At 55.9% G+C, this 40438-nt stretch carries 39 protein-coding genes, 1 tRNA gene, 1 rRNA gene and 1 riboswitch; of the genes, 12 read left to right on the forward strand and 29 right to left on the reverse strand.

The window, feature by feature from the left end; all coding sequences use genetic code 11:
- Positions 1–71 precede the first annotated feature (71 nt).
- Positions 72–530: a DoxX family protein gene (locus P0Y67_RS15700; protein WP_342392628.1), complete on the forward strand. Its 459-nt coding sequence runs from the start codon at positions 72–74 to the stop codon at positions 528–530.
- Positions 531–532: 2 nt separating this feature from the next.
- Here P0Y67_RS15700 and yigB read toward each other — a convergent pair whose 3' ends face one another.
- The 6 genes from yigB to lptM all read right to left on the reverse strand — a co-directional run bounded on the left by yigB (position 533) and on the right by lptM (position 5193).
- Entirely contained in the window at positions 533–1249 is a 717-nt protein-coding gene (yigB, locus tag P0Y67_RS15705; RefSeq protein WP_342392629.1) for a 5-amino-6-(5-phospho-D-ribitylamino)uracil phosphatase YigB, read from the reverse strand.
- Between the two features lie 12 nt (positions 1250–1261).
- Positions 1262–2170, reverse strand: a complete 909-nt coding sequence (xerC, locus tag P0Y67_RS15710) for a tyrosine recombinase XerC (RefSeq protein ID WP_027251490.1) — start codon at positions 2168–2170, stop codon at positions 1262–1264.
- A complete protein-coding gene (locus P0Y67_RS15715; RefSeq protein WP_342392630.1) occupies positions 2167–2874 on the reverse strand; it encodes a DUF484 family protein in 708 nt (235 codons plus the stop codon). The genes xerC and P0Y67_RS15715 overlap by 4 nt, the downstream gene beginning before the upstream one ends.
- Positions 2875–2942: 68 nt before the next feature.
- Positions 2943–3773: a diaminopimelate epimerase gene (dapF, locus tag P0Y67_RS15720; RefSeq protein ID WP_342392631.1), complete on the reverse strand. Its 831-nt coding sequence runs from the start codon at positions 3771–3773 to the stop codon at positions 2943–2945.
- A 21-nt stretch (positions 3774–3794) separates the two neighbouring features.
- Positions 3795–5045: a diaminopimelate decarboxylase gene (lysA, locus tag P0Y67_RS15725; protein WP_342392632.1), complete on the reverse strand. Its 1251-nt coding sequence runs from the start codon at positions 5043–5045 to the stop codon at positions 3795–3797.
- A 28-nt stretch (positions 5046–5073) separates the two neighbouring features.
- Positions 5074–5193, reverse strand: coding sequence for an LPS translocon maturation chaperone LptM (gene lptM / locus P0Y67_RS15730; RefSeq protein ID WP_036758963.1), 120 nt, complete (start codon positions 5191–5193; stop codon positions 5074–5076).
- Between the two features lie 76 nt (positions 5194–5269).
- Here lptM and cyaY point away from each other — a divergent pair, with 76 nt between their 5' ends.
- Positions 5270–5581: an iron donor protein CyaY gene (cyaY, locus tag P0Y67_RS15735; protein ID WP_342392633.1), complete on the forward strand. Its 312-nt coding sequence runs from the start codon at positions 5270–5272 to the stop codon at positions 5579–5581.
- Between the two features lie 73 nt (positions 5582–5654).
- On the opposite strand, the gene P0Y67_RS15740 is transcribed toward cyaY, so the two are convergent.
- Positions 5655–8237 (reverse strand): class I adenylate cyclase, encoded by a 2583-nt coding sequence (locus tag P0Y67_RS15740; RefSeq protein ID WP_342392634.1) that lies wholly within the window; start codon positions 8235–8237, stop codon positions 5655–5657.
- Between the two features lie 389 nt (positions 8238–8626).
- On the opposite strand from P0Y67_RS15740, the gene hemC reads away from it, so the two are divergent.
- The 4 genes from hemC to P0Y67_RS15760 are packed head-to-tail and all read left to right on the forward strand — an operon-like array spanning position 8627 to position 12663.
- Positions 8627–9562: a hydroxymethylbilane synthase gene (gene hemC, locus P0Y67_RS15745; RefSeq protein WP_342392635.1), complete on the forward strand. Its 936-nt coding sequence runs from the start codon at positions 8627–8629 to the stop codon at positions 9560–9562.
- Positions 9559–10311, forward strand: a complete 753-nt coding sequence (locus tag P0Y67_RS15750; protein WP_342392636.1) for a uroporphyrinogen-III synthase — start codon at positions 9559–9561, stop codon at positions 10309–10311. The genes hemC and P0Y67_RS15750 overlap by 4 nt, the downstream gene beginning before the upstream one ends.
- A gap of 4 nt (positions 10312–10315) precedes the next feature.
- Positions 10316–11479, forward strand: coding sequence for a uroporphyrinogen-III C-methyltransferase (locus P0Y67_RS15755; protein WP_342392637.1), 1164 nt, complete (start codon positions 10316–10318; stop codon positions 11477–11479).
- Positions 11476–12663, forward strand: coding sequence for a heme biosynthesis protein HemY (locus tag P0Y67_RS15760; RefSeq protein ID WP_342392638.1), 1188 nt, complete (start codon positions 11476–11478; stop codon positions 12661–12663). Before P0Y67_RS15755 ends, P0Y67_RS15760 begins: the two co-directional genes overlap by 4 nt.
- Before the next feature lie 363 nt (positions 12664–13026).
- Here the strand turns inward: P0Y67_RS15760 and P0Y67_RS15765 are convergent, their stop codons facing one another.
- The 3 genes from P0Y67_RS15765 to P0Y67_RS15775 all read right to left on the reverse strand — a co-directional run bounded on the left by P0Y67_RS15765 (position 13027) and on the right by P0Y67_RS15775 (position 17633).
- Positions 13027–13500 (reverse strand): hypothetical protein, encoded by a 474-nt coding sequence (locus P0Y67_RS15765; protein ID WP_342392639.1) that lies wholly within the window; start codon positions 13498–13500, stop codon positions 13027–13029.
- A 32-nt stretch (positions 13501–13532) separates the two neighbouring features.
- Positions 13533–14303, reverse strand: coding sequence for a class I SAM-dependent methyltransferase (locus P0Y67_RS15770; protein WP_342392640.1), 771 nt, complete (start codon positions 14301–14303; stop codon positions 13533–13535).
- Between the two features lie 186 nt (positions 14304–14489).
- Positions 14490–17633, reverse strand: a complete 3144-nt coding sequence (locus tag P0Y67_RS15775) for an EAL domain-containing protein (protein ID WP_342392641.1) — start codon at positions 17631–17633, stop codon at positions 14490–14492.
- 115 nt (positions 17634–17748) lie between these two features.
- On the opposite strand from P0Y67_RS15775, the gene asnC reads away from it, so the two are divergent.
- A complete protein-coding gene (gene asnC, locus P0Y67_RS15780; protein ID WP_027251479.1) occupies positions 17749–18210 on the forward strand; it encodes a transcriptional regulator AsnC in 462 nt (153 codons plus the stop codon).
- A gap of 47 nt (positions 18211–18257) precedes the next feature.
- Here asnC and hemB read toward each other — a convergent pair whose 3' ends face one another.
- From hemB to rmuC, 9 genes are all read right to left on the reverse strand, one after another.
- Positions 18258–19304, reverse strand: a complete 1047-nt coding sequence (gene hemB, locus P0Y67_RS15785; protein ID WP_342392642.1) for a porphobilinogen synthase — start codon at positions 19302–19304, stop codon at positions 18258–18260.
- Between the two features lie 80 nt (positions 19305–19384).
- A complete protein-coding gene (gene tatD, locus P0Y67_RS15790; protein WP_342392656.1) occupies positions 19385–20173 on the reverse strand; it encodes a 3'-5' ssDNA/RNA exonuclease TatD in 789 nt (262 codons plus the stop codon).
- 124 nt (positions 20174–20297) lie between these two features.
- On the reverse strand, positions 20298–21047 hold the full coding sequence (tatC, locus tag P0Y67_RS15795; RefSeq protein WP_046221825.1) for a Sec-independent protein translocase subunit TatC: 750 nt from the start codon (positions 21045–21047) through the stop codon (positions 20298–20300).
- 9 nt (positions 21048–21056) lie between these two features.
- Entirely contained in the window at positions 21057–21476 is a 420-nt protein-coding gene (gene tatB / locus P0Y67_RS15800) for a Sec-independent protein translocase protein TatB (protein WP_342392643.1), read from the reverse strand.
- 3 nt (positions 21477–21479) lie between these two features.
- Entirely contained in the window at positions 21480–21725 is a 246-nt protein-coding gene (gene tatA, locus P0Y67_RS15805; RefSeq protein ID WP_027251474.1) for a Sec-independent protein translocase subunit TatA, read from the reverse strand.
- A gap of 56 nt (positions 21726–21781) precedes the next feature.
- Positions 21782–23419, reverse strand: a complete 1638-nt coding sequence (gene ubiB, locus P0Y67_RS15810) for a ubiquinone biosynthesis regulatory protein kinase UbiB (protein WP_342392644.1) — start codon at positions 23417–23419, stop codon at positions 21782–21784.
- Between the two features lie 6 nt (positions 23420–23425).
- Positions 23426–24052 carry a ubiquinone biosynthesis accessory factor UbiJ gene (locus tag P0Y67_RS15815; protein WP_342392645.1) on the reverse strand — a complete coding sequence of 209 codons (627 nt, stop codon included), beginning with the start codon at positions 24050–24052 and terminating at the stop codon, positions 23426–23428.
- Positions 24053–24059: 7 nt separating this feature from the next.
- The gene (gene ubiE / locus P0Y67_RS15820) at positions 24060–24812 is read right to left on the reverse strand and encodes a bifunctional demethylmenaquinone methyltransferase/2-methoxy-6-polyprenyl-1,4-benzoquinol methylase UbiE (RefSeq protein WP_342392646.1); all 753 of its coding nucleotides are present in this window, start codon (positions 24810–24812) and stop codon (positions 24060–24062) included.
- Between the two features lie 47 nt (positions 24813–24859).
- The gene (rmuC, locus tag P0Y67_RS15825) at positions 24860–26383 is read right to left on the reverse strand and encodes a DNA recombination protein RmuC (protein ID WP_446728847.1); all 1524 of its coding nucleotides are present in this window, start codon (positions 26381–26383) and stop codon (positions 24860–24862) included.
- A 209-nt stretch (positions 26384–26592) separates the two neighbouring features.
- On the opposite strand from rmuC, the gene P0Y67_RS15830 reads away from it, so the two are divergent.
- Positions 26593–27498 carry a DMT family transporter gene (locus P0Y67_RS15830; RefSeq protein ID WP_342392648.1) on the forward strand — a complete coding sequence of 302 codons (906 nt, stop codon included), beginning with the start codon at positions 26593–26595 and terminating at the stop codon, positions 27496–27498.
- A gap of 126 nt (positions 27499–27624) precedes the next feature.
- On the opposite strand, the gene P0Y67_RS15835 is transcribed toward P0Y67_RS15830, so the two are convergent.
- A complete protein-coding gene (locus P0Y67_RS15835; protein WP_342392649.1) occupies positions 27625–28827 on the reverse strand; it encodes a multidrug effflux MFS transporter in 1203 nt (400 codons plus the stop codon).
- Positions 28828–28949: 122 nt separating this feature from the next.
- Between P0Y67_RS15835 and P0Y67_RS15840 the strand changes: the two genes are divergently transcribed.
- The 3 genes from P0Y67_RS15840 (at position 28950) to P0Y67_RS15850 (ending at position 32963) form a co-directional block, all read left to right on the forward strand.
- Positions 28950–29909 carry a LysR substrate-binding domain-containing protein gene (locus tag P0Y67_RS15840; RefSeq protein ID WP_192017385.1) on the forward strand — a complete coding sequence of 320 codons (960 nt, stop codon included), beginning with the start codon at positions 28950–28952 and terminating at the stop codon, positions 29907–29909.
- Between the two features lie 123 nt (positions 29910–30032).
- On the forward strand, positions 30033–31820 hold the full coding sequence (locus tag P0Y67_RS15845) for an aminopeptidase P family protein (RefSeq protein WP_342392650.1): 1788 nt from the start codon (positions 30033–30035) through the stop codon (positions 31818–31820).
- Between the two features lie 207 nt (positions 31821–32027).
- A complete protein-coding gene (locus tag P0Y67_RS15850; protein WP_342392651.1) occupies positions 32028–32963 on the forward strand; it encodes a hypothetical protein in 936 nt (311 codons plus the stop codon).
- 66 nt (positions 32964–33029) lie between these two features.
- Here P0Y67_RS15850 and thiH read toward each other — a convergent pair whose 3' ends face one another.
- From thiH to P0Y67_RS15885, 7 genes are all read right to left on the reverse strand, one after another.
- On the reverse strand, positions 33030–34151 hold the full coding sequence (gene thiH, locus P0Y67_RS15855; RefSeq protein ID WP_342392652.1) for a 2-iminoacetate synthase ThiH: 1122 nt from the start codon (positions 34149–34151) through the stop codon (positions 33030–33032).
- A gap of 9 nt (positions 34152–34160) precedes the next feature.
- Entirely contained in the window at positions 34161–34931 is a 771-nt protein-coding gene (locus P0Y67_RS15860) for a thiazole synthase (RefSeq protein ID WP_342392653.1), read from the reverse strand.
- 1 nt (position 34932) lies between these two features.
- On the reverse strand, positions 34933–35142 hold the full coding sequence (gene thiS / locus P0Y67_RS15865) for a sulfur carrier protein ThiS (protein ID WP_036758954.1): 210 nt from the start codon (positions 35140–35142) through the stop codon (positions 34933–34935).
- Positions 35139–35897: a HesA/MoeB/ThiF family protein gene (locus P0Y67_RS15870; RefSeq protein ID WP_237795806.1), complete on the reverse strand. Its 759-nt coding sequence runs from the start codon at positions 35895–35897 to the stop codon at positions 35139–35141. The genes thiS and P0Y67_RS15870 overlap by 4 nt, the downstream gene beginning before the upstream one ends.
- Positions 35891–36541: a thiamine phosphate synthase gene (gene thiE / locus P0Y67_RS15875; protein ID WP_237795808.1), complete on the reverse strand. Its 651-nt coding sequence runs from the start codon at positions 36539–36541 to the stop codon at positions 35891–35893. The genes P0Y67_RS15870 and thiE overlap by 7 nt, the downstream gene beginning before the upstream one ends.
- Complete coding sequence (thiC, locus tag P0Y67_RS15880) at positions 36538–38466, reverse strand: phosphomethylpyrimidine synthase ThiC (RefSeq protein ID WP_342392654.1); 1929 nt, start codon at positions 38464–38466, stop codon at positions 36538–36540. The genes thiE and thiC overlap by 4 nt, the downstream gene beginning before the upstream one ends.
- A gap of 125 nt (positions 38467–38591) precedes the next feature.
- Positions 38592–38689: riboswitch (TPP riboswitch) on the reverse strand.
- Between the two features lie 60 nt (positions 38690–38749).
- A complete protein-coding gene (locus P0Y67_RS15885; protein ID WP_342392655.1) occupies positions 38750–39190 on the reverse strand; it encodes a universal stress protein in 441 nt (146 codons plus the stop codon).
- 130 nt (positions 39191–39320) lie between these two features.
- On the opposite strand from P0Y67_RS15885, the gene crcB reads away from it, so the two are divergent.
- Positions 39321–39704 carry a fluoride efflux transporter CrcB gene (gene crcB, locus P0Y67_RS15890; protein WP_311568770.1) on the forward strand — a complete coding sequence of 128 codons (384 nt, stop codon included), beginning with the start codon at positions 39321–39323 and terminating at the stop codon, positions 39702–39704.
- 226 nt (positions 39705–39930) lie between these two features.
- Here crcB and P0Y67_RS15895 read toward each other — a convergent pair.
- Together P0Y67_RS15895 and rrf are read right to left on the reverse strand one after the other, a co-directional pair.
- A tRNA-Trp gene (locus P0Y67_RS15895) sits at positions 39931–40007 on the reverse strand.
- Between the two features lie 273 nt (positions 40008–40280).
- Positions 40281–40396, reverse strand: a 5S ribosomal RNA gene (rrf, locus tag P0Y67_RS15900).
- Positions 40397–40438 lie beyond the last annotated feature (42 nt).

Genomic DNA, 40438 nt, shown 5'->3' on the forward strand with positions numbered 1-40438 from the left:
CGAATGTTGGAATATTCAGTACTTCAGTGGCAACGCGACCTCAGCGCTGCACTGAAGCTCAGGAGGCTGACATGCTCTACCTTATTAAAGACATAGACTCCCAGTTCAGCCGTCTGCTGGCACCACTGACGCCCCTGCTGCTGCTATTCACCCGCTTGTGGGTGGCCTGGGTCTTTTTCAACTCGGGCATGATCAAATACCAGAGCTGGGACAGCACCCTGTATCTGTTTGAATATGAATATCAGGTGCCCCTGCTGCCGTGGCGGATAGCCGCCTATCTGGGCACGGCGACTGAGCTGATAGTGCCTGTGTTTCTGGTGCTGGGCTTGCTGACCCGGCCGATGGCGCTGCTGCTGTTTGTCTTCAACATCATAGCCGTGGTGTCTTATCCGCTGCTGTGGGAGAAAGGCTTTTTTGACCACCAGCTGTGGGGCATGATGCTGCTGGTGAATGTATTCTGGGGCGCGGGACTGGTGTCGCTGGATCATCTGTCCGGCCAGGCGCGACGGCCCAGCCGCTTACTGGAATAGGCTCACACCAGTGACAACAGCTGATCCAGAGTGTGGATTTCAACATCCGGCAGCCAGGTCGCGTTGGACTCCTGATGCATCTGACGTGACTGATCATTAAACCAGCAGGCCTGAAAACCGCTGCGGCGGGCGCCGCCCACATCGCTGATCAGGTGATCGCCGACATGAAGAATATCCGCCGCCGACAGCCCCAACAGCGCCTGAGCCTGGAGAAATAAATCCGGCTCAGGTTTGGACAGGCCGTCACGCCCTGCCACTAGCACCCGGGAGAAATACTGGCCCAGACCGATTTTATCCGCATCCACATTGCCGTTGGTGATCGCCAGCAGCGGCACCCGCGTGGCCAGCTCGCCGAGCACGGCATGGGTCAGCTCAGGCACATCGACCTGATTTCTGACGGTTAATACTATGTGCAGCCCTTCTTCCGTTGCCTCAGCGGCCCGGGTCTGCGAATAGCCGACCCGGCTCAGGCCGGTACGCAGCATGACCCGGCGCCATTCGGTCACGTCGTGGCGCAGCATAGGATTGTCCTTCGCCAATTGGTATTTGAGGCGCTGCCAGTCCGCCGGACTCAGGGCATGGGCAGCCGGATGCGCGGCGGCCAGCCAGTCATACATCGCCTGCTCGGCGCGCAGTATCACCGGATGGTTATCGTACAAAGTATCGTCCAGATCAAAGGTGAGTGCTTTGGGAGAACGAAAACTGCGGTAAAACTGCATGGCACCGGCTCCTTATTTGGTTTTCTTGGCACGCGGATGTGCCTGATCGTACACCTTGGCTAAATGCTGGAAGTCTAAATGGGTGTAGATTTGTGTGGTACTGAGATTGGCGTGGCCCAGCAGCTCCTGCACCGCACGAAGATCGCCGCTGGACTCCAGCATGTGGGTGGCAAAGCTGTGGCGCAGCTTGTGCGGATTTATATGGCTGGACACCGCTTGCTTCTGGCCCCATTCCGCCATGCGTTTCTGCACGTTACGGTTGGAGATACGCTGGCCCAGCTTGGACACAAACAAGGCCGGTTCACCGGGAGCGGCCAGCTGTCCGCGCATTTTCAGCCAGATCCCCACCCATTCCCGGGCCAGGCCGGCAAAAGGGACAATGCGTTCTTTGTCGCCTTTACCTATCACCCGCAGATCGCCCTTGCTCAGGCTGATGTCTTTCACGTTAAGGCCAACCAGCTCCGACAAGCGCAGGCCCGCACCATACATGAGCTCCATCATCGCCCGATCCCGCACCGACAAGGGATCATTCTCGTCGACGCTGAGCAGCTGATCCATCTCATCGACATCCAGGTTTTTCGGCAGCGGCCGGGATTTGCGCGGGGCTGACACCCCTTTGGCCGGATTGGCCTTCAGCTCTCCCTGATGGACCAGATAATCCAGAAAACTGCGCAGCGCGGATAAGCGCATCGCCAGGCTGCTGGCCTTGAGCCCGTCGCGCATGCCTTTGCTCGCCACCTGACGAACCCAGGCGGCATCTAAGGTGTGCCAGTCGGAGACCCCCAGTTCGAGCAGTTGCTCCGCCACTGTGGTCAGCTGGCGCTTGTAGTTCTGCTGGGTGTGCAGACTCAGCTCCCGCTCACTGCGCAGGTACTCGTAAAAGCGGTCAAGCGAGCGGGTCAGGCTGGCCGGCAAACTCATTCAATCACCTCACGGCTGTATTCCCAGTGGCGGATCAAGCGTCCCAGCACGTCGGCCAACTGGGTCACGAACAGGGTGTCCATCCCGGGCTGAAAATGGCCGCCGTCCCGGCTGGCAAAACACAGTACGCCGTCAGGCCGTTCCGCTTCACCCAGCTTGAGCACGATGAATGAGCCCAGCTGAGGAGGCTGAGCGAACAGCATTTCGCTTTCGGCACTGCGCAGACGGCCAAGATAGACATCCTGCGGGTTGAGCCGGGCGCGCCGAAACCCTTCAAAGGCCTGCCGGCTCAGCGACAGCTCGGTGTCCATGCTGTCGAACAGGCGCACACTGACCCGCAAATCCAGTTCCGTCGCCAGGGCGGTCAGCACACTCAGTGCCTGGTAAATATTGTGGGTCTGAAACAATTGCTGCTGAGCACGTGCAAAGGCAGTAAATAACGTACTGTTACTGGCCGCGACAGACATCATGCCCTCGATTTGCTTTTCCAGCTCAGCCACTTTATGGCGCAGCCGCTCCATCTGGCGCTCCACCAGCGAGACCGACCCGCGCTCGGCATGGGGCAGCCTGAGCTGCTCCAGCAGTTCGGGCTGCTGGATGAAAAAGTCAGGATTGGCCGTTAAAAAGGCCGCGATCGCCTGTGGGTTGAGCACTGCACCCTCATCATCCGCCGGGCGTTGGTTCAGTTGGGTCATTTCAGTCATAACTTGCAGATTTGATTAGGCTCAATGGGGCCAGACAGCCCCACCGGCAACTTGCCACTTGCCACACTTCAGAGCGTGATTTGGCCATCGAACACATGAGCAACAGGCCCGGTCATATACAGAGGCTGACCCTCGCCAGCCCAGCGAATATGCAAGTCGCCACCGGGCAGGCTGACAGTCACATTGCTGTCCAGCAAGCCCTGACGCTGACCGATAGCGACAGCAGCACAGGCTCCGCTGCCACAGGCCTGGGTTTCGCCCGCGCCGCGTTCGTAGACCCGCAGGCGCACGGCAGCGCGCGACACCACCTGCATGAAGCCGACATTAACCCGCTCAGGAAAACGCTCATGGCTTTCCAGCAGCGGGCCGAGCGTCTCGACATCCGCCGTGTCCACATCATCCACCACGGTCACACAGTGCGGGTTGCCCATACTGGCAGCACCGCAGAATACGGTGCTATCTTCCGCGCGCAGTATGTAGGTTTTTTCTTCCTGTTTGGCCTTGAACGGAATTTTTTCCGGCGTGAACTCAGGGACGCCTATGTTGACCGTCACCTGGTTGTCGTTCTCCAGCTGCAGCACCATCTTGCCCGACTTGGTACTGACCGCGATCCGGTACTTATTGGTCAGCCCTTTCATGGAGACAAAGCGGGCAAAACAGCGGGCCCCGTTGCCGCACTGCGACACTTCGCTGCCATCGGCATTAAAAATGCGATAGTGAAAATCCGTCTCGGGATCATAAGGCGGCTCTACGACCAGAAGCTGATCAAAACCCACCCCGCGATGCCGATCCGCCAGACGCCTGATGGCGTCCGGGGAGAAGAAGATGTTCTGGGTGACACAGTCGACGACCATGAAATCATTGCCCAAACCATGCATCTTAGAAAATTGAAACTGCATCGGCGTTCTCTCGCTTATGGGTTAAGGCAACAGGCGCTCAGACTGCCACAACTGGCTCAGTGTTTCACGTTCACGCACCACGTGAGCCTCGTCGCCATCGACCATGATTTCCGCCACACGCGGACGGGTGTTGTAGTTGGATGACATCACAAACCCGTAGGCTCCGGCAGAACGCACGGCGACCAGGTCGCCCTGCTCAAGTTTCAGCAGGCGCTCTTTACCTATATAATCGCCGGTTTCACAGATCGGACCGACAAAGTCGTATTCCAGCGGCTCGCCGTCACGCGGGACGACCGGCACTATCGCCTGCCAGGCGTGATACAGGGTCGGACGGATCAGATCATTCATGGCAGCATCGACGATGGCGAAGTTTTTGTGCTCAGTATGCTTGAGGTACTCAACACGGGTCACCAGCACACCGGCATTGGCGGCAATCGCACGGCCCGGCTCAAAAATCAGCTCCAGATCCATGTGATTTTCCAGGCGCTCCAGCAGCGCTTTCGCGTAATCTGAAGGCAGTGGCGGCTGCTCATCGTTGTAGGTCACGCCCAGACCGCCGCCGACATCCAGATGGCGGATCACTATCCCTTCTGCTTTCAGGGTATCAATCAGGGCCAGCAGGCGATCTGTGGCATCAATGAAGGGCGTCAGCTCTGTCAGCTGTGAACCGATATGACAGTCCATGCCAATCACATTAAGATGCGGCAGGCTGTGCGCCAGACGGTACACTTCCGGGGCACGGTCAAAGGCAATGCCGAACTTGTTGTCACGCAGGCCGGTGGAAATATAGGGGTGCGTCTTGGCATCCACATCCGGGTTGATGCGCAGCGACACAGAGGCCACTTTGCCCATCTCAGCAGCCACCTGATTCAGGCGCTCCAGCTCAGGCTCTGATTCAACATTAAAACACTTGATGTCCAGTTCGAGCGCCCGGCGCATTTCCGCGGCGGTTTTACCGACACCGGAGAACACGACTTTCCCGGCATCACCGCCGGCGGCAATCACACGCTCCAGCTCGCCGACAGAGACAATATCAAACCCTGAACCCAGCCGGGCCAGGACATTCAGTACCCCGAGGTTGGAGTTGGCTTTCACCGCGTAACAGATCAGATGCGGATGATCGGCCACCGCACTGTCAAACGCACGCCAGTGGCGTTCCAGAGTCGCACGTGAATAAACATAGAGCGGCGTGCCAAAACGTTCAGCCAGATCAGTTACTGCGATGTCTTCAGCGTATAGCTGGCCGTCTTGCTGATAATTAAAATAATCCAATGTGGTCTCTTCCCTGTTATGGCCGCGGTTATTCGGTTTGCTCTGCCTGTTCGGTGTCATCGGCTGGCATATACAGCGGACCACTCTGGCCGCAGCCTGCCAATGTCAGTACTGTCAGAATAAATGTTGCTATTAAACCTGTACGCATTTTTAAAGCCAGTGATAATGATTGCAATGCCCTCTATAATCGCACCCACACTAGGAAAAGCAATAGGACTTACAGGATGAACGATACTGAATTTCATAAACTGGCTGATCAGGTACTTATGCATATCGAGGAAGGCATCGATCAGTCCGGCGCTGATATCGAATATGAGACCACGGGCAACGTGCTGACACTGGAGTTTGAAAACCGCAGCCAGATCGTCATCAACCGTCAGGAACCGCTGCATGAAATCTGGGTAGCGTCCAAATCAGGCGGCTATCACTTCAAATATAACGACGGGATCTGGCTCTGCACCCGCAGCGGCGAAGAGCTGATTTCACTGATCAAGCGCGAGTGCTCGCTCCACGCGCAAGAAAAAGTCGACTGGTAAAAACGATGCCGGCGCCGCAGAGACATTCCTCTGCGGCGCCGGATAGCCAGAGCCCGATATCAGGCACACAGCCTTAAGACAGACTCATCTGGCCGCCTTTGCCGGCTTCATCCATAGCGGCCTGGTTATCGGCTGCCAGCCGGCGCTCAGCCTGATAGCCGCTCTTGTAAGGTAACACCTGGCACTCACCCTCCTGGCCATACACGATATGGTAGAACTGAGGCAGGTTAAAATTGATGAAATTCGAGCTGTAACTGAATCTGTCCTGCGCCGAGGTATAAAAACGGTTCACGCCATGGACCATTTCATCCATGTTGCCGCTGCACTGGCGATAGACTTCAATCCGGTTGGTTTCATCCAGAATATAAATATTGAAGCCGTGGTTTTCACAGTCTTCAAAGAAGAACTGGATCAGACCTTCACTGGCGTAAGCATCGACAATTGACGGCGGATGCGGTTCATCGGTTTTCCCCATCACCACACTGGCACTGCCCAGCAGTTTATTACTGGAAATACAGCGGTAGAAATCGACCGAATTTTCCAGCTTCTGCACCGAGACCCCGCGACGCTCAAAGAACAAACCATGGGTCTGGCTGCCAATGCGGATCGCTTTAAAACGGCGCTGCTTCTCCTGCTGCTCCACCGGCATCAGACGCATCTCAATGCACTCGGCCACCAGCTGGTAGACCAGGTTACGGATCATCCCGCGCATGTGCTTGCTGTAGCAAAACACATCGACCGACTCGGGCGAAATGGCATCCTGATGCATCTTGCTCAAAATGGTTTTCAGCGCATCCATCATGGCGTTTTCACCCTTGAAGTTCAGGGTACGCACTTCATTCCATGAGTTGCGGTAAACCAGATCGACGCTGCCGACCAGACAGGTCTGCTCAGGGCCAAAGCTGAAGATATCGGTATTTTTAAAATCAAACTTCACCGCCCGGCTTTTCATTTCTTCCGTCGGGTCCTGCTCCAGATTGATGAAAATCCCTAACTGGCGAATTTCACACGGGCTGGACAGGGCTTTCAGGCCTGGCTTGGGACGGCGGATCGAAAAGGTATTGCGGATATCGCTCACCATCTGGTACAGCTTGTCGATATCCATCGCCGAATCGCGCACCACAGTGTGCAGGTTGGTCGTTTCGGTCAGCAGGCCGTTGAAATACGCCCAGGCCACCAGTTTGCTCAGGTAGCGGTTATGCTCTAACGACGGCTGGCCCAGAATGGCGTACGGATCCAGCGGCTGCTTGTACAGGTACCAGCCCGCAGTATTGGTCCGGCCGGCAGGCACCTGAATAAAGGTCAGATCCCCTTCGTGCAGGTCAGGCGACACCTGCGGATTGAGCAGGGTCACTTTGCCGGGCAGTACCTCAAAGGCCGCATACAGCTTACGGGCCAGAATGCTGATATCTTCCGGGCTGATCGACGAGGTAATGTCGTTGCGGCGCGCGAACAGGATCAGGTTACGATAACTGAGCATCAGGGCGTCAAGCAGTTCATTGTGGGCACGCTTGACCTGCTCCACCTTCCAGTTGCGGCGGTTATCCAGCTCTTCGATGACCTCACGGGACCATTGCCACTCAGTGGTCAGCTCCGCCAGTACCTCACGGCGCCAGGCGACTGAGCCAATACCGGGCTCACGAGTCAGTTTTTCGTGGGTTTTCAGATAGAAACAGCGGCGCACCAGATCCAGACGGCGGTGATCGTTTATCCGCTCCAGATAACGGGTCACTTTTTCCAGCATCAGGTAGTAGGCATCCATCGCGTAGTGCGACGACTGTTCGGAGAAAAAGCGCCGCTTGCCGTCCACGCTCAAAAGTTGGGTGTGGGGATACTCGCAGGAGTATGCTTCCAGCAAAATGGCTTTCAGCACCGATTTATAGGGAGAGTCGATACTTTTGTACAGATGCCACAGGCTGGAGCCGAAATATTCTTCGGCCGGAATGCGGCACAGGCCGCCAAAGTCAATCCACTCATCGCGGTTGATATAACCATTGGCCGCCAGATAAGCGACATAATCGTCATAACACTCTTCCATTTCCGGCGGTACCAGATACCACAGGAAGCGCTGCCCCGCCAAATGCACGGCCGAGCGGTAAAACTCGTCCAGCAGCAGCAAATGCTGACTGGAACCACAGTTATCGCCACTCAGGGCTTCCGAGCGGTTATGGCGGAAACGGTTATCGTCGATCAGGAAAAAGTTGGCTTCCACGCCCTGTGTCTGCGCCCAGCCGGACACGGCTTTACACTTGGTCAGCAGCGCTTCACGCTCATCTGACGGCATACGGGTGCGGATACAAACCCAGATATCCAGATCACTGGTCAGGCTCTGGCCCAGCGACGAGGTGCTGCCCATCGCGTATAGCCCCAGAATGTCGCCATCCGGAGAGTCATGAAAAAAAGAAGCGGGAAGATCGAAAGCAAAATGCTCACGGATCAGCGTCGACTGACGTGAAGTAGGAACGAATGACGCAATACCTTGCGGTACTTCGGCATCCTGGTAGCCAGGCAATGCGGGATGGTTAACATGCAACAGCACAGGCAGCACACTGAACACCTGCTCAGATTGTGCGTTCATGGCAAGACGCGCACGTTCAACCCGACGGTGGTTATGCTTATCCAACCTGCCAATTAAGGTCTTAATATAATTTTGCAAATTACTCTTCCAAGAGCTACCAGCATCCAGAGCGGCCCGAATCTTGTCATCGTTAGGGGACTCTGTGAGCCATTCGTGAGCAAAAACGTGATCAATCTAACACTTTTCAGGCATTCCGTAAAGTCTGTACGGGCTATCAAGCGCCAGCCTGCTCCGTGATGCTCAATTCCATTGAGTATCACCACAAAATAGTACAATGACTCGAAATCGCCAGCACCTTGGACTTTGGAAGCTAGATCACACTCAGTAATGTGACATATCTCCCATAAGCGATATCACAGAACCGGACAAATGCGCTTCACCGCACCGGCAACAACATCTACATTACCTTACCCGTATCGGAGTGGTACGATTAGTATATTTAGAGCAATTAGATGGACCCCCAAGCTATGACTGAGATGCCAATCCGGATCGCAACCCGAAAAAGCCCGCTCGCCCTGTGGCAGGCGGAATATGTTAAGGCCGCACTGGAGCAGGCCCACCCAGGCATTATTGTCGAACTGGTCCCTATGGTCACCAAAGGCGACATCATTCTTGATACCCCGCTGGCCAAAGTGGGGGGTAAAGGTTTGTTTGTCAAAGAGCTGGAACAGGCGATGCTGGAAGGCCGTGCCGATATCGCGGTCCACTCGATGAAGGATGTGCCGGTCGAATTCCCCGACGGTCTGGGACTGGTCACCATCTGCGAGCGTGAAGACCCGCGCGATGCGTTCGTGTCCAATCACTACGCCGATCTGGATGCCCTGCCGCAAGGCGCCGTCGTCGGCACCTCCAGCCTGCGCCGCCAGTGCCAGCTGCTGGCCAGCCGCCCGGATCTGCAGATTAAAACCCTGCGCGGCAACGTGGCGACCCGCCTGCGGAAATTGGATGAAGGCGAATACGACGCCATAGTGCTGGCCTGTGCCGGCCTGAAGCGCCTGAAAATGGACGACCGCATCCGCTGTGCCCTCGCCCCTGAAGTCAGCCTGCCGGCTGTCGGCCAGGGCGCCGTCGGCATTGAATGCCGTCTGGACGATACCCGTATCCGAAGCTTGCTGGAGGCCTTAAGTGACACCAGCACCACCACCCGCGTGTTGTGTGAGCGGGCGATGAACAACCGGCTGGAAGGCGGCTGTCAGGTGCCTATCGGCAGCTATGCTGAACTGGAAGGCAATCAAATCTGGCTGCGCGCTCTGGTGGGTGAGCCGGATGGCAGCCAGATTGTCGCCGGTGAAATTCGCGGCCCGATTGCGCAGGCGGAAAACCTGGGCACTCAGCTGGCCGAAGAGCTGCTCGAGCGCGGGGCACGCGAGATACTGACCCGACTGTACGACGAGGCTGAATGACAGTCCTGATCACCCGACCGGCCCCGCACGGCGAGGCACTGGCACAAGCATTGGCCGCCAAGGGCATCAAGGCGCTGGTTCAGCCACTGCTGGCCATAGCGCCCGGTGCCGGCCTGCTGACTTTGGGTGATCAACTCGCCAGACTGAAAAAAGGCGATTGTCTTATTGCTGTCAGCCCCCACGCGGTAAAAATGGCACATACTTACCTGACAGAAAAAGAGATTTGCTGGCCTGCTAGCCTTCATTATATCGCCGTCGGCCAGCAAACCGCCGCCACACTGGCGGACGCCTGCGGCCAGCATGTCGAGGCCCCGCAGCAGGAAGACAGTGAGGGACTGCTGGCCCTGCCAGCACTGATGACGGCTGCAGGGCGCAACGTACTGATATTGCGCGGCAACGGCGGCCGCGAACTGATTTTCGAGACACTGGCCGAACGTCAGGCCCATGTCTCTTACTGTGAAACTTATGCCCGACACTGGCTGGCACTCAATGGCGCTGTTTTGAGCCAGCAGTGGCAACAACAAAATGTGGACTCACTGGTGGTCACCAGTGGTCAGCAACTGGAATACCTGTACCGACTGATGCCGGCGCAGGCAAAGCCATGGCTGATGACATGCCACTTGCTGGTTCCCAGCGAGCGAATTGCCCGTCAAGCCAGGGACATTGGCTTTCGCCATATAACCACTGTGGGCAGTGCCAGCAATGCCACACTGCTTGCTACACTAAGTACAACAGGCACAACGGGATAAACGGATGACTGAGAAGAAAACCAATAACGATACCCCTAAGTCAGACAAGCAGTCTGATGCCTCTTCCAAGGCCAAGGAAACGCCACACACTGCCGGCACGCCACCTAAGTCGTCTGCCGCCAGCCAGCCTGCTGCCCCCGCCGCATCAGGCAAAGGCAGCAAAACCGGCTGGGTCGCCATTGCTCTGGTTATCCTGTTGGGTGCCGGCCTGTATTATCACGGCCACCAGCAAAACCGCGACCAGCTGGCACAGGTTAGTGCGCTGCGAGCTCAGCTCGAGACCCTGAAAAGCGAGCTGACGACAAGCACCCAGGATGTCAAAAGTGCGGTCGAGCAGCGCTTACTCAGCGCCACAGGCAAGCTGGATCAGCAGAGCAATGACATTAAAGGCCTGCAGCTGGCGATGTCGGAAGTCAAAGGCCGCCGCCCGAATGACTGGCTACTGGCCGAAGCGGATTACCTGACACGCATGGCGGGCCGCAAGCTCTGGCTGGAGCACGATGTGGCCAGTGCCACAGTGTTACTGGAAACCGCCGATAACCGCCTTGCCCAGCTCAATGATCCGAGCCTGACGGCACTGCGCAGTGCCATGAACGATGACATTGCCAGCCTCAAAGCCGTGGCCCGTGTTGACCGTGACGGGATCGTATTACGCCTGACCAGCCTGCAGCAGATGGTCGCCAGTTTGCCGCTGGCCAACGCGATCGTGCCTGAGTCACTGGAACAGCCGCAGAGTGAAACGGTCAGCGAGTCGGTGTCCGACTGGCAGTCCAACCTGATGACCTCACTGAAACAGTTCAGCGAACACTTTGTGACTTACCGTAAGCGCGACGGCAATGTCATTCCGCTCTTATCGCCGGAGCAGGATTTCTACCTGCAGGAAAACATTAAATCCAAGCTGGAAACCGCTATTAAAGCTGTGTATCGCGAACAGGGTGAGCTGTACACCCAGTCCCTGACCATGGCCAAAGACTGGGCCAGCCAGTTCTACAACACTGACGATGTGAAAACGCAGAGCTTCATTAAAGGCCTCAATGAGATGGCCGGCCAGAACATTGAAGCCAGCTACCCTGAGCAGCTGAAATCACCTTCGCTGTTAGCGGATCTGGTGAACCAGCGCCTGCGGCAACAGATCGCTCCCATCAAAACTGAGGAGGATCCGGCATGATTAAACTTCTCCTGCTGGTCGCCGCGCTGATCGCCGGCATCGTTGTCGGCCCCATGCTGGCCGGCAATCAGGGCTATGTGCTGATCTCCGCCGCCAACCAGACACTGGAAATGAGCCTGACCACGCTGCTCTTACTGGTGATTGTGCTTTTCGGGGCGTTTTTTCTGCTCGAGCACCTGCTGAAGTGGCTGCTGTCACTGAGCAGCGTCACCCGCGGCTGGTTCTCCGGCCGCAAAACCCGCAAAGCACGTGAGCTGACTTCCAGCGGCCTGGTCAAGGTACTGGAAGGTGACTGGAAACAGGCGGAAAAGCTGGTCGTCAAATCGGCCAATCACAGCGACACCCCGCTACTGAACTATCTCGCTGCAGCGGAAGCCGCGCAGGGACAGGGGCAACTGCATCAGCGTGACGAATACCTGCGTCTGGCGGCCGAACAGGACAGCGACAGCCTGGCGGTAGCACTGACCCGGGCCAGACTGCAGTGCCAGCAGCATCAATATGAAGAAGCTGTCGCCACACTGCAGGAGATGAAAAGCAGCCATCCGCGCAATCCACTGTTACTGGAACTGCTGAAGCAATGCTATGTGCAGCTGGAAGACTGGCCAGCCCTGCTGGGCCTCATTACCCCGCTGAGAAAGTACGGCAGCCTGAGCGGCGAACAGCTGGATAAATTAGAGGAGCAGGCCGAGTGCGGCTTGATGGCCCAGATCAGTCTGCACAGCGGCAGCGATGGTCTGATGGGGCACTGGAACAGCCTGAGCCGTAAAGCCAAACAGAACCCTGAGCTGGTCGCCTGCTTCGTCCGTGAGATGTGCGCCCGCAACGCCGACAGCGAAGGCTATACCATACTGCGCGAAGCGCTGCGCAAGAAGATTGATTCCCGTCTGATCAGCCTGATGCCGACGCTGAAGCTGACCGATTATCACCCCGCCATTGTGACACTGCAGGATTTGCTGAAATACGACAGTAACAATGCTGCCACCCACAGTGCGCTGGGACAATTGTATCTGCGTGACGGTAAACCCAAAGAAGCCCGCACGCACCTTGAGCGGGCGATTGAACTGCACCCGACTGTCGCCGATTACGGCTATCTGGTCGAGGTGCTGGAAACCCTGAACGATAAAGCCGCTGCCGCCCGCTTATCGAAAGAAGGATTAACCCTGGCCCTGCCGGCCAAAATCTGACCTGACAGACATACCTGTTACTAAATGTAAAAAAGCGCCGGAACAGGCGCTTTTTTGTTCTATTTAACATTGTGTTAACGAGATTTAATCCGCTTTTGTATCCATCTGTTAATAGCCATTTCATCATATATATTTACTATTGATGGAAGTATTTAAAAACTATTCAATGTGGCCTCTTTTAGCGCTATAGATGGAAGTAAGGCTATGCTCCCTTGGTTAATTGTTTCTGGCATTATTGTTGCGGTAATCACTTGCCTGATGACAGCTGTGCTGATTAAAGAATCCTGATTGATTCAGTTCCCCCTGAAACCAAGAAGCCTCCGTTAACGGAGGCTTCTTTTATCTGTCGCCGGCGGGCAATGATCAGGCACTGGCTTTATAGATCAGCTTGTCGAACTTTCGCTGTATCTGCTCGGATTTTTTCCGGTACTTTTCCGCCTTCTTCAGGTATTTGTCGGTTTTCTTGAGGCGCTTACGTTTCTTTTTCGCCAGCTTGCGCAGCTTCTTATCCAGTTTCTTGACCGACACGCTCAGCAAACCCACCGGCAGCCCCACCATGGCACCGCTGTCCAATCGCTCACCCACAGGCGGCAAGGCCGGATCCTGACCCGAAACAGGCTGCGGGGCCATCACAGACGCCACAGTGACTGATGGGATCGTCGCTGGCGCCCGCTGACCCTGCACGGGTAAGCGGCCCGGTTTGCAGAGAGAAGATTTACCGTTGGCAACCCTGGCACAGCTGCGACAAAAATACTGGGGCGCGCTCACCAGCTCAGCAATAGAGGCAATCTTCTCGCTGATCTCTGAACGACGGTACTTACACAATGACCTGGTCATTTCGGCTTTCTCCAACCTGCAACAGCCTGCTGCTACTTCATGGCCGCTTTGACGTACACATCAAAGCGGTTCTTCTTGGTAGTGATCACGGTTGACGGCGACTGCCCGTCCAGCCAGGGGGCATAATCAGGGCGCTTGACCACCACACGTTTGTTCGCCAGCGTCAGCGCCGGCGTCAACAGCTGATCGGCATCCATATCGGCACCGACCAGGCTCTGGAACACCCGCATTTCCTTTTTCACCAGGGCCGATTTCTTTTTATGGGGAAACATAGGGTCCAGATACACCACATCCGGCAGTATATAGCCAGGCTCGGCCGCCAGATCCGTCAGTGCGTGCTGGCTGGTGGCATGCAGCAGGCTCATCCGCTCACGCACCCAGCCGCCGATTTCCGCATCGGCGCAAGCGCGGCGCAAACCGTCTTCCAGCAATGCCGCTACCACAGGGTGGCGCTCAACCATCTGAACCCGGCACCCCAGGGATGCCAGCACAAACGCATCACGGCCCAGCCCTGCCGTGGCATCCAGTACAGTCGGCGTGACCCCGCTTTTTAAGCCCACGGCTTTGGCGATGGCCTGACCACGGCCGCCGCCAAACTTGCGTCGGTGCGCGGCAGCTCCCCCGGCCAGATCGACAAAAACCGCCCCCAGCTTGGGTTCATCCTGCTTGAGCAATTCCAGGCGCTCTGCCGTCAAGGACAGCGCAAACTGCGCCTGATCATGATGCTCCAGCCCCCAACGGGCAGCCAGTTCAGCCAGCTCGGCATGGCGTTCAGGTTGATCACAAAGTAAAGCGATTTGCACGGGTGTCTCCGCAAAACAATGTCCGCCCGGCACAGGGCCGGCAGACAGGAATCCATATATTGTGGCGGATTATACCCAATAGGGATCGGTTATTGGTCTACTTTTTGATAAGGAAGACAAGCGGCAACCAGGCGGCAGGTAAAGTGGCCGCCCCCTGAACACGCTATGCCAGCTCTCAAGGCGGATTTACAGGATCGCCTCTGTTGCTGGGGCAAGGTTTAAACTCTCGACCAGCTGAGCCAGAGGCATAGGTTTACCAAATTGGTAGCCCTGCGCATAATCCACGCCCAGCTGCTCCAGACGCCGCAAAATGGCTTCATTTTCAACAAACTCAGCGACTGTCTGCTTACCCATTTTCTTGGCCAGATCGTTAATGGCTGTCACCATGGCAAAATCGACTTCATCATCGGCAATGTCACGGACGAACATACCGTCAATTTTGATCAGATCAACGGGCAGGCGTTTCAGGTAACCAAAGGAGGACAGACCGGCGCCAAAATCATCCAGCGAAATCAGGCACCCCAGCGTTTTCAACTGAGTGAATAACTCAATGGCTTCACTCATATTGCCTATTGCGGCGGTTTCGGTAATTTCCAGACACAGCTTGCTGGCCGGTACACTGGATTGGCTAATACGCGTCAGCAGAAAATCGACAAAATCAGGATTGCCCATCGACTGCCCGGACAGGTTAACAGAGCACAGCTTGAGCGGCGCAACCGCTTCCGGGTGGGCTTCCAGCCACAGGAGAACCGCGTTAACCACATACCGATCGATCAGGTGCGCCAGGTTGTAGCGTTCAGCCGCGGGCATGAACAGCCCGGGCGGTATCATTGCCCCGTCGCTGCTGCGCATCCGGATCAGAATTTCATAGTGATGGCCGGTGGACGCGGTTGCCAGCGGTGCAATCGCCTGGGCATAGAGCTCAAACCGCTGTTCATCAAGCGCACGCCGGATATGGTTGACGTACGCCATTTCCCGCTCGCGCCGTTGCAATTCTTCATCATCCGGACGGTACAAATGCAGGCGGTTGCGGCCTTCATCTTTGGCGGCATAACACGCCGTATCGGCCTGGGCATGCACCTGCTGAGGAGAGCCGGCGGTATTATCAATCAACCGGATGCCGATAGAGGCACTCAGGCTGAAACGGGTGTTCTGCCAGTAGAACTCGCTTTCTTCCAGCAGATGCAGGATTTCTGCGCCCAGACGCAGCGCCCCTTCCACTTCACAGTGGCTGAGAATAATGGCAAATTCATCGCCGCCCAGCCGCGCCAGCGTCGCCTTATGCGGCATGATCCCCCGCAGCAGCCAGGCCACTTGCTTGAGCGCTTCATCGCCGGCTTCATGGCCTGCCGTATCATTGATAACTTTAAACTGATCGAGATCCAGATAGAGCATGGCATGGCGGGCGCCTTTGTCTCTGGCTTCGGATAACGACACCTCGAGCTGGCGCTCGAAATAGCTGCGGTTGAACAGACTGGTCAGGTAGTCATGGTTTGCCTGGTATTCCAGTTTGGCTTCCAGCTCGCGGGTACTGGTAATGTCTTCGCCGACCAGCAGCAGCTGATGCTGAGACAGGGAAGATCGTATGGTTTCCCGAATCCAGACCGCTTTGCCGCTGGCACTGGTATAGCGCAGCTGGCGCCGCCAGACGTTCTGGTCATCTTTGCCCTGATGGGCCGAGATAAAATGCTGAGGGATCTCTTCATCGTCCAGGTAAAAATCGGTGACTTTATGGCCCAGCATTTCCCGCTTGCTGTAGCCCAGTAACTCGGTGGCAAACTGATTCACAGACTGAATGCGGCCGTGCTGATTGATCGCCAGCAAGATCACAGGCTGCTGTTCATAGAGCAGGCGGTAGCTGATTTCCCGCTCCCGCAGTTTTTCTTCCATATGATGGCGGGAAGTGACATCCCGGGCTTCAAGCAGTAACTGCCCCTCGACACCGTCAGTGTGGGGCAGGGGTTTGATGGAAATATCCAGGATCCGCGTGCCGTCTTCACTGCTGTTGATGCCGGTTTCAAATCTCACCAGCTGGCTGCGGGTCGCCGACAGGAAGGACTGTTTTAGCTGCTCTGTGCTGGTGCGCTCCCAGCAACCCCAGTCCCAGAATGGGCGGTCATATTTGATCACTGAGCGGCCGAGCAAATCCTGCAGCGCCAGGTTGGCCGATTGCAACTGACCGCTCGGGTGTAAGATGGCAATGAACTGGAAACTCTGATCAAACACCCCTTCGAACATTGTCCGGCTCTGGGTCAGCTTTCTCTCACTGCGGCGCAGGCGCCGGATAATCACAATCAGCAGCAGGATCACCGAGAGCATCACCGCCAGCACCAGGCTGAACAGCCTGACCTGGCCGGCGTACTTGTCAAACCAGCTCAGCGGCCGGTTCACCAAGAGCACCTGCTCCTTGTCCACAGGGACATTCCAGCGTTGCAAGGCCGGGTAATTAAACATCGCCTGGCGGGGACTGTTGAGAAACACTGGATATTGCGTCTCCGTATCGTGCAGCACCTGCTTTAACAACTGCCCCAGTATCATGCCCTGATCGTAACCACGGCTGACCACCCCACCCAGCGCGCCGTCCTCCAGCAGAAAGCGGTAAGACACATACACAGGGACGCTGGCCTTGCGGGTCAGGGTCTGCATCAGCTCACGGCTCGACATATACACGCCGTTACCATCGACAAAATAGCTGAGGAAAACAATCGCAGAATAAGGCGGTAGCTGGCCGACCACCTCGAACAAGTCGGCAAACGACTGCGGACTGAGATAGGTGTAATCCAATTCGGGATGCTGGCTGAGATAGCGCTGGGCATCCTGCCAGAGCTCACGGCCGGTTGCGGTGTGATCGGTAATAAAGTAATACTGCCGGACATCGGGCTGAATAGTCTGGATTAAATGAATATTGGCCGAAATTTCATTGGCTTCCAGTACGCCACCTACTCGGGTCAGGTTGGCATGCTTGGCGGGTTTGTAGGCATTGATGCCCGACATCAGCACAGGCGTCGGGCCGATTTCATCAGACAGCTGATTGACCAGCCACAAGGCGTTATCGTCGGTTACCAGGATGGCATCGAACTTTTCACTGCTGAGTTTGGCACGGTATACATCCACCAGCTGATCCAGATACCAGGGCGACTGGTAGCGCTTGCTGTCCATATAATCGACCTGGAGGTGCACCGATTCAGAACGCAGGGCGGCTTCCAGCCCGGCCTGCTGGGCATCCGTCCATTGCATACCTTGATGATAGGAATGAATCACCAGCACATTAGCTTCAGCCAGCGCCAATCTGGGTAGGAGAAGTACCAGTAGCAAGAGAACTAAGCGCATGAAGAGACAGTGATATCCTTTATTGATGCTGTGATTGAGAGCCAATCCTAATCCGTGCGTCATGAGTCAAGCCAGTATATGATGCAGTAGTTGCGAACTACCACGGAAAGATGCCATGACCCCGCTACCTCGTCTTGATGATTTAGACCGAGATATTCTGAATGCCCTGATGCACGATGCCCGGATCCCCTATGCCGAAATGGCCAAGCGCTTCAATGTCAGCCCGGCCACCGTCCATGTCCGTGTCGAAAAAATGCGCGCCGCCAACATCATTACTGGAACTGAAGTGATTATCAACCCTAAGCTTCTGGGATATGACGTCTGTTGCTTTATTGGTATCAATTTGAATGCGGCCAGAGATTATCATTCCGCTCTGGCAAAACTCAATGAACTCGACGAAGTGGTGGAAGCCTATTACACCACAGGGGCATACAACATATTCGTCAAGCTGATGTGCCGCTCGATTGAAGAACTGCAGTATGTGCTCATCGACAAGCTCCAGGCCATTGATGAAGTGCAATCGACGGAAACCCTGATCTCACTGCAAAACCCGATCAATCGCAACGTTAAGCCCTGATCATCAGGTAAGAAAAAAGCGAGCCCGGGCTCGCTTTTCTGAGGCGTTTATTTCCTGTCGGCCACACTGGCCTGACGTTCTGCCGCTTCCGCCGCCAGCCATTCGGCCACCGACTTGGCAAAGTAAGTCAGAATACCGTCGGCACCGGCACGCTTGAAGCACAGCAGAGATTCCATCACGGTGTCTTTTTCTTTCAGCCAGCCATTCTGGATCGCCGCCATGTGCATGGCATACTCCCCTGAGACCTGATAGGCAAACGTCGGCACCTGCAGCTCTGTCTTCACCCGGCGCACCACATCCAGATACGGCATCCCCGGTTTGACCATCACCATGTCCGCCCCTTCCTGCACATCCATTGCCACTTCGTGCAGGGCTTCGTCTGTGTTGGCCGGATCCATCTGGTAGGTTTTCTTATCGCCGCCTTTGAGGTTGCTCGCCGAGCCGACCGCATCACGGAACGGGCCGTAATAGTTAGACGCATACTTGGCCGAATACGCCATGATCTGGGTATGGATAAAGCCGGCTTCTTCTAACGCTTCGCGGATGGCGCCGATACGGCCATCCATCATGTCAGACGGTGCCACCACGTCCGCACCGGCATCCGCATGCGACAAGGCCTGCTTGACCAGCACTTCCGTCGTTTCATCGTTGATCACATAGCCGTTGTCATCAATGATGCCGTCCTGACCGTGGGTGGTGAAGGGGTCCAGCGCCACATCCGTGATCACTCCCATCTGAGGCACATGCTCTTTGAGCAGACGCACGGCGCGCTGTACCAAGCCTTCAGGGTTATAGGCCTCGGCGGCGCACACACTCTTGAAGTCCTGCGACACCACAGGGAACAAGGCAATGGCCGGTACACCCAGCTTGGACAGGTACTCAGCTTCCAGCAGCATCAGATCAATTGACAGACGCTCCACACCCGGCATGGATTCCACCGGCTCGCGGCGGTTTTTACCCAGCAGGATAAACATGGGATAGATCAGGTCGTTCACTGAAATCTGATTCTCTGCCGTCAGTCGGCGGCTGAAATCTTGCTTGCGCACACGGCGCATACGACGGGCCGGAAATGCCCCCTGAATAGATACAGACACTGCTCACTCCTTGTTGGTTATGCGGCAACGGGTACCGCAGTCAATCACAGTTGCGTTTCATATTATCATCGAACAAAGGTTTACGCTGGCTCGATCTGAAAAAATGCCCGGCTGGTCGCTGATACCGCCGCCATCAGATCCGCGGCCGACTGTTGCCGGCACGCTGCCACCGCCTGTGCGATATGGGGCAAATACGCCGGTTCATTGCGGCTGGACTTGGGTTTGGGCCGCAGATCGCGCGGCAGCAGATAAGGGCAGTCCGTTTCTATCATCAGCCGGTTGTCCGGAATATGCCGCACGATATTGCGCAACTCGGTGCCCCGGCGCTCGTCGCAGATCCAGCCGGTGATGCCAATGTGCAGATCCAGCGCCAGGCAGTCTTTCAGCTCTTGCTCGCTGCCGGTAAAGCAATGCAGCACCGCCGCCGGCAGCTTATCGCGCCAGGGTTTGAGTATCGCCAGAAAGCGCTCATGGGCATCCCGGCAGTGCATGAACACCGGCTTTTGCAGCTCCGCTGCCAGTGCCAGCTGCGCCTCAAAAACCGCTTCCTGCTGCGGACGGGGTGAAAAATCACGGTTGAAATCCAGACCGCATTCGCCCACCGCGACCACAGCCGGGTCAGCCGCCAGTTCGCGAATCGCGGGGAGAGAGAAGTCCGACACCGATTTGGCATCGTGCGGGTGCACGCCAGCGGTACTGAAGCAGTAGCCCGGCCACTGATGCGCCATCGCCAGCGCCTGCCGGCTTTCATCCTCACTGGTGCCGGTCAGGATCAGGGCTTTGACACCGGCCTGCTGCGAGCGGGCGATGACCGCTTCCCTGTCTTTATCAAAACGGCTGTTGGTCAGGTTGACGCCAATATCTATCATCACTGTGCTATCCGCTGAAAAAGAACCCCATTTTACACACCGGGCGGTGACAAAGAACAACCGCGGAAACAAAAACAGCCGCACCGGGCGGCTGTTTTTCAGCAATCAGTCAGCAAAAAGCGACTTAATCTTCTTCGGACGGCGCCTGCTCATTGGCGCGAATATAGAAGCGCGAGAAGAACAAGCCGACCTCAAACAGCAGGCACATAGGAATCGCCAGCAAGGTCTGAGAAATAATGTCCGGCGGGGTCAGCAACATACCCACCACAAACGCCGCCACTATGATATAGGGCCGCTTCTGGCGCAGGCTCTGCGGATCGGTCGCGCCGGTCCAGCACAGCAGAATAATGGCGACCGGAATTTCAAAGGCGATACCAAACGCCAGGAACAGCGCCAGGACAAAGTCCAGGTAACTGGCGATATCGGTCGCCACCTGCACCCCTTCCGGGGCAATGCTGGTAAAGAAGCCGAACACCAGCGGGAATACCACAAAATACGCAAAGGCCACGCCGCAATAGAACAGCAGCGAGCTGGAAAACAGCAGCGGCATCACCAGCCGGCGTTCGTGCTTGTACAAACCCGGGGCGACAAAGGCCCAGATTTGATACAGGATCAGAGGCACGGCCAGAAACACAGAGGCAACCAGCGTCAGCTTGATCGGCGTAAAGAAAGGCGAGGCCACATCGGTGGCAATCATGCTGGTGCCTTCCGGCAGTCTCTCCACCAGCGGGGCCGCCAGCAGACTGTAAATGTCATTGGCAAACCACACCAGGCAGAGAAATACCACCAGGACACTCAGGATAGAACGGAGCAGCCGGTTACGCAGTTCCAGCAGATGGCTGAACAAGGGCTGGGTGTCTTCCACACTCGACATGAGGCGTAATTAATCCTGTTTTTGCGATGAAGTTGGATGCGGCTGTACCGGGTCATCCTGATGAGGATCAGCCGGCGGACGATGATCTGGCGCCGTGCCTTCAGGCGTGATCTGAGGCTCAGACTCAGGTTCCGCCTTGGCGTAAGGGCGCTGCACCGATGCCGCGGCCTCTTTCAGCTCGTCGACTGACCTTTGCAGCTCCGGAGACAGATCTTTCATGCCCGCCTGCTCGGCCTTTTTCAAGTCCTGCTGCAGTTCGTGAATTTTCAGCTCCTGAGACAGCTCAGTCTTCACCGCACTGGCCATGTTTCTGGCCGCATTGACCCACTGCGAGACTGAACGTATCGCCACAGGCAGCCGCTCCGGTCCAAGCACGACCAGACCGACGATGGCAATTAATATCAGCTCCCAGAACCCGATATCAAACACGCGTTAAACCTGCTCTTTATCTTTCGGGTTTTTCTGTGGCTCAGCGGCCTCTTTTTTATCCGCCAGCGATTTTTGCTCAAAATCGGCATCGGCCTTATTTTTCGCTTCGTCGTCGTCACTCAGGGCTTTTTTAAAGCCTTTGACTGCCGATCCTAAGTCACCGCCCATTGAGCGTAACTTCTTGGTACCGAATAATAAGACGATGATCAGGGCAACGATTAAGAGTTGCCAGATACTGATTCCACCCATGTTTACCTTTCCTCAATAAGATTCATAAAACGCAGTGCCACACAGCAGCACAGCCGTTATTTTGTGTAAGCCCGCCAGCCAAACAGCCAGCACATCGCACCAGCTGTGGCCGATACGACCGGATAAACATCCACCTGATTACTAAAAAGTATGGCAGAGCATATAATCAGCGTCGCCCCAACCCCAAAACAGAACCTGGCCTGGGCTTGCTGACGACGGCTGGTCATGAAATTGTCGTACAGTTTATCAATCCGCTGATTCATCACCTTGCCCTGGCGCAAACTGTCATAAAGAAGTTCCGGTAATTCCGGTAATTTCTCGGCCCAGAAAGGCGCCTTGTCCCGCACCGCACCAATAATGGCCTGCGGCCCGACCTGACGCGACATCCAGTCTTCCAGAAACGGCTTGGCGGTATCCCAGAGATCCAGCTGCGGATACAACTGCCTTCCTAACCCTTCAACATACAGCAGGGTTTTCTGCAGCAGCACCAGCTGAGGCTGAACTTCCATATTAAAGCGCCGTGCCGTATTGAACAGGTTCAGCAGCACGTGGCCAAAGGAGATATCTGCCAGCGGTTTCTCGAAAATCGGCTCGCACACGGTACGGATCGCAAATTCAAATTCGTCGACATTGGTATCGGGCGGCACCCAGCCTGAATCCACGTGCAGCTCAGCCACTTTGCGGTAATCCCGGTTAAAAAACGCCAGCAGGTTTTCGGCCAGATAGCGCTTATCGTCCCGGTTCAGGGTACCTACGATACCAAAATCCAGCGCAATCCACTGCGGATCAACCGGGTTCTTGTGCGACACAAAAATATTGCCCGGATGCATATCCGCATGAAAGAAACTGTCACGAAAGACCTGAGTGAAGAACACATTCACGGCTTTTTCCGACAGCAGCTTCATGTCTGTGCCGTTGGCTTTCAGCGCCTCGACATCAGAAACCTGGATACCATAGATGCGTTCCATGACAAGAAGATTACTGTGCGAATAATCGGTAAAGACTTCAGGAACATAGAGTGAATCGCTGCCGTCGAAGTTGCGTCTTAGCTGAATGGCATTGGCCGCTTCGCGCATCAGATCTAACTCATCGAGCAAGGTTTTTTCATATTCCCGGATCACTTCCACCGGTCGCAGGCGACGCGCTTCGGGCATAAAGCGAGACAGCAAACGGGCCATACGGTACATGAGTTTGATGTCGGCCTGAATCACAGGCAGGATGTCCGGGCGGATCACCTTGAGCACCACTTCCCGACCGTTCTCTTTCAGTGTAGCAGTGTGGACCTGAGCAATGGATGCCGAGGCCAGCGGCGTCTGGTCGAAATCGGCAAACCAGGTATCCAGCGGCCCGCCTAACGATTTTTCAATCTGCTTTCGGGCCAGGGCACCGTCAAAAGGGGCCACCCTGTCTTGCAGCAACGCCAGCTGATCAGCAATGTGCGGCGGAAACAGGTCACGTCGGGTCGACATCATCTGACCGAACTTCACCCACACCGGCCCCAGCGTTTGCAACGCCAGTCGCAGGCGCTCACCCAAAGGTTTGTCCGGATGCTGGTTACGGATCCAGAACAGGCTCTTGCGCATCAGTTTCGGCAGCCGGGTACGCGGATCGTCCGGCAATAAATCGTCCAGCCCGTAGCGCAGCTGGACGGCAGTAATCTGGTATAGGCGCTTAATTTCAGAAAAACGGCTCATGGGCTATCAGGACGGGCTAGTGGGTTGCGCCAGCCGTTCAGCCAGCTTGTGAATCCGGGCTTCGAGACGGGCCAGCTGTGAGGCGGCTTCGTCAACCTGGTCGGCAAAATGGGCAATTTCCAGCGCCGGCGGGGCCAGCCGCCATTCTTCAGTGACGATTTCGCCCAGATCGCGGCGGCGTTCACCCAGCAGATGCTGCAGTCCTGCCAGCTTATGCCGGGCACCGCTCACAACGGTATGGGCAACCACATCCCCGCTGTAGCGAGACAAGCGTTCCGCCACATCCGGCTTGAGGCCGCTGAGCAGTGCGGAAAACTGCTGGGCCAGCTGAATATCCCCTTCCAGGGCCAGTTTGTCGGCTTTGATCAGCTGGGTGAGGTTGGCCTGCTCACGCAGCTCAGGCAGCGCGGCCAGGCTCAGGGCCAGGCGGCAGTCCGCCTCGCCTTCATAGGCGGCCAGCACGTCAATTTGCTGACTGAACACAAAGAACAGCTGCTTGCCAAAATCGTTAATCTGCACGCTGATCACTTTGCCACGCAGACGCGCCAGACGGCGCTGGCTGGCCTCTTCATCTTTCAGCAAAGCATTCAGGGCGGTTTCCACCACTCCGGTGACTAAAGCATCAACTGGCATCCGGACCTCAGAATTTATAACCACGGTGCAGGGCAACAATGCCGCCCGTCAGGTTATGGAAGCTGGTTTGCTCGAAACCGGCTTCCTGCATCATCCCTTCCAGTGTGACCTGATCCGGGTGCATACGGATAGATTCGGCCAGATAGCGATAGCTGTCCGCATCCCCCACCACCATTTCACCCACGCGCGGCAAGATGTGGAACGAATAGGCGTCATAAATTTTTGACAGCGGCTCTATCACTGGCTTGGAGAATTCCAGCACCAGCAGGCGGCCGCCAGGCTTGAGCACGCGGAACATGGAACGCAGTGCTTTGTCTTTGTCGGTCACGTTGCGCAGACAGAAACTGATGGTAATGCAGTCAAAGTAGTTATCCGGGAACGGCAGCTCTTCGGCGTTGGCCTGCACATAGGCCACGTTGCCGACGATACCGCGATCGCGCAGTTTGCTGCGGCCCACTTTGAGCATAGAATTATTGATGTCCGCCAGCACCACCTGACCGTCTTCACCGACCATGCGCGAGAACTTGGCCGTCAAGTCGCCGGTACCGCCACCCAGATCCAGCACCCGCTGACCCCGGCGTACGCCGCTGCAGTCCACAGTGAAACGCTTCCAGATACGATGGATACCCATAGACATCAGGTCGTTCATCAGATCGTATTTGTCCGCTACCGAGTGAAACACTTCCGCGACCAGCTGCGCTTTCTCATCTTTAGCGACCTTACGGTAACCAAAATCAGTGGTTTGTGTGGGTTCAGTCATGCTCGTTCCATCAATTCTCATCTAATTGCCGTAGTTTACTTGAAGCGCTAAGGTGTGTCATTCACCGTCTCGGCCAGCCTGTGGGCAGTATCACTGTCACGCTGTGCCTGCTCGGTCAGTGCCGGGGGCAAATCCCGTTTCACCTCAACGCCCAGCTGCTTGAAGCTTTCGGCCTGGCGGATGATATTGCCCCGTCCGGTCGCCAGCTTGTTCATTGCGCCCTGATAGCTCTGGCTGGCTTTCTCCAGCGCCGTGCCGACATTGTCCATGTCGGCGACAAACAGCCGCAGCTTGTCGTACAGCTTGCCGGCCCGTTCCGCTATCTGTTTGGCATTCTGATTTTGCCTTTCATTGCGCCACAAGTTATTGATGGTGCGCAAAGCCACCAGCAATGTGGTCGGGCTGACCAGCATAATATTGCTGTCCATGGCATCGCGGATAAGCGCAGGATCGGCTTCGACGGCCGCCTGGAACGCCGGCTCCACCGGGATAAACATCAGCACGTAATCCAGGCAGCGAACGCCGTCCAGCTGATGGTAATCTTTGCGGCTCAGGCCGCGGATATGGCTGCGCAGCGAGACCAGATGCTCGCTGAGGGCTTTGTCGCGCTCCTCCTGGCTTTGGGCATGAAAATAGCGCTCATAGGCGACCAGCGACATTTTGGCATCGACCACCACGTCTTTCTCCTGCGGCAGGTGTACCACCACATCCGGCTGATAGCGCTTGCCGCTGTTATCTTCCAGGTTCACCTGAGTGTGATATTCATGGCCTTCCCGCAGACCGGACTCACTCAGCACCCGGGCCAGCACCACTTCGCCCCAGTTGCCCTGCGCTTTGTTATCGCCTTTCAGCGCCTGGGTCAGGTTGACGGCCTCACGGGCCATCTGCTCATTGAGCTGCTTGAGACTGTTGATTTCATGGACCAGGGTATGCCGCTCTCTGGCCTCATTGCTGAAACTGTCGTTGATCTGCTTGCGAAAACCTTCCAGCTGCTCTTTGAGCGGACTGAGCAGGCCATCCAGACTCAGCTTGTTCTGCGCGTCCACGCTGCGGCTTTTTTGTTCGAACAGCCGGTTGGCCAGGCTCTCAAACTGCTGCTGCAGCCGGTTCTCGGCATTTTCCAACAGGACGATTTTTTCCTGCGCGGCCTTTTGCTCTTCACGGTAACGGGTTTGCAGCTCACGCAAATCGGCAGCCAGGCCGGATTCCGCCTGCCGGGTTGTCTCCAGGCGCTCGGTCAGTTTCAGGTTTTCCTGCCGCAAGGTTTCCAGGTAACGCAGCTTTTCTACCGCCGCCGCCAGCCGGGCGTGCATCTGCCGCAGTTCATTGCTGAGGCGATCGCGCTCGACATCCAGGCTGTCGAGCTCCTGCTGCTGCTCTTGCAGATCGTGGCGCAGTTGCTGCTCCTGCTGCCGGGCCAGCCGGGTTTCGGTATCCAGCTGCTGCTGCCAGATCGCCGCCTGCTGCCGTAAACGTCCCTGAAACCACAGGGCCGTGGCACCGCCGGCGATCGTCGCACCGGCAATCGCCGCCGCCAGCCACTGGCCGTTATCACTGAGCCATTCACCCATCATCAATCTGTTTCCTGCATGCTTTTGTATTTATACAATAAGGCTAAAAAGATACTGGATAAATGTCCAGATATTGTCATCAATTAAGGCATGCTGATACCGAATTTCAGGCTGGCTGAGTAAGCACAAATGGCATAAACTGGCCCCTTTATGACGGGCAGCGGTTCACCCTGCCAGTCACACTGACACCAGCAGCAGGAAGCCGCAGTATGCAGGAAAAGAAAGCGATCGGGTTCGGCCTCGCCGCCGTGCTCTTATGGTCAACCGTCGCCACCGCCTTCAAGATCACCCTGGATTATTTTTCGCCGATCCAGATGGTGGCGGCGGCCAGTGCGGTATCAGCCCTAGCCTTGTTCGCCATCGCCGGTTATCAGGGCAGACTGAACCAGCTGCTGCCAACCCTGCGCGCCCGCCCGCTGTACTACCTGATGCTCGGGCTGATCAATCCCTGTATCTATTATCTGGTGCTGTTCAAAGCCTATGACTTGCTGCCGGCCTCTCAGGCCCAGCCGCTCAACTACAGCTGGGCCATCACACTGACGCTGATGGCCGCCCTGTTTCTCGGCCAGAAAATTCGCCCGCAGGACTGGGTCGCCTGTGTGTTTGGCTATCTGGGTGTGGTGGTGATTGCCACCAAAGGCGACATCATGGCCTTGCAGTTCGACAGCCCGCTGGGGGTGGCACTGGCGCTGGTGTCCACCTTATTGTGGGCGCTGTTCTGGATTATCAACACCAAAAACCAGGCCGATCCCGTGGTCAGTGTGTTGCTGGGTTTCGTGCTGTCGCTGCCTTTTTCCGTCGGTCTGAGCCTGTACATGGGCGGCTGGCAGCCCATTCCGTGGCAAGGCTGGCTGGCGGTCAGTTATGTCGGGCTGTTTGAAATGGGGATCACCTTTGTGCTCTGGCTCAATGCCATGAAACTGACCCGCAATACCGCCAAACTGAGCAACCTGATCTTCCTGTCGCCTTTTATCTCGCTGATCCTGCTGGCGACCATTATCGGTGAAACCATTCATCCGGCGACCCTGGTCGGGCTGGTCATGATCATCATGGGCCTGCTGATCCAGCAATGGCGGGGCAAAGCCAAAGCCAACGACGCCAGCGCTTCGTGCTGATCCCTTATCTGCAAACGAAAAAAAGCCTGTCACAGCAGTGACAGGCCAAGCGAGAGTTCAAAGGGTTGTCGAGACCCGGCGCCTTTGCGGCGTCTAGTTATGAGCGAAAAAATCGCAGGCTGTTGCTTAATCCTGCGCCGGCGCCGGATGCCACTGGCGGCCTTTACGCGATAACAAAATCAACAGTCCGGGCAGCAGCATCAGCATCTGAAAGGTCAGCAATAACGGCGGGGACAGCTCCATCCGCTGAGTCAGGCTGACCATCAGGCCGGCACCGCTCATCTGGAACAGACCCAGCATCGCCGCTGCGGTGCCTGCTCTGTCACCGAATGGCGCTAGCGCTTTACCGGCCGCCGAACCGAGCACGAAGGCAAAACCAAATGAGCTCATAAAGATGGGCACCATAAAGGCCCACGCCGCGGCGATATCTTTCAGTGCCAGCATCATCACGCCAGAGATCACCAGCATCGCCAGCCCCGACATCAGGGTGCGGCGGCTGCCCATCTTATCCATGCATTTCGGCGCCACCATGCAGGCGATAATGTTCAGCACCGCATTGACACCAAACCAGGCCGTAAACTGACCCATATCCAGACCCAGATGCACCATCAGCCACATTGGCGCAGAGGTCACATAGGCCAGAATCACCGCCATTGCCAGCATAGACATAGAGGCATGGAAGACAAAAACCGGCTCGCGCAGAACTGAAAAATACCGTGCCGGGCTGAACATCGCGCCGCTGACAAAGGTCTCCGCCGGACGGGTTTCGCGGAAAAACACACTCAGCAGCCCACCTGCCACCAGCGCAAAACCGGCCATAAAGCTGAAGTTCGCCCGCCAGCCAAACTCATGGGTCAGCCAGGAGCCCAGTAAAGGTGCCAGAGCCGGAATAAAACAAATCGCCCCGTTCAGATAGCTGATCATCCGGCCGCTGCGCTCAGGGCCGAAGCTGTCGCGGGCCGCCGCAAACGCGGCCACAGAAGTGGCGCAGGCACCGAAGCCCTGCAAAAAGCGCGCAAGCAGCATGATATCCAGCGACTGGGCGGTATACGCCAGTGCCGAGCTGAAAGCGTAGACAGTGACACCGGCCAGCGCAATCGGGCGACGGCCGAAACGGTCTGCCAGCGGGCCGGCAAAAACCTGTCCCAGTCCTAAACTGAACATGAACCAGGTGACGGTATCCTGCACCAGAGTCGGGTCGACGGCAAAGCTGTCAGCCATCGCTGGCAAAGCAGGCAGATAAATATCGATGGCCAGCGGGCTGAACAGCACCAGCAGGACCATTAACGCCACAATACGGCGATGAGACGTTGTCGTTTCAGGCTTCATTCACTCGGTTTCCTATCAGAAGACGGCGCCAGTCTAAGGCCTTAGTGATATGAATCAAAATGGTTTATATTCACTACTAAAATTCCATACTGGAATATCACTGCTCACCTAACGGACGAATTATGACTGTTGATAAATTAGCCCGCCTCGATCTCAACCTGCTGGTCTGCCTCCATGTCCTGCTGCAGGAATGCAGCGTGACCCGGGCAGCCCAGCGTTTGTTTCTCAGCCAGTCGGCGGTGAGCAAAAGTCTGGCCCGGCTGCGTGAGCAGTTCGATGATGCGCTGTTTGTCCGCAGTGCCCACGGCCTGCTGCCTACCCCGCGCGCCAAAGTGCTGCAACCGGTGCTGGAAAAACTGCTTCAGGATATTGAAAACCTGACCGAGCCGACTGAGTTTGTGCCGCAAAACAGCCACCGCCACTTCAAAATGTCGCTGGTAGAGAGTGCCTATCCGCTGTTAATGCCGCGTTTTCTCGGCGAAATCTTCAGTCAGGGCCCCAACATACTGCTCGATACCCACGCCTGGGAGCCGGACACCTTCGACAAGATGCTGCGCGGGGAAATCGACTTCGGCATTACCGGCAAGGATCTCAATCCGCACGACGCCCAGCTCACCCTGATGCCGCCCAAAGGGATCATTTTTCAGGAGCTTCACCGCGATACTCAGCGCTGTATCGTCCGCCCCGGCCACCCTGTGCTGGCGCTGGTTGAGCAGGGCGAATGGACTCAGGCCAATTATCTGCTGCAGCGCCATATCCAGGTGCGCTGCGGCCGCGATGACCGCTGGCTGCTGGACTACAAGCTGGCAGAACAAGGCCTGCAGCGCGACATCGCCATGTATGTGCCAGACTTTAATAGTGCCGCCAGCTTGTGTACCCATACGGATCTGATTTTTACGGCGCCGAGCCATTTTGCCGACTATGTCGCCGCTCAGCTCAATCTGGTGGTACTGCCGCTGCCGACCCCGCTGCCGGCAATGGCCTACACCCTGTTCTGGCCGCAGCATCAAGAGAATGATCCTGGCCATTGCTGGTTACGGCAGATAATCATTAACGGGTGCCGCGAATTGTCCAGTCGATAATTGCAGCCTCACTTTAAAAGCGCTACCGTTACCGGATCGGCCTGCTGCTGCCGTCAGGGTGACCAAGGGGCAGGTTTAGAGCATCCCCATTCGGATGACAACAACAGAAAGGAATATAGACTGATGCAATCAGTGATCTCACAACGCGTGGCACAGATTCGCCAGTGGCTGGAAGCGGAACAGCTTGACGCCCTGGTGATCCCGCATGAAGACGAATACCTGGGTGAATACATTCCCGAACACAACGAGCGCCTGCTGTGGGCCACCGGTTTTACCGGCTCGGCCGGCGCGGCGGTGATCGGCCGTGACAAAGCGGCCATGTTCGTCGATGGCCGCTATGTGGTTCAGGTTCGCAAGCAAGTGCCGGGCGATGTGTTTGAATACCGTCATCTGATTGAAGAGCCCCCGATGCACTGGGTGCAAGCGCATTTGCCGGCCGGCAGTAAAATCGCGGTTGATCCCCGGCTGCACAGCGGCGCCTGGCTGACACGCGTCCAGCAACATCTCGACAAAGATCAGCAGCTGGTGCTGATCAGCAACAACCCGATCGACGACCTGTGGCACGACCGTCCGGCCCCGACCTTGTCAGATGCCCGCCTGATGGGCCTGGATTATGTCGGCCAGAGCAGCAGCGAGAAGCGTGCTCAAATTGCGGCCAGCCTGCAGAAACAAAAAGCCGATGCCGTACTGCTGACCCAGCTCGACAGCATCGCCTGGCTGCTCAACGTGCGCGGCAGCGATGTGCACTGCCTGCCGGTACTGCTGTCAGCGGCAATTCTGCACCAGGACGCCAGCGTCGATTTCTTTATCGATCAAGCCCGCCTGCCTGCTGAGTTTGCGGCGCATGTCGGCGAAGGCGTTCGCGTTCAGGCCCCGGAAACCCTGAAAAATAGCCTGGCAGCCCTGAGCGGCAAGCGGGTGCTGCTTGATCCGGCCACCAGCAATGCCTGGTCCGGACAGACACTGCGTGACGCTGGCGCGGTCATCATTGAAGGTGCCGATCCCTGCATGCTGCCAAAAGCGGCGAAAAACGCCACTGAAGTGGCCGGCATGAAAGCCAGTCACATCCGCGATGGTGTTGCCGTGTCCAAATTCCTGGCCTGGGTCGACCGTCAGGTAGCGGCCGGCAACCTGCTGGACGAAGCGACACTGGCCGATCAGCTGTGGCAGTTCCGCATTCAAGACCCAAGCTGCACGGATGTCAGCTTTGACACCATTTCCGCAGCTGGCGGCAACGCGGCCATGTGTCACTACAACCACAACAACCAGCCTGAGCCGGGTGTCCTGCAAATGGACAATGTCTACCTGGTCGATTCAGGCGGCCAGTACCCGGACGGCACCACAGATATCACCCGCACCATCGCCATTGGTGAGCCGGATGCCGAAGTGAAGCAGACTTTTACCCTGGTGCTGAAAGGCCATATCGCGCTGGCAACCGCCCGTTTTCCCCGTGGCACGACAGGCTCTCAGCTTGATGCGCTGGCACGTCAGCATTTGTGGGCCCATGGTTTTGATTTCGACCACGGCACAGGCCACGGTGTCGGCCATTTCCTCAATGTGCATGAAGGGCCGCAGCGTATTTCAAAAGCACCGAATCCAACCGCACTGCTGCCGGGCATGGTACTGTCCAACGAACCGGGCTATTACCGCGCCGATGCATTTGGTATTCGCATCGAAAACCTGGAACTGGTGGTGGAAGTGGCAACCGAGGGTGACATGACAGTGCTGGGCTTCGAGTCGCTGACCCGTGCCCCGATTGACCGCCGCCTGGTGGATCTCAGCCTGCTGACCGAGACAGAACTCAACTGGCTGAACCGTTACCATCAAACCGTGTTCGAGGTGATCAGCCCATCACTGCAGGGTGAGGATCTGAGCTGGCTGCAGCAAGCCACGGCGCCGCTCAGCCGTTAACACTGAAATCTATTGATCTTCACACTCTCAGCCCGGCCATCTGTGCGCCGGGCTTTTTTATCACTGTCAGGCTCACACTTCAGTTAATCAAACACATAAAAGCCAGAACACTAGTAACAACCACCACTATTGATTGTTTTCACAACATAATAATGCCGTTAGCATCCCCGATGAAATTATACTCACTAGAATTCATAAGGTTATGCTATGAAAAAATATGTTCTCTATGCGTTAGGCTGCTTATCTTTTGCCGCCTTCGCCAATACTAACCCGCACCTGGAAAGCTATACCAAATCGGTCAGCCAGACCTTAAGCAAAGGCCAGCGTGTCAACTTTACCGTTAACTTTTCCCTGCCGCCTGCTGACCGACGCCATCTGGTCACGCTGGGTTTTGATAACAACCAACCCAACGCCATGGACTGTACAATCAGTATTTACAATGCCGCCAGCCAGCGACTGCATTATCTGGACTGTCGTCCGGGCTGGGGCGAAATACATTTTGATACACCCAATGAGTATTACCAGAATGGTTACCGCGCCGTTATCTCCCTCTATAACGCCGATTTCAGCAAGCCGAGCCAGCGCTTTGACGGTAACTTCCGCTTTAACTTTGGCGAAAGCAGCAGCATAGACAATGATCGCCTGCCTACCTGGTGGAAAAAAACCTATGAGGTTGTCGGGCTGGATGCCTATACCGACTATGATGGTGACGGTTTTACTCTGATGCAGGAATATTTCGGTAACAGCAAACCCAACGACGCCACCAGCTTCCCGGATCACGATCCGGTGATCGATTTTGATGAGACGCTGGCGGCAGGCACCTCAATCTATGCCGGTTTCGGCACGCCTGTGACCAAATGGCTGGAAATCACGCCTTACAACAATAAAAAAGTGAAGTCGCTGGAACTGATGGTCGATACCACAGCCAATGCGCGGAATCAGTCTGTCGTGGCCTTCTTCTACAACGAAAACAATGAACGGATTTACCCCACTTACCTGAAATATCCCTCCGGCAATTTGTCGGTCTTTTTTGATCAGCCAGTTGAAGTCCAGACGCTGAAAGTGGAGCTGACGGCCCGTCATTACTCGTCCGGTATCACCGCCCGCTATGACGCCAAAGTCAATGCGGTCTTTACCGAATAAATCAAAAAATCAGGCTGATGAATCCATCAGCCTGATTTTGTTATCAACATAAACCCGAGTACCGACTTACAGCGGCAGTCCGGAATACGCGTGATGCCAGTCTTTCCACACCACCTCAAAACCGTGTTGCTTCACCGCATCAGCAACCTCAGCTACGGCACGTTCATCACTGATCGCAAACTGCTCCAGCTCAGGCTCATCATCGGCATAGCCGCCAGGCTGGGTTTTGGAGCCCGCCGACATGCTGGTGATCCCTAATGGCAACACATTATCGCGAAAATGCGGCGATTCCCGGGTCGACATCGACAGCTCGACTTCAGGATTAAACAGCCGGTAAGCACAAATCAGCTGCACCAGCTGGCGGTCGCTCATCACTGATTTCGGCTCCAGGCCACCCGTGCAGGGCCGCAGGCGCGGGAAGGAAATCGAATAACGGCTCTGCCAGTAAGTGCGTTCGAGATAATCCAGATGACTGGCGGTAAAAAAGCAATCTGTGCGCCACTCTTCCAGGCCAATCAGGGCACCAATACCGATTTTGTCGATCCCGGCGCGTGCCAGCCGATCCGGCGTTGCCAACCTGTATTCAAAATCCATTTTATTGCCGCGCAGATGATGCTTGGCGTACGTCGGAGCACTGTAAGTTTCCTGATACACCATGACCGCATCCAGCCCCAGGGTTTTCAGCTCAGCATACTCGTGCTGATCCAGCGGCTGCACTTCCATCGACAGATAACTGAAGTGGCGTTTAATCGCCGGCACACATTCGCGGAAATAGGCCATGCCGACCTTGCGCTCATGCTCACCGGTGACCAACAGCACATTATCGAAGTTTAGTGCCTTGATCGCCGCACATTCCCGCTCAATCTCGTCAAGATTTAACGTCCGCCGCTTGATCTTGTTTTCCATGGTAAAGCCGCAATAGGTGCAGCTGTTGGCACAGAGGTTCGACAGGTACAAAGGGACATAAAACCCGATGGTCCGGCCAAAACGCTGCCGCGTCAGTACGGCCGACTGCTGCGCCATCTGCTCAAGATACGGCTCTGCCGCAGGCGAAATCAGTGCTTTGAAATCTTCCAGATCGCGCTTTCGTCTACTGAGTGCCCGCTCGACATCTGCAGCTGTTTTACTGTAGATAGACATCCGGACATCATCCCAGTCCAGCTGCCGCCATACATCCACATAACTCATGGCGTCTCCTTACGCGCTGGCGTCTAAAAACGCAGTTAACGGGCTGGACGCCACGGCATGGCTGACTTTACCGGCCAGGCCGGCTTCGTACGCCATCCGACCGCTCTCCACTGCCAGTTTAAAGGCCAGCCCCATCGCAACCGGATCCGCCGCTGCCGCAATCGCCGTATTGACCAGCACAGCATCAGCCCCCCGCTCCATGGCTTCAGCCGCATGTGACGGGGCGCCGATCCCGGCATCCACAATCACAGGCACCCGGGCCTGATCGATAATGATGTCGAGAAAATCCCGCGATGCCAGCCCTTTATTTGAACCTATCGGGGCGCCCAGCGGCATCACAGCGGCACAGCCCACTTCCTCCAGCCGTTTACATAACACAGGATCGGCATGGCAGTAGGGCAGCACAATGAAGCCTTGTTTGACCAGCGCTTCGGCTGCCGCCAGCGTTTCAATCGGATCCGGCATCAGGTATTTCGGGTCTGGATGGATTTCCAGTTTCAGCCAGTTGGTGCCCAGCGCTTCGCGGGCCAGCTGCGCGGCAAAGATCGCTTCTTTGGCATTCTTGGCCCCCGAGGTATTAGGCAGCAGGTTGACCCCTGCTTCGCGCAGCGGGGCAAGAATGTCGTCATCCCGGTTATCAATATCCACCCGTTTCAGTGCCATGGTCACCAGCTCAGAGCAGGATGCTAGAATTGACTGTGCCATTATGTCCCGGCCGGCATATTTTCCCGTACCGGTGAAAAGTCGGGATGAAAAGGTTTTATCGGCAATGGTCAGCATGTCAGCCTCCTGCTATGGCTTGAAACAAGGCGATTTCATCGCCGTCATTGAGTCGCTGATCGGCCCAGAACTCGCGGCCCAAAATGGCTTGATTGAGCGCAACGGCCGTCGCATCCAGCGGCATCGCCAGCTGCTCCAGCAGCTGTTGCAGCGAGCTTTGCGCCGCCAGCTGCATGGCTTTGTCGTTCACCAGAACGGTTATCGTGGTCATAAAGATTCCTTACTGCATACAGGACATTGAGGGTTGGCTGGCAAGGTAAACTGCTGCCATTGCAGGCTGAGGCCGTCGAACTGGCGGAACTGGCGGACACAGAGATCACCGCTGTCGGTGATAGCTTTCACCGCCTGCAGCGCCTGAAAGGTTCCCATAATGCCGACGACTGGCCCGGCAATACCTGTCTCACTGCAACTTTGCGGCGCTTGCATTTCCGCTTCAGGAAATAAGCAGTGGTAGCAAGGCCCCTGCTGTGCGCGAAAATCAAAGCTCATCAGTTGCCCCTGCCAGCGTATCGCTGCCGCCGAAATCAGCCGTTTTTCGTGTTCGAAGCAGGCCTGATTAATGGCATGACGACTGGCAAAGTTATCGGTGCAATCCAGCACCACGTCCGCCAGGCTGATTTCCATCGCCAGTTGCAGCTTGGCCAGCCTGGCCGTCACTGCGCGGGCACGGATCAGCGGATTGAGCGCTTTGACCTGCGCCACGGCGGCCTGCGCTTTGCTCTCACCCTGATTATCATCACGGTAGATAATCTGGCGCTGCAGGTTGGAACGCTCGACACGGTCGCCATCGGCAATCACCAGGCTGCCAACCCCCGCCGCCGCCAGATATAAGGCCGCCGGGGCGCCAAGCCCGCCAGCGCCGATAATCAGTACTCTGGCCTGTTGCAGGGCCTGCTGGCCCTGCTCACCGATTTCCGGTAGCTGCACCTGACGCTGATAGCGCAAAAAAGACTCGTCTGTCAGCATGGCTCCCTCACCAGCTTGTCGGCAAATCCCGCCAGTGCCTGCTCAAGATCCGCAGCGGCTGTCACGGCGCGCACTACAGCGACACAGGACACCCCGGTCTGCCAGACATCCGCAACATTGCTGAGATCAATACCGCCAATGGCAACAGTCGGGTAACGGCCGGCCACAGTGTCCAGGTGCTCTTTTAACTGGGCGATCCCCTGCGGCGGGGTTGGCATGTCTTTGGTCGGGGTCGGGAAAATATGGCCGATCGCCACATAGCTGGGTGCCAGGGCCAGACCGCGTTGCAACTCAGCCGCCGTTCGGGTCGATACCCCCAGACGGATATTCGCCTGACGCAACGCATCGAGATCCGCGATAGCCAGATCTTCCTGTCCCAGATGCACACCATAAGCACCGTGCCTGAGCGCCAGCTGCCAGTAGTCGTTAATAAACACCTGGGCGTTGTGCTCCCGGCCCAGACGAATCGCTTCAATAATCTGCGCTTCCAGCTCAGGATGGGCCGGATCTTTGATCCGCAGCTGAACGGATTTCACCCCCAGCGGCAGCAACCTGGCAATCCAGCGGACATCATCAACCACAGGATAGAGCGGCCCGATGCCGCCCTCCATCACAGGAAATGACTGTTGCATCACACCACTCATGCCTGTTCTTCCTCGTGAGTTTTAGCCTTGTGGTAGAGCTCGCTGCCCTTGTCACGAAATTCCTCCGCTTTCTGGCGCATACCTTCCAGCGGATCATCGAGCATGTGAATCACCTGGGCATCTTCTTGCGCTTTAGCGTAGTCCCGCACTTCCTGGGAGATCTTCATGGAACAGAATTTCGGTCCGCACATAGAGCAGAAGTGGGCCACTTTGCCCGATTCCTGCGGCAAGGTTTCATCATGGAAAGCGCGCGCGGTATCCGGGTCCAGCCCCAGATTGAACTGATCTTCCCAGCGGAATTCGAAACGGGCTTTAGACAGGGCATTATCACGCACCTGTGCGCCAGGATGGCCTTTGGCTAAATCAGCGGCGTGGGCACACAGCTTGTAGGTGATCAGACCGGTTTTGACATCGTCTTTGTTCGGCAGACCTAAATGCTCTTTCGGCGTGACATAGCACAGCATGGCGCAGCCAAACCAGCCAATCATCGCCGCGCCTATACCTGAGGTAATGTGATCATAGCCCGGAGCAATGTCGGTGGTCAGCGGGCCTAAGGTATAAAAAGGGGCTTCATGGCAGTGCTTGAGCTGCTCATCCATGTTCTCTTTGATCAGGTGCATCGGGACATGTCCCGGGCCTTCAATCATCACCTGGACATCGTACTCCCAGGCTACCTTGGTCAGTTCACCTAAAGTCCGCAGCTCACTGAACTGGGCTTCATCATTGGCATCAGCGACCGAGCCGGGACGCAACCCGTCACCCAGCGACAGGGAAATATCGTATTGGGCACAGATCTCGCAAATCTCGCGGAAATGCTCATAGAGAAAGCTTTCTTTGTGGTGCGCCAGGCACCATTTCGCCATGATAGAACCACCGCGGGAAACAATCCCGGTTACCCGCTTGGCGGTCATAGGGACAAAGCGCAGCAGCACACCGGCGTGGATGGTAAAATAGTCGACGCCCTGCTCGGCTTGCTCCAGCAAGGTGTCGCGGAAGACTTCCCAGGTCAGGTTCTCGGCAACACCGTTCACCTTCTCCAGCGCCTGATACATAGGGACAGTCCCGATGGGCACCGGGCTGTTGCGGATGATCCATTCGCGGGTTTCATGAATATTTCGGCCCGTCGACAAATCCATCACGGTATCGCCGCCCCAGCGGGTCGACCACACCAGTTTTTCCACTTCTTCTTCGATTGAAGAGCTCACGGCCGAGTTACCAATATTGGCATTCACTTTCACCAGGAAGTTGCGGCCAATGATCATCGGCTCGGATTCCGGGTGGTTGATGTTTGACGGAATAATCGCGCGGCCTTCAGCCACTTCCCGGCGCACAAACTCGGCTGTGATATCTTTGGGCAGATTGGCACCGAAGCTGTGTCCCGGATGCTGCTGGTTTAGCACCTCATCACGGTATTGAGCACGGCCCATGTTTTCCCGGATCGCAATATATTCCATTTCCGGGGTGATAATGCCCTGCCGGGCATAGTGCATCTGAGTCACACATTGGCCAGCTTGAGCACGGCGTACACGGGCTCGGTGGGCAAAACGCAGCTCTTCAAGTGTGTCGTCGGCCAGACGCTCTTTGGTATAGGCGGAGCTCAGCTCATCCAGCAGTTCGGTATCGCCGCGCTCCTCGATCCAGCTTTCACGCAGTGTCGGCAACCCGCTATAGATATCAATGGATTGATCAGGATCGGTATAAAAGCCTGAGGTGTCATAAACGCGAATCGGTTCATTAGGCTCAAAGATAGGATTGTTTTTATCGCCGCCGACCAGGGAATCGGCCTGAGCGATTTCACGCATGCCGACACGGATATCATCCCGGCTGCCGGTGACATAGACTTTACGTGAATTGGGATAGGCTTGGGTGGTGAGTGAATCAATGAATTGTTTCGCTTCCAGTCTCGCTTGCTTGCGACTCGACATAGCAATTTCCTTTTTCAAAGTTAGGGAAGTTGCTTGACGGATGGGCGCGTAAACAAGAGGCGGACACATGTAGGGCGTGTCGCATCGTCTGATACAGCAGCAGTACGCTAAAGGTACAGCTAGGCAGAAGATTTTCTCTTGTTCCCTTCGCAGATACTAATCTGATCAGGTTCAACGGATCCCGCAATGCGGTCTCAGCCAGTTGGCACTCCGACAAGTTTCAGTCAAAGAGTATAAGGAAGCATCACCCGCTCAGCAAGTCGTCTTTTTCATCCCCACACCACTACAGCGTTTTCTGCTGGCAGATCAGCACATCACACTTCAGGTGCTGCGCCAGCTCATAACGTATATCACCCAGCCAATGCATTCCGGGTTTGTAGTTACCTGTGACCACTAAATCGGCTTTAATCGCCTTTCCAAGCGCAATCAGATGCTTGGCAACATCGCCATCGGCCAGATGGATAGCCGCAACCGGACGTGGTGAATGCTTTGCCAGATCAGACAACTGAGCCATTCTTTTCAGCTCCTGCTCATTATGTGCCTCGTCGAGCTGTAAATCGATATCCAGAAAGCTGACATTCCCTACACCAGGCTCCACATAGGCCAGATGCAGATCCGCATTGTTTTGCTCTGCAATCACACCTGCTTTTGCAACCAACTGTTTTACATTCAAATCATCCGGGTTGATTGCCAGTAAAATGGTATGGTACATACCCATAAGCATCTCTACTCCTGCTAGGATTAGTGCACAATGTAGACCTTCATGTGAAAAAGCACGTCGCTTTGTGGTATCAGGCTTTAACCCTGTCTTTTCACCATAGCATGTAATGATTCTGTCACCATCTGGGCTTTCTATGAACCAACTGATTATTCTGGGCTATGTGGCCATTGGCGGGGCGGTCGGCGCCTGTTCACGCTACCTGATTGCTGAACTTTCGGTGCTTTTATTGGGCAAGGGGTTCCCGTACGGGACACTGGCTGTCAACATCATCGGCTCATTGATTATGGGGATGCTGAGCTCGGCACTTAACCAAGGTATGATAGAGGCGACACCTTGGCGTCCATTGATTGGCATCGGCATGCTGGGCGCTTTAACGACTTTTTCCACGTTTTCGATGGATAACCTGATACTGCTCCAGCAAGGCGCCTATATCAAGGCTGGCTTAAATATTATGCTGAACTTGTCTCTGAGCTTATTTGCTTGCTTCGTTGGATTTCAGTTGCTTCAGCGTGGATAAGCGGATGAATTGCCTATTGCGTCTAAACGGAAGTGAGATTCACTCCAAGCCCTAACATATGCCTGTGAGTGAAATTGAGGCATAAAAACCCCGCCTGATGACGAGGTCTTTAGAACTGGCAGCGGATGACGGATCGACCGGGCTGGCGTTCCAGTCGCCGACATCAGCGCATCGCGCTGACCTTCAGAAACAACAAAGCCCCGTCCGAAGACGAGGCTTTTGTATTTGGCAGGGGATGACGGATTCGAACCGCCGACATTCGGTTTTGGAGACCGACGTTCTACCGGGCTGAACTAATCCCCTAGAATTGGTAAGTATTGTATACAGCTGAACGAGAATTACCAGTCTTAGAGACTTAAAATGACTTACAGTTTTATCAATCGCTTATTAAAACATCAATGGATTCAATGTTCCTACCTTCTTTGCTGACATCTGTCCTGTTACCGCAGAAACACTGAGCACTGACTTCTAACAGACAGCCAACAACAAAGATAGTATTATCATTACGGATAGTGCCACTGGGAATACTTGAAAAGCAAAAAGGCCACCCGTAAGGTGGCCTTTTCTTAATGGGGAGCCTGGCGATGTCCTACTCTCACATGGGGAGACCCCACACTACCATCGGCGCTGCTGCGTTTCACGTCTGAGTTCGGCATGGGATCAGGTGGGTCCGCAACGCTATGGTCGCCAAGCAAATTCTTTCATCTACCGCCCGCAGGCGATAAATCACAATT

It is taken from the genome of Photobacterium sp. SP02, from assembly GCF_038519165.1.
Classification (GTDB): Bacteria; Pseudomonadota; Gammaproteobacteria; order Enterobacterales; family Vibrionaceae; genus Photobacterium; species Photobacterium halotolerans.

Coding starts and splice junctions, on each gene's coding strand:
- P0Y67_RS15700 (WP_342392628.1), top strand. CDS start 72: ATGCTCTACCTTATTAAAGACATAGACTCCCAGTTCAGCCGTCTGCTG.
- yigB (WP_342392629.1), bottom strand. CDS start 1,249: ATGCAGTTTTACCGCAGTTTTCGTTCTCCCAAAGCACTCACCTTTGAT.
- xerC (WP_027251490.1), bottom strand. CDS start 2,170: ATGAGTTTGCCGGCCAGCCTGACCCGCTCGCTTGACCGCTTTTACGAG.
- P0Y67_RS15715 (WP_342392630.1), bottom strand. CDS start 2,874: ATGACTGAAATGACCCAACTGAACCAACGCCCGGCGGATGATGAGGGT.
- dapF (WP_342392631.1), bottom strand. CDS start 3,773: ATGCAGTTTCAATTTTCTAAGATGCATGGTTTGGGCAATGATTTCATG.
- lptM (WP_036758963.1), bottom strand. CDS start 5,193: ATGCGTACAGGTTTAATAGCAACATTTATTCTGACAGTACTGACATTG.
- cyaY (WP_342392633.1), top strand. CDS start 5,270: ATGAACGATACTGAATTTCATAAACTGGCTGATCAGGTACTTATGCAT.
- hemC (WP_342392635.1), top strand. CDS start 8,627: ATGACTGAGATGCCAATCCGGATCGCAACCCGAAAAAGCCCGCTCGCC.
- P0Y67_RS15750 (WP_342392636.1), top strand. CDS start 9,559: ATGACAGTCCTGATCACCCGACCGGCCCCGCACGGCGAGGCACTGGCA.
- P0Y67_RS15755 (WP_342392637.1), top strand. CDS start 10,316: ATGACTGAGAAGAAAACCAATAACGATACCCCTAAGTCAGACAAGCAG.
- P0Y67_RS15760 (WP_342392638.1), top strand. CDS start 11,476: ATGATTAAACTTCTCCTGCTGGTCGCCGCGCTGATCGCCGGCATCGTT.
- P0Y67_RS15765 (WP_342392639.1), bottom strand. CDS start 13,500: ATGACCAGGTCATTGTGTAAGTACCGTCGTTCAGAGATCAGCGAGAAG.
- P0Y67_RS15775 (WP_342392641.1), bottom strand. CDS start 17,633: ATGCGCTTAGTTCTCTTGCTACTGGTACTTCTCCTACCCAGATTGGCG.
- asnC (WP_027251479.1), top strand. CDS start 17,749: ATGACCCCGCTACCTCGTCTTGATGATTTAGACCGAGATATTCTGAAT.
- tatD (WP_342392656.1), bottom strand. CDS start 20,173: ATGATAGATATTGGCGTCAACCTGACCAACAGCCGTTTTGATAAAGAC.
- tatC (WP_046221825.1), bottom strand. CDS start 21,047: ATGTCGAGTGTGGAAGACACCCAGCCCTTGTTCAGCCATCTGCTGGAA.
- tatA (WP_027251474.1), bottom strand. CDS start 21,725: ATGGGTGGAATCAGTATCTGGCAACTCTTAATCGTTGCCCTGATCATC.
- ubiB (WP_342392644.1), bottom strand. CDS start 23,419: ATGAGCCGTTTTTCTGAAATTAAGCGCCTATACCAGATTACTGCCGTC.
- P0Y67_RS15815 (WP_342392645.1), bottom strand. CDS start 24,052: ATGCCAGTTGATGCTTTAGTCACCGGAGTGGTGGAAACCGCCCTGAAT.
- ubiE (WP_342392646.1), bottom strand. CDS start 24,812: ATGACTGAACCCACACAAACCACTGATTTTGGTTACCGTAAGGTCGCT.
- rmuC (WP_446728847.1), bottom strand. CDS start 26,383: ATGGGTGAATGGCTCAGTGATAACGGCCAGTGGCTGGCGGCGGCGATT.
- P0Y67_RS15830 (WP_342392648.1), top strand. CDS start 26,593: ATGCAGGAAAAGAAAGCGATCGGGTTCGGCCTCGCCGCCGTGCTCTTA.
- P0Y67_RS15835 (WP_342392649.1), bottom strand. CDS start 28,827: ATGAAGCCTGAAACGACAACGTCTCATCGCCGTATTGTGGCGTTAATG.
- P0Y67_RS15840 (WP_192017385.1), top strand. CDS start 28,950: ATGACTGTTGATAAATTAGCCCGCCTCGATCTCAACCTGCTGGTCTGC.
- P0Y67_RS15845 (WP_342392650.1), top strand. CDS start 30,033: ATGCAATCAGTGATCTCACAACGCGTGGCACAGATTCGCCAGTGGCTG.
- P0Y67_RS15850 (WP_342392651.1), top strand. CDS start 32,028: ATGAAAAAATATGTTCTCTATGCGTTAGGCTGCTTATCTTTTGCCGCC.
- thiH (WP_342392652.1), bottom strand. CDS start 34,151: ATGAGTTATGTGGATGTATGGCGGCAGCTGGACTGGGATGATGTCCGG.
- P0Y67_RS15860 (WP_342392653.1), bottom strand. CDS start 34,931: ATGCTGACCATTGCCGATAAAACCTTTTCATCCCGACTTTTCACCGGT.
- thiS (WP_036758954.1), bottom strand. CDS start 35,142: ATGACCACGATAACCGTTCTGGTGAACGACAAAGCCATGCAGCTGGCG.
- P0Y67_RS15870 (WP_237795806.1), bottom strand. CDS start 35,897: ATGCTGACAGACGAGTCTTTTTTGCGCTATCAGCGTCAGGTGCAGCTA.
- thiE (WP_237795808.1), bottom strand. CDS start 36,541: ATGAGTGGTGTGATGCAACAGTCATTTCCTGTGATGGAGGGCGGCATC.
- thiC (WP_342392654.1), bottom strand. CDS start 38,466: ATGTCGAGTCGCAAGCAAGCGAGACTGGAAGCGAAACAATTCATTGAT.
- P0Y67_RS15885 (WP_342392655.1), bottom strand. CDS start 39,190: ATGCTTATGGGTATGTACCATACCATTTTACTGGCAATCAACCCGGAT.
- crcB (WP_311568770.1), top strand. CDS start 39,321: ATGAACCAACTGATTATTCTGGGCTATGTGGCCATTGGCGGGGCGGTC.